We start from the raw sequence: 55756 nt of genomic DNA on the forward strand, positions 1-55756 counted from the left end.
GAACCTCGAGGCGTTCCGCCGGCTGCAGCCCGAGGACTCCAGCCCGTAGGTACGCGGGGGCCGCGGAGAGGCGGCGTGTGGGTGGCGGCAAGGTTGTCGGTCGGACTTGGCGGTCGGGTTAGCGGTCGGACTTGGCGGTCGGGTCATGATCAACTCGGTTGCGGTGAGTGGCAAGATGGCGCGGTGGCAAATCCCCGGCGTACGCAGTGGAAGAGCAACCGAGGCGACGGACCCGGGCTCCTCCCGGCGGTTCCTCGTGGTCTGGGCCCGGATGCCGGTGCCCCCGACCTGGGGACTCTGGGCGGACTGCGGCACCTTCTCGCCGAGGCGGGGGCTCCTGCCGAGGTGGTGCGGTCGTTCGACGGCGTGACCGATCCGGGGCAGATCCTGCACCGGTTGGGCGACGCGGGGGTGCTGCCGACGCCCGAGCAGTCTCTGGCGGCCGTCCTCGAAGGGTGGAGGCCACTGCTCGGCAGGGACAGCACGGCACTGGAGGCCGAGCTGTGCGGCTTGGAGTTCCTCGCCATCGTGCGGAGTGCGGCGGTGGATCAGGCCGAGGTTCCCCTCGTGCTCGAGCAGCTGGTCTCGCAGGCGGAACGGCAGGGTAGTCCTGAGGCGCTGGCGATTCTGCGCGTGCTCGCTGTCGTGGGGCCACCACAGGTGCGAGCCGCCGCCACCGCTGGTGCCGGGCGGCTGGTCGGCGCCGGCCTCGAGGACTGTCCTTGGGTCGACCTGCTCGGCGCACCGGAGGTCGGCCCGTCTTTCGGCTACGCGGACGGCGGCCGCGAGACGCTCCTACTCACCTTCAGCTACCGCCGTGACCAGCACGCGGTGGTGGTCCTGCTCGACCACGACCTCGGTGGCGGCGTCAAGGACTGCTGGGTGACCGACCAGGTGGCCGGGCTCCGGGACGAGCACGCGAAGGCCGCGGCGCAGGACGGGCTCGCCCTCACCGACCACTCGCCCGCCCAGGCCCGGGCCATCGTCGACCGTGCGCTCGGGCAACCGCCCTGCCCCGCGGATCCCGAGCAGGTCGAGGACGTCGACACCTATCTCGACCTCCTCCGGCTGCGGGTCGCCCTGCTCCCCTAGAACGACAACTCCCCGGGCCGTACGTTGGATCGGGGCCGCCCGACGGCCGGTGGGTCTGTTTCCTGATGGTTAGTCCTGCGTACTGGCGGAGCGGTCGTCGTCGTTGAGGGTCGCGATCGTGCCCTGGGCGAGGGCACATTCGGTCGGGATGCCGGAACCGTCCACGACATGGAGCGAACATCCCACCACGGCGAGCCGGCGTCCCGCGTTGACCACCCACGCCTCGGCGACGAGCCGTTCCCCGCGCGCCGGACGGATGTAGTTGATCTTGTACTCCGCGGTCGTCACGGCCGGACCCAGCACGGACCCACCCGCGAAGGTCAGGGCGTTGTCGGCGAGGTAGCTCACCACACCACCGTGGGCGTGGCCGAACTGCTGCAGCAGCCGCGGACCGAGCGGGAGTGACAGCCGGGCCCGGCCGGGCGCGAACACCTCCAGACGCGCCTCCATCAGGACGCTGAACGGCTGCGCCCCGAGCACCTCCCGGCCCAAGGCCAGCATCGCTTCGGGATCGTCCGGGAACGCGGAGTTCGTCATGGGTCCAGTCAAGCCTTCCGGGGGTCGGGCGTCCACGCGACCGTCGGTAGAGTCGCGGCATGAGCGCAGCGCCGTACCGTCTGATTCTGCTCCGCCACGGCGAGAGCGAGTGGAACGCCAAGAACCTCTTCACCGGCTGGGTCGACATCGGCCTGTCAGCAACGGGCGAGGCGGAGGCCCGCCGCGGCGGCGAGCTGCTGCGTGAGCGCGGGATCCGGCCCGACGTGGTCCACACGTCGGTGCTTCGCCGGGCCATCCGGACGGCAGAGATCGCGTTGGCCGAATGCGACCGCGACTGGCTGCCCGTCCGCCGGAGCTGGCGGCTCAACGAGCGGCACTACGGCGCGCTGCAGGGCAAGGACAAGAAGCAGACGCTGGAGGAGTTCGGCGAAGAGCAGTTCATGACCTGGCGACGTTCCTACGACACGCCGCCCCCGCCGCTCCCCGACGACGCGGAGTTCTCCCAGGTGGGTGATCCGCGCTACGCCGATCTCCCGCCGGAGCTGATGCCGCGCACGGAGTGCCTGGCCGATGTGGTCGTCCGGATGCTGCCGTACTGGTACGACGCGATCGTCCCTGATCTGCGGGCCGGCTTGGTGGTCCTGGTGGCGGCGCACGGCAACTCGCTGCGTGCACTGGTCAAGCACCTCGACGGGATGAGCGAAGACGCCGTGGTCGGTCTCAACATCCCGACCGGGATCCCGCTGGTCTACGACCTCGACGAGTCGATGCGGCCCTTGGCGACCGGCGGCGAGTACCTCGATCCCGCCGCCGCAGCAGCGGCGATCGAGGCGGTCAAGAACCAGGGCCGCAGGTAACCCCCGTCGTCTCTTCGACGCCGCGCTCGCCCTTGGACAGACGCCGGGACCCGGTCCCGCGCGGTAAATGACCACGCTGAGTGGGTCTCTGGTAGCAGGGACGGGTGCCGATGCCTCGCGTTCGACCACTGGCATGGGCAGCGTGGTCATTCGCCGGGCGACCGCAGGGGCCCGCCTTCCCGGTGAGGAATCTCAGAATCTTCGCAAGTCTCCGCAACCGGTGATCGAGGTGAGACGTTGTCGGTCATGAGGGCCGGGGAGGGACGGGCCTCCGGGCCGGCCACGAGGTCGCGTCTGGCGGCCTGAACCCCTTCGAGGTTTACGACGTCCATCATGTGAAAGCCGGTCGCGATCACCAATGGGCGCGGTTAACCTCGATGCGTACGGACGATGCAGTCCACTTCGGCTTTCCGCCAGCTAGGTCTTTGTTCGAAACCACCAGCAGCATGAGGTGCGTGCGCGCCATGTCAGCGTCACATCGGACGCTTCGTAGGATTCCCGTCAGCCGACCCGCAGTCCATCACTACCCGCGCATTCCCGCGTACTTCTTCCCGTCGCGCCTGTGACAGGAGGTGCCTGGCGCGCGCATCCATTGAGTGGGTGTGGCGAGGTCAGGTCAGGAGCGGGGCTCGGCGGCACGTCCGCCTGACGGCACTCGTCCTTCCATCGGTTCTCAGAAGACCCGGCGATCGTTCCTAGCTTCGGCGAACTGATCGGTCCGGCCGGTTCACCATGCCAGGCGCCACGTTGTCCGAGTTCTCTCGTCCCTGGGCGAGATACCTCTGGCCATGTGGCCGGGCCGGTGGGCCGCGTCCGGAGACGCGGTGGAGAACACCTGGCGGAACGGCGATCCGTCGATGTGGAAACGTGCCCATCCACCGCACCTGACCGGCGATCTCCCTGCACACGCTCGGCTTCGGACCACTCGCTGACGGCGGGGGTGCCGCGTGCCGTGACAATCGCCTGTCCCAGATCTCCGCCGCCGTCGGCGGGAAAGAACACCGTGTTCACCTCAGGTTCCCGACCACGAACCCGCCCTAGACCCAACCTGCCCTCGCCGCGCAACCCGCACCAGCTGGCTGTGCGTACGCCGGAATCCCCAACCAATGGAGGGGAAACCGCGGGCAAGGGCTGGATGCGCTGGTTGTCTCCCTATCTCGGCCGGCACAGGCGACTTGTCGCGGTGTCCCTGATTGCCGCCACTCTCTGGACGGCGGCGCTCGTCACCGCCCCCCTCCTGCAGAAGATCGTGGTCGACGACGCGATCATCGAGCACAGCAAGCCGGTGCTGCCCTGGGTCGCCGCACTGGTGTCCATGGTGCTGCTACGTGCCGCCGCCAGCGGGTTCTGGCGCGAGGCCGGCGGGCGGCTGAGCATCCATGTCCAGAACGACATCCGTGACGACCTCTACGCCCACCTGCAGCGGCTCGACGCGGCCGCGCACGAACGCATGCAGAGCGGCCAGCTGGTCTCCCGGGTCAACTCCGACCTCGTCCTCATCCAGCAGGCGGTAGGTCTGTTGCCGCCCGTGCTCGGCACCGTGCTGCAGGTGGTGCTGGCGCTGTTCATCATGGCGACGCTCTCGCCCCTGCTGGCATTGGTGTTGTGCGGTGTCCTCGTCGCGCTTGTGGTCATCGCGCGCCGCCTGCACATGCGGGTGTACGCGGCATCATGGGACGCCCAGCAGCGCGAAGCGGACATGACGACCGTCGCCGAAGAAGCGATTACCGGCGTCCGGGTCGTGAAGGGATTCGGCCAGGAGAAGGCTGAGCACGAACGGTTCGTCGAGTCGCTCACCGGGATGTTCCGGTCCCGGGTCCGGGCGATCCGTCAGCGGGCGCCCTTGCTCGCGACGCTGCAGGCATCCCCGCTCGCCGGACAGGTCCTGGTCCTCGCCCTCGGGGGATGGCTCGCCCTCCACGGGCACGTGACGGTCGGTACGTTCTTCGCGTTCCTTGCGTACCTGGCCGATCTCAACGGTTCGGCGCGGATGCTGGCGATGGTGCTGACGCTGGTGCCTCGCGCGCGATCGGGGACGGAGCGGATCGCCGAGGTGTTCGCCGTCCAGCCGGAGGTGGACACCCGGAAGTCCGACTGTGACATCCAGGGTCGCGGTCCCCGCCGTGGCGGCATGGGGAACGGCACCGTCGTGGCGGATGCCAACGGGCCCGCGGCTGCGCGCGGAGCCGACCAGCAGGTCGCCCGACGAACGGAGGAGCCGGCCGACCAGCGCGGGGCGTTCGTGTCGTTCGACCACGTGTCGTTCACCTATCCCGACGGGCCGCGGGCGCTGGACGGGCTCTGCCTCGACGTACTCCCGGGCGAGTCGGTCGCGATCGTCGGGCCCACCGGCTCGGGCAAGTCGACGGCCCTGCAGCTCGTACCGAGGTTGCGGGACGCCAGCGCCGGCCGGGTGCTCCTCGACGGTGTCGACGTCCGCGACCTGAGCCTTCCCGAGGTGCGCCGGCGGGTCAGCATGGTCTTCGACGAGGCGATGCTGTTGTCGGGGTCGATCCGCGACAACATCGCGTACGGCCGATCGGATGCGACGGACGAGGAGGTCGAGAAGGTCGCGAAGATCGCGGCCATCCACGACTTCATCGTCGGCCTCTCCGAGGGCTACGACACCGAGGTCGGCCAGGAGGGGCTCAGCCTGTCCGGTGGGCAGCGGCAGCGGATCGCGCTCGCCCGGGCGCTGCTCGCCGACGCGGACGTGCTGGTTCTCGACGACGCGACGTCCGCGGTGGACGTGCATGTCGAACGCCGGATTCTCGATGCCATGCAGGAGATCGTCGCGGGTCGCACCGTCATCGTCGTGGCCTACCGTGAGTCGACCGTCCAACTGGCCGACCGGGTGGTGCTCGTCGACGGCGGCAAGGTCGTCGACGAGGGTACGCACGACGAGTTGGTGGAGCGGTCGAGTCTCTACCGGGCGCTGATGTCGGAGATGCCGGACCACGCCGACCAGGACACCGAGCCGCGTCAACCCGAGCTTGCCGACGGCGAGGCGGCCGTGACTGCGCACGCATGGCAGCCGGCCGAGCAGCAGGTCGATCCCGTTCGGGCAAGGGTCGGCGATCCTGTCTCGCCCGAGCTCCTCGCGGCGCTCGCCCAGCTGCCGGTCGCCACCGAACGCCCCGGCATCGACGTCCTGCACGAGTCGACCCGCCACGAAGGGTTCAAGCTGTGGCAGATGGTGCGTCCGCAGCGCTGGCCGATCCTGTTCGGGCTCGCGCTGCTGCTCGTCGACGCGCTCGCCGTCCTCGCCGGTCCGCTCCTGGTGCAGAACGGCCTGGAACAGGCGCTCGACAACAAGTCGTTGACGTTCCTGTTCCTCACCTGCGGCGTGTTCGGCATCGTCGCGCTGATCTCCGGTTGCGACGTCTGGGCAACCCACCTGGTGACGTCACGGACGACCGAACGCATTCTGTACGCCTTGCGGATAAGGCTCTTCGCCCATCTGCAGCGGCTCGGGATGGACTACTACGACCGTACGCATGCCGGCCGGATCATGACCCGGCTCACCTCCGACGTCAACGCCGTCGCGGAGCTGATCCAGGCGGGACTCACCAACGCGCTCGTCGCGATCGTGACGTTCACCGGGATGACCGTGGTGTTGCTGGTGCTCAACCCGACGCTGGCGTTGGTGGTGTTGGCGGTGATCCCGCCGGCGACCATCGCGACGATCAAGTACCGCCGCATCGTCGGTCCGGCGTACGAAAGAGCACGGGAACTCAACTCCGCGCTCAACACCTATCTGCACGAGACGCTCGCCGTGCTGCCGGTGACACAGGCCTTCCGGCGTGAGGCGGCGAACCTCGCGCACTTCCGGGGTCTTGCCAACCAGCAGTACGACGCGCGGGCGACGAGCAACCGCGCCACCGCCGCGTACGTCGCGTTCATCGAGGTGCTGGCCGGACTCACCGTGGCGGCGACGCTGCTCGTCGGGTGGCGGCTCATCTCGGCGGGTGAGCTGGAGGTGGCGGAGTTGCTGCCGTTCCTGCTGTACCTTGCGCTCGCGTTCGCGCCGATCCAGCAGATGGCGACGGTCTTCGACGTGTACCAGCGGGCGAAGACCGGGGTCACCAGGATCTCCGCCCTGCTCGCCGAGGAGGTCAGCGTGCCGCGGCCGGAGCAGCCGGAGGAGGTCGGTGAACTCACGGGCGACATCGAGCTGCGGGGGGTCACCCTGCAGTACAACGGCACCCGCAAGCCCGCCCTGCGTTCGGCGGATCTGCGGATCGGTGCTGGCGAACGGGTCGCCTTCGTCGGCCAGACCGGTGCCGGCAAGTCGACGATCGCCAAGGTGATCACCCGGTTCTACGACGCGACCGACGGGCAGGTCGAGGTCGACGGTACGCCGGTGACGCGGTTCGACCCGTCGGCCTACCGGCAGTCGATCGGCTACGTACCGCAGGAACCGTTCCTGTTCTCGCGGACCATTCGCGACAACATCGCCTACGGAACGCCGGACGCTTCCGACGAACTCGTGGAGGCGGCCGCCCGGGCCGTCGGCGCGCACGAGTTCATCGCGCAGCTGGACGGTGGTTACCTGCACGAGGTGCAGGAGCGGGGCAAGTCCCTGTCGGCCGGGCAGCGGCAGCTGCTCTGTCTGGCCCGCGCGCTGGTGCTGGATCCGCGGGTGCTGGTGCTCGACGAGGCGACGTCCCACCTGGACCTCAAGTCCGAACGCCGGGTGGAGCAGGCGATGCGCAGCGCGGCGGCCGGTCGTACGACGATCGTCATCGCCCACCGACCGCAGACCCTGCGGTGGGTGGACCGGGTGGTCACCGTGCACGACGGCCAGGTCATCGCCGACCAGGACACGGCCGACTTCCAGTCCACCCGCCTCGCCGCCGTGTCGTAACGACGCCAGGACCGGCGTCTTCTTGTCGGAGGTATCTCGTCTTCAGGGTGAGGTACCTCCGACAAGCCTCGCCGGGGGTCCTGGTGCTCGACGCGGCGCCGAGGACCGACGGTGGTGCTGAGGCGGACGGGGTGCTGAGGGCAGACGGTGGTGCTGAGGGCGGATGGGGGCCGAGGCCCGAAGCGTCCTAGAGGGCGCGGACGAACTTCTGTGAGTCGAGGATGCCCATCCCGGTCTCGTCGCAGACCAGCCGGATGGCCTCGGTCTCGCGGCCGACGACGCGTAGGGCGCGGGCACGTTCGGCGAGGTCCGGGGTCCCGGTCGTCGCGGGCGGCCCCTGGTGCGGCTGGTCAGCCTCGACCGGCACGTGCTGGCCTTCGGCGGAAGGCGGACGGTGGCCACGCTGGATCGCCTCGGCGAGGGACTTCGCCTCCGCGAGGCCGAGGCCGGTCGCCACTCGGAGTTCCTTGATCGCCATGATCTTCTTGTTCTGGAGCAGCAGCCGGAGCACGGTGTCCAGGGCCGCCGGCTCGACCGGAACCGACAGCACGTCACGTGCCTTCGGACGCTTCCGCCAGGAAAAGACCCCCACCAGGAAGCAGATGACCACGATGCCGAGGAAGATCAGTACGCCGTCCACGGGAGGATGCTAGCGACCTTCCTGCCCGGCCGATTCCGCCCAGTGCGGGTCGCCTTCACACGAGGTGGCGAGGCCGTTCAGGGGGTTCGTGCGGGCACGTCGCCGGTGACGAGGTAGATCACCCGGCGGGCCATCGAGACCGAGTGGTCGGCGATCCGTTCGTAGTAGCGCCCGAGGAGCGCGATGTCGACGGCAGCGGCCACTCCGTGCGGCCACGACGCGTCGAGCATCTTCGTGAACAGCTCCCGCCGCAGCTGGTCCATCTCGTCGTCTTCGCCCACCAGGTCGACCGCGCGGGCCACGTCGGAGCCGCGCACCGTGGCGGAGACCTTGCCCACCATGCGTTCGGCGACAGCACCCATCCGAGCGATGGTCTCCTTGAGCTCGTCCGGGATCGCGCACTCCGGGTAACGCATCCTGGCGATCTTCGCGACGTGCTCGGCCAGGTCGCCCATGCGCTCGAGGTCGGCGACCATCCGCAGCGCCGCGACGAGGGCGCGGAGGTCGCTCGCCACCGGCTGCTGGAGCGCCAGCTGCTCGAACGTCTGTTCCTCCACGAGCGCCTGGAGCCGGTCGATCTCCGTGTCGGCCGCGATCACCTTCTCGGCCTTCCGGGCGTCGGCCTCGAGGAGCGCGGCGGTGCCCTCGCGGACCGCCGTCTCCACCAGTCCCGCCATCTGGACGAGCCGATCGTTCAGGTGCTGGAGTTGCTCGTGGAATGCCTCGCGCATGCCGAACACCGTAAGTGATAGCGGGTCACCGAGCGAACGACCAGCCTGAACACGCGGTGAACTCTGGCCGTCGGACCGGTGCCCCACCCGGCTGGGGAGGCGCACTTCCCCGCGGGCCGCCTACCATCGGGAGCTGTGGACGCGACACTTGCCGCCCTGCTCGGTGGCCTGGTCGGCCTTGCCATCGGTGGTGTGGCCGCGTTCTCGTTCCGATTCTCCGAACGCGCCCAGGCCCGTGCCCCCGAGCGTCCTGATCCTCCCATTCCGCCCGATGTGGCCAAGGTCCTCGCGGTTCTGCGTTCGGCCGCGGTCGTGGTCGGCCCGCAGGACGACGTACGCCATGCCAGTGCCCCCGCGCGGTCTTTCGGACTGGTCCGGGGCACCCGGATCGTGACCGGGGAACTGCTCGACCTCGTACGCAAAGTCCGCAGGGATGGCGAAATCCGGCAGTGTGACATGGAGATTCCGCGTGGCCGGTTCGGCCACAACGTCCTGTCCGTCTCCGCCCGGGTCGCCCCGGTGGGCAGCGAGCTGATCCTGATCCTGGTCGAGGACCACACCAAGGAACGCCGAATCGACTCCATCCGCCGCGACTTCGTAGCCAACGTGAGCCACGAGCTCAAGACCCCCATCGGCGCCCTGACCCTGCTGGCGGAGGCCGTCCAGCACGCGGCCGACGACCCGGACGCCGTACACCGGTTCGCCGGTCGGATGCAGATCGAGAGCGACCGGCTGACCCGGCTGGTCCAGCAGATCATCGAGCTGTCCCGGGTCCAGGCCGACGACCCGGTGGAGGAAGCCGCGGCCATAGCGCTCGACGACGTCGTCGACGCCGCCCTCGACCGGTGCCGGGTCGACGCCCAGGCCAAGCACATCGAGCTTGTCCATGCCGGCGTTCGCGACCTCCACGTCTCCGGCAGCATGCAGCAGTTGGTGATCGCGGTCGGCAACCTCGTCGAGAACGCGGTCGGCTACAGCCCGGAACACTCCCGGGTCGTCGTCGACGTCCGCCACAGCGCACCGGACGACCATGATCCGGAAGGCTCGGCCGGTTTCGTGGAGCTCGCCGTGAGCGACCAGGGCGTGGGCATCCCGCAGCAGGAGCTCGACCGGGTGTTCGAACGCTTCTACCGGGTCGACCGGGCACGGAGCCGGGCAACCGGTGGTACGGGGCTTGGCCTGTCCATCGTCAAGCACGTCGCCGCCAGCCACGGTGGTGCCATCGCGGTCTGGAGTGTCGAGGGCGAAGGCTCGACCTTCACGATCCGGCTGCCGCTGCGCGGCGACACCGCCACGAGCGGCGACTCTGGCATGACCGGGACGCTGCTGCCGGCGCAGGCCGCCCAGCCCGAGCCCCAGTCCGAGTCCCCACCCAAGCCCCAGTCCGAGGCAACTGACGTACGCCAGAAGGAGGCAACCCGGTGACTCGTGTTCTCGTCGTCGAAGACGAGGAGAGCTACAGCGATGCGCTCTCGTACATGCTTCGCAAAGAAGGTTTCGAGGTCGCGCTCGCCGGTGACGGCATCGTCGCGATCGAGGAGTTCGAGCGCGGTGGTGCCGACATCGTGCTGCTCGACCTGATGCTGCCGGGGGTGCCGGGCACCGAGGTGTGTCGGGAGCTGCGGCGCCGTTCCAACGTCCCGGTGATCATGGTGACCGCGAAGGACACCGAGGTCGACAAGGTGGTGGGCCTCGAGCTGGGCGCCGACGACTACGTGACGAAACCGTTCAGCCCGCGGGAGCTGGTCGCGCGGATCCGCGCGGTCCTCCGCCGCGGCACGGAGGTCGGCGAGATCATCCAGGCCGTGCTCGAAGGTGGGCCGGTACGCATGGACGTCGAGCGGCACGTCGTCACGGTCGGCGGTGGGGACGTACGCCTGCCGTTGAAGGAGTTCGAGCTGCTGGAGATGTTCCTTCGCAACACCGGACGGGTGCTGACCCGGGGCCAGCTCATCGACCGGGTGTGGGGCGCTGACTACGTGGGCGACACGAAGACGCTCGACGTCCATGTGAAGCGGCTGCGGGCCAAGATCGAGCCGGACCCGTCGGCGCCCCGGCACCTGGTGACGGTGCGGGGGCTCGGCTACAAGTTCGAGGTCTAGCCGATCCGGCCGCGTTCCACGGTCGGACGGCTTGCCAGAGGGCTGCTGGCTTGCTAGGGAGTCGCTGGCTTCGACGGCGCCGGCACCGTGGCGAACGGCCCCTCACGGCTCACCACGAGGACGTTGAGTGTCACCGTTCCCGCCCGTCGGAAGTCGAACGTCAGCGGCACGACCACACCGGCCCGTACGGCTCGCCCGGACAGCGTGGCGGGCGTCGCCTTCCCCTGACTGGTGTCGACGCCCAGCACGCGGATACCCCGGCCCCGCAGCGGCAGGGGGGACCGGCCGAGCGCGGTCCGGCCGCCACGGAACCGTACGGTCTCCAGCGCGTCGTCGACGGAGCTCTGGTTGAGGATCGTGCCGACGAGCGTGGCGCTCCCGTCGACCGCCGAGACGGCGACGACGCCCCGGAGTCGGAGTCCGTCGGTGTCGGCGTGCACCCCTTGGCCCGGTGTGTATGGGTCCTGCGTCTCCGCTCCGATGCTGGCTTCGCAACCGGCGAGCGCGAGCGCGGGCAGGATCACGGCGATCAGGGCGGCGGCGGCCAGGCTACGGCCCGGGCCAGGACGGCTGCTTCTTGCTGACTGCACGGTGGCGCTCCCCCTCGTCGGCTCGCACCCGGAGCGCTCGCCAGCGTATCGGGGAAACACCGGCGTGGACCGGAGCTGATCCCGGCGCGCCCACGCTCAGTCGCGGTGTTTTCACGGAACGAACGCACGCCGCGCCCGCGCCCGGAACTCCCTGGGGGAGAGGCCCTCGGCCTGTCGGAAGCGGCGGGTGAAGTACGACTGGCTGGCGAAGCCGCACCGGTGGGCGATCTCGGTCACCGTGAGGTCCGTCGTGGCGAGCCAGGTGCAGGCGCGTTCGAGCCGGAGGTCGGAGACGAACCGGGTCGGCGACGTGTCGTAGTGCCCGCGCATCGTGCGGGACAGGTGCGCCGGGCTCACCCCCGCCAGTTCGAGCAGCCGGGGTACGCCGCCGCGAAGGTTGGACTCCCGTCGCATGGCGGCGCGGGCGCGCACCAGCCAGCCTGGTCGGGTGCCGGGATCGAGGTCACCGCTCTCGCCGTCACCAACCCCGCCGCCGCTGCCGGCTCCCATGGCGCCGCCGGCACAGAGGAGATCGACGACGTCGGACCAGAAACGTACGAGGTCGCGCATCGTCGGCGCGTCATGGAAGCGGGCGAGCGCCCGGTCGAACGACGTACGCATCACCGTCGCCTGCTCGCCGGTCAGGGACACGAGGGGCGGTTGTGCCCGCCGGTCCCACGCGCCGTACGGATCGGCGTGGCTGAGGTCGACGAACGCCCGCCAGGCGTCGGCGGGAAAGGCGACGTTGACGAACCCCAGCCCACCAGAGGCCCGGCCGGCGATGGCGTGCTCGTCGTGTGGCCGGATGAGAACGATGTCACCCGACGCGAGCGGTTGTGTCCCGGTCTCGAGGTGCTGTTCGCCGCGGCCGTCGACCACGCCCATGAGCTCGTAGAAGTCCGCGTGCCGGTGCGGGCCGGTCAGTGCCGCCCGCGGCCCCAGCCGGACGTGTGCGGCGTGGTAGGGCCGGCCGAGGGCGTGGGCCTCGAAGCGGAGCACGGTCGAGGCTGGCATATCAAGAGATTACATATTTCTGCACGATGAGTGCTATCGGTCGGCTTTCGGTCGCCCGACGATGAAGGTCACGACTCGAGGAGGGATGTGCCGATGAGCCTCCAGGCGACCGAAGATCACGAGATCATCCAGCGGTACGACGAGACCGGCTACGCCATCTTCCGCAAGGTCATCGACGCGGATCTGATCAACGAAGTACACGCCCACGTCGACTGGCTGCAGGCCCGCAATCCCGAGTTGCGCCCCGAGAACCTCGGCCACGTGCTCATGCGCGACGACCCGTTCTGGGTACGCCTCATCGCAGACGACAGGTTGCTCGACATCGCCCAGATGTTCATCGGCCCGGACATCGCGTTGTTCGCCTCGCACTACATCTGCAAGCCGGCGTACTCCGGCCAGCCCGTGCTCTGGCACCAGGACGGTGCCTTCTGGCCGCTGGAACCCATGCAGGTGGTGACGTTGTGGCTCGCGGCCGACCCGTCCACGCCGGAGAACGGATGCGTACGCCTCGTGCCGGGAACCCACAAGCTCGACGTGGCGGGCATGCGCGACAACACCGAGGTGGAAAGCGTTCTGGGCAAGGAGATCGCGGTCGACATCGACGAGGACGCGGCCGTGGACGTGATCCTCGAACCAGGTGACGTCGAGGTCCACCATCCGCACATCGTCCATGGGAGCAACGCGAACACGTCGCCGCATCGCCGGTGCGGCCTCACCATCCGCTACATCCCCACCACGACAAGGATCGTGACCGATGACCCACCGTGGGCGAGCGCGTTCCACCTGCGGGGTGAGCCGGGGGTCAATCCGTACCAGCCGCGACCGCGGTACGTGGCGGGCAAGCACCTGCCGTTCGCCGGCTGTGAGGAGTGGTCGTAAGCCGACGCCGAGTCGCCGCCACGGTCGCGGCCAAGTCGGCCCGCGAGACCGTGACGGAGCCGTCACGCGGACTCGTTCACCTGCGTGAACACGATGATCGGCTTCTTGTCAAGCCCACATCCCGGCCCTGACCTGCGGAAACGTCGAGGGCGTCCCGATCGCCCCGTGTTACCCTTGTCACCAAGGAAGGGGTACCTGACATATGACTTTCAAGGTCGGCGAGACAGTGGTGTACCCCCATCATGGGGCGGCCGTCATCGATGACATCGAGATCCGCAAGGTCAAGGGCGAGGACAAAACCTATCTAGTTCTCCGCATTGTGGCCCAAAGCGATCTCGTCGTCCGTGTCCCTGCAGACAACGTAGACCTGGTCGGGGTTCGCGACGTGGTCGGTCAGGACGGGCTCGAGAAGGTCTTCGAAGTCCTGCGCGCACCGCACACGGAGGAGCCGACCAACTGGTCGCGACGCTACAAAGCCAACCTGGAGAAGCTCGCCTCGGGCGACGTTATCAAGGTGGCCGAGGTTGTCCGTGACCTCTGGCGCCGGGAGCGTGACCGCGGCCTGTCCGCGGGTGAGAAGCGCATGCTCGCCAAGGCTCGTCAGATCCTCGTCTCCGAGCTCGCGCTCGCCGAGAACACCAACGAGGACAAGGCCGAGACGCTTCTCGACGAGGTACTCGCCTCCTAAGGTTCGTCCGCATCGGCCCCGGCCTTTCGAGGTCGGGGCCGATGAGCTGCCCTTCCGCCCTGTCGCCCGCTCCCTTCCTTCCATTCCTCGCCAGTCGGCGCCCTTGACCCCTTCCTTGTCAGTGATGCCATGAGAACCGCCGCGATCGTTCCTGCCGCCGGGCGTGGTGAACGCCTGGGTCCTGGCCGTCCCAAGGCGCTTCGCCTGTTGGGCGGTGCACCGTTGCTCGTCCACGCCGTCCGCGCGTTGGCGCGGGCCCGGGGCGTTTCGCTCGTCGTGGTGGCCGCGCCTGGTCCCGATGTCCCCGCGGTCGAACGCCTGCTGGCCGATTTCGAGTGGGGCGCCGACGTCGAGGTGGTGCCGGGTGGCGAATCCCGACACGGCTCCGTCGGTCGCGCGCTCGCCGCGTTGCCAGCCGACGTCGACGTCGTGCTCGTCCACGACGCCGCGCGCCCGCTGGCGCCGCCGGAACTCGTCGAGGCCGTCGCGTCCACCGTCCGGCAACGTGCCGACGCGTGTGTGCCGGTCGTCCCTCTCACCGACACGGTCAAGGAGGTCGCCGCCGACACGGTCGTACGCACTCTCGACCGCAGCCAGTTGCGGGCGGTCCAGACACCGCAGGGGTTCCGCCGGGCGGCGTTGGCGAAGGCGCACACCTGGGCCGCGGAGGCCTCCGCCGAGGAACTCGGCGCGATCACCGACGACGCCGGCCTCGTCGAACGCCTGGGTATCGCGGTGACGGCGATTCCTGGTTCGGAGGAGGCGTTCAAGGTGACCCGGCCGCTCGACCTGGTGCTGGCGGAGGCCCTCTTGGCCCGACGACGAGCCGACGGCGCCCGCTGACGCACAGGCGTGGAAAGGATCCAGACGTGAGCGACGGACTGCCCAGGGTGGGGATCGGCGTCGACGTTCACGCGTTCGCTGCCGGCCGGCCGATGTGGGTGGCCGGGCTGGAGTGGCCCGACGAGGAACTCGGCCTGGCCGGTCACTCCGACGGTGACGTGGCCGCGCACGCCTGCTGCGACGCGCTGCTGTCCGCCTCCGGGCTGGGCGACCTGGGCAGCCAGATCGGAACCTCGGATCCGGCGTGGGCCGATGCCCGGGGCGCCGACCTGCTCGCCGAGATGGCCGGCCGGGTGCGGGCGGCGGGGTGGCGGGTGGGGAATGTCGCGGTGCAGGTCATCGGCGTACGACCCCGGATCGGGTCGCGCAGGGAGGAGGCCTGCCAGGTCCTCAGTGCCGCCTGTGGCGCCACGGTGACGGTCTCGGCGACGACGACCGACGCGCTCGGTTTCACCGGTCGCGGCGAAGGTCTCGCCGCGTTCGCCACCGCCCTGGTCCTGCCGGCGGCCAGCTAGACACGACGCCCTGTTCTACGAGGGCTGATCTTCCGTCCACTCGCACTGGTGCGCATCCGCTGGTCGCCGGGCGCGGACGCTCGGGCGCGGACACTACTGTGTGCGCATGAGGGGGCCCGACCAACCGCTCGCCGATGGCGGACCACTCGCGCACGCCTTCTCCGTGACCCCGGTGTCGGTCAGCCTGCTGCTCATCGTCCTCGCCGTCGCCGGGGGCGCCGTGCTGGCCTTGTGGTGGACCAGCGGGCGAGACGCCCGGGTGCCGCGGCGTCCTGCGTACCACCCGATCAGCGAGGATCCGTCGGGCGAGGTGCGCTTCGTTCCCCCGGACGGGGTCCGACCGGGCCAGCTGGGCACGGTCGTCGACGAGAGCGCCGACGTCGTCGACATCGTGGCGACCGTGCTGGACCTCGCGGTCCGTGGTCACGTGGTGATCGAGGAGCTGCCACGCCCGTCTCCGTACCGCCGGCCGGACTGGGTGATCCGCCGTACGCCGGAGAGTGCCGAGGGCGATCTCGCGCCGTACGAACGGGTCCTCCTCGCCCTGCTCCTGGGCGGCCCCGGCGACGATCGGCACATCCGCAGGGACAACGGCACGCGCAGCGTCGCGGTCTCGGCGTTGGCGGGACGGTTCGCCGACGGCCTGCGCCAGATGCAGGACCAGCTCTACGCCGATGTCCACGCGAAGGGCTGGTTCCGGCAGCGCCCGGACGCGGTGCGTTCGCCCTGGACGACGGCGGGTGGGGTGCTTTCCCTGGTCGGTCTGGTGGCCACCGTCGGACTCGGGTACGCCGGCCTGGGTCTGGTCGGGCTCGGTGTCGTGCTCGCCGGCGGGATCCTCGCGTGGGGCGGCCTGGTGGCACCCGCGAGAACCGCGCGCGGCAGCGCCCTGCTGAGCCAGTTGCACGACCTGCGCGGCTACCTCGAACTGGCGCCCGGCTCCGAACTTCCGGACACGTCGCGGGCGGAGCTGGTCGCGCGGATCCTTCCGTACGCCCTGGTGTTCGGCCTGCTCGACCGTTGGGCGCGCATCTTCGCCGCGTCGGGACGGCCGGGCGATCCCGACGCCGGCCTGCAGTGGTACGACCCGCCGCAGATGTGGCACCGGATCGACGTACCTGACTCGTTGGACGCGTTCGTCACTACGCTGTCGGGCGCGATCTCGACCTCACGCCGGTTGCGACTCTAGATGTATCCGGCCAGCACGTTGGTCACAGTCGGCTGATTTGGAGGTAGCCAGCCGCCCTCGACTATGGACACACTCGGGCGTACGACGTGAAGAACCCGCTACTCTCGCCGCCGGGAGGGAGGCAGAAGACAGATGACTACCGGGTGGCGCGCAGCGGTCGCGGTCTCGATGCTGGCGGGGTTCTACGTTCTGGCGTTCGCGGTGATCGGGGGCTTCGCGTTCGCGGCGTACTACATCGCGACGCACGCGAACGGCGGTACGCAGATCGTCCTCGCACTCCTCGCCGCCGCCGCCGCGATCGTGGTCGGCCTGGTCAAGGCGCTGAAGCGTCCCCCGTTCACGCCACACGGCGTGCCACTGCACGAACGTGACCAGCCGCACCTGTGGGCGATGGTGCGGGACCTGTCCGAGAGGGTCGTCACCGGTCCGCCGGACGAGATCTGGCTGGTACCCGAGGTCAACGCCGCCGTCACCGAGGACGCGTCGCTCCTCGGTCTGCGCAGTGGCCGGCGCTACATGCTGATCGGGCTGCCGCTGTTGCTCACGATGAACGCCGACCAGATGCGCGCGATCCTCGGCCACGAGCTGGGCCACTACTCCCACGCCCACACCAGATTGGGCGAGATCAACTACCGCGGCCGGATCACGATCGGCCGGACGATCGAGCAGCTGCGCGACGGGGGCATCACCCGGACGATCGTCCGTAAGGTCTTCGAGCTGTACGCGCGACTGTACTTCCTGGTGGAGAACACCGTCAGCCGGCAGCAGGAGCTGGAGGCCGACCAGGCGGCGGCCGCGGTCGCCGGCAGACACGCGATCCAGACCGCGCTGCGGGAGCTGCCGGTCCTGCTCGCCGCGTGGAACTTCTACCTGAAGAACTACGTGACGTGGGCGCTCGACTACGGCATCGCCCCGCGTGGGGTGTTCGCTGGTTTCCCGCGGATGCTGCAGGCCCGGCACGGCGAGCTGTCCCGGCTGCGCGGTGAGGAGCTCGACGAGCGGACGTCGCGTTGGGACACCCACCCGTCGACGCCGGAGCGGATCGCGGCCCTGCAGGGCGCGCCGGAGATCGGGACACACACCGACCCGCGGCCGGCCTGGCGGATGCTCGCCGGGATCGAACGCCTGATGGTGGAGCTGGAGGAGGCGGTCCTCGACTTCGGTGACCGGCAGCTGCTCGACTGGTCGTCGTACACCGCGCAGGGCGTCCTCGCCGCCGAGCAGCGGCGTGCGGACGGGATGTACCGCGCGTTGTCGCGGGTGACCGGTCGTACGCCCGAGTCGTTCGAGACGATCCTGCGGGCCGCCGAGGCGGGCAGGTTCGGCGAGCTCTACGACCTGATGGTGCAGGCCAACGCACCGCAGGGTGGCCTGGTCTCGGTGTTCACCATCGCGGCGATTCGCAGTGGGATGGTCCGGGTGGAGCATCGGTGGGACCGCTCGCCCCGGTTGCTGTTCGCCGACGGCGAGGAGTTCGACATCAAAGCGGTCCTGGAGACCCTCGAGTCCGGCCCGAACGGCGCCACCCGGGTGCGGGCGTGGCTGCGCAAAGTCGGCATCGACATCGCGCTGGCGGCGCCACGGCAGGCACGGGCCGACGCCAGCGGCGCCAATGTCGTCGGTGCGATGGCCAACGTCAAGGTCGGCAAGGACAGCATGGATCTCCTCATCACCGACGAGGGACTGGTCTTCACCCCCTGCCCCAAGGCGACCGACCAAGGCAAGAAGCGGTTGACAGAGCTCATCGGAAGCCAGCCCGTCGCCCAGCTGGCGGCGCGGCCGGAGAACCTCTGGATCCCGTTCGAGGAGATCGCTTCGGCGACCATGCACCGGATGATGCCGCTCAAAGCGGCCCTGGCCTTGCACAACGGGTCGACGTACGACATCCAGGAGACCCTCTCCGGCGAGGAGCTCGGCAAGTCCAGCGACACGCTTCGGCAGGTGATGCAGAATCTCGGCGCGCGCACGGCTGAGGCCGGCCGAGCATGATCGACGGGGCGCCCCCTGGGTACCCTGGGCGACATGAACCTGCGCCTGTACGACACGCGCACGCGTGCGATCCGTGACTTCGAGCCGCGACAGCCCGGCAAGGTCACGATGTACGTCTGTGGCGCCACCGTACAGAGCCCGCCCCACGCCGGACACGTGCGGTTCGCCGTCGACTTCGATCTGCTCCGTCGCTGGCTGCTGCACCAGGGCATGGACGTCGCATATATCCGCAACGTCACCGATATCGAGGACAAGGTCCTCGCCAAGGCGGCGCTCGAGAAGACGCCGTGGTGGGAGCTCGCCTACCGGAACGAGCGGGCGTTCTCCGAGGCGTACGACCTGCTCGGCTGCCTCCCGGCCACGCTGGAGCCGCGGGCGACGGGGCACATCCCGGAGATCATCGCGCTGATCCAGCGGCTGATCGACGCCGGGCACGCCTACGCGAGTGGCGGTGACGTGCTGTTCGACGTGCGGTCGTTCGCCGACTACGGCGCGCTGTCGGGTCAGCGGATCGACGAGGTCCAGCCGGCGGGTGACACCGAGAACGTCGAGGCCAAACGCGACCCCCACGACTTCGCGCTGTGGAAGGGCGCGAAGCCCGGCGAGCCGTCGTGGGACACCCCGTGGGGTCCGGGCCGGCCGGGCTGGCACATCGAGTGCTCGGCGATGTCGACGAAGTATCTCGGACCGGAGTTCGACATCCACGGCGGCGGTCTCGACCTGGTGTTCCCCCACCACGAGAACGAACGCGCCCAGTCGCAGGCGGCAGGTGACCCGTTCGCCCGCTACTGGCTGCACAACGCCTGGGTGACGGCGGCCGGGGAGAAGATGAGCAAGTCGCTGCCCAACTCCGTCCTCGTCTCCGAGGTCGTCCGCAGGGTCCGGCCGGTGGAGCTGCGGTTCTACCTCGCGCAGCCGCACTACCGCTCGATGGTGGAGTACTCCGAGGAGGCCCTGCAGGAGGCGGCCGCGGGTTACCAGCGGTTGGAGAGCTTCGTCCTGCACGCCGTGGAGTTCGTCGGCGAGTCGGTGGGTGCGGCTCCGCTCGACGACCGGCCGGCGGTGCCCGGGGCGTTCACGGCGGCGATGGACGACGACCTGGGCGTTCCGCAGGCTTTGGCGGTCGTCTACAACGCCGTCCGCGAAGGCAACACCGCGCTCGCCGCCGACGACAAGGAGGCGGTGCTGGCGCGGCTGGTCGAGGTTCGTTCCATGCTGTCGGTCCTGGGTCTCGACCCGATGGACCCGCGCTGGCGGGAGACCGGCGGTGCGGACGAGTCGCTGCGGTCCGCGGTCGACGTGCTCGTGCGGGCGTTGCTGGACGAGCGTGAGCAGGCCCGGGCCCGCAAGGACTGGGCGGCCGCCGACGCCGTCCGCGACCGCCTGCGCGCCGCCGGGATCGACGTGACCGACACTCCGCACGGTGCGCGCTGGAGTGTCGCCAGCCACCGGGTGGCGAGTCAGCAGGTGGCGAGTCAGCAGGTGGCGAGCCAGCCGCCGGAGAGCGAGTGAACGTGCCCGACCTCGCCTTGTTGGAGGTTCGTCCTACCACCCCACGAAATCGCTCCGCAAGCTCCACGATTCCGCGGGGACCCCGGAGTAGAAGGCGACATTCCTCCAACAACTCGCCGTCGCGATCCTGCGGAGGATGCCGTGCCCGGTAACGACAGGCGCCGGGGCGCGGTCCGCAAACGCGCCTCCGGCAACCCGACGGCCGGCTCGGGCGGTCGGCGAAAGCGCGGCCTCGAAGGCAAGGGCCCGACACCCAAGGCGGAAAATCGTCCGTACCACAAGGCGTACAAGCGTGCCCAGGCGACGAAGGCGGCCGGGAAGGGCGCCGGTGCACGTGGCTCGGGTCGACGGCCCGACTCGGGTCCGGGTCGGCGTTCGGGTGCGGGTGAGCGGGCCGAATGGATCGTCGGTCGCAATCCGGTCGCCGAGGTGCTCCGGGCCGGCGTTCCGGTCAGGTCCGTGCACATCGCCGAACGCATCGACCGCGACGATCGGGTCCGGGAGATCCTCCGCCTCGCGGTGGACAAGGGCCTGCCGCTGTCCGAGGTGACCCGAAACGAGCTCGACCGGCTGACCAGCGGTGCGGTGCACCAGGGCGTCGCCGTGCAGGTTCCGCCGTACTCCTACGCGGACGCCGACGACCTGCTGCAAGGTGCCCTTGACAGTGGCCGGCCGCCGTTGCTGGTCGCGCTCGACGGTGTCACCGACCCGCGCAACCTCGGTGCGGTCGTTCGTTCGGCCGCGGCCTTCGGTGCGCACGGTGTGGTGGTGCCCGAACGCCGGTCCGCCGCGATGACCGCCTCGGCCTGGAAGGCGTCGGCAGGTGCCGCGCTGCGCGTGCCGGTGGCCCGGGTGGTGAACCTCACCCGGGCTCTTCGTGCGTACCAGCAGGAGGGCCTGATGGTGGTCGGTCTGGCCGCCGACGGAGACGTGACGATGGCCGAGGTCAAGGAGCTGGCCGAGCCGGTCGTCCTGGTGGCGGGCTCAGAGGGGCGAGGGTTGTCGCGGTTGGTCCGCGAGACGTGCGACCAGCTGGCGCGGATCCCGATCGGACTGGACGCCGAATCGCTCAACGCCGGGGTCGCCACGGGAATCGCGCTCTACGAGGTCGCCCGGCGCCGCGGCCTCAGCTGACCGCGGCTGTTCGCTGTCCCCTGCGGTTCACTGTCCCCTGCGGTTCGCCGACCACGGCTGATTGCTGACCCTGCCGTTTGCTGTGCCCGTGGTGCTCGCCGACCCCTACCGTCCGTTGTCCCTCCCGCGCGGCCGACCGGGGTTGATCACGCAGGCGTGATCAACCCCGGTCGCACGCGGTAAGTTCAGCGTGCATCGTCGCAGCAAACGGGGACCGCCCACTGGACACGGAGGAGCTCCCGGGTGGCACGGGTCAGCAAGGAGTTCGTGGTCGTCGACGACCCGAGGTTTCGAGAGTGCCATGCCTCGACCGTCCTTCCCCTCGGCGATCGCCGACTCCTCGCCGCGTGGTTCGGCGGCAGCAGAGAGGGCGCGGGTGATGTGGCTATCTGGCTCGCCCGCAGGGCGCCGGGGCGCGGCTGGTCCCGCCCGGTCAAGGTGGCCGACGAGCCTGACCTCCCACACTGGAACCCGGTGCTTTTCCGGGCACCTGGCAGCGCCGAGATCTCCTTGTTCTACAAGGTGGGGCACCGGATCCCGGCGTGGTACACGAGGGTCATCCGGTCGACCGATGACGGTTACACCTGGAGTGAGCCGCGCGATCTCGTCGCTGGCGATGTCGGCGGCCGTGGTCCGGTGAAGAACAAGCCGATCGTGCTCGCCGACGGATCATGGGTGGCACCGGCCTCCATCGAACGTGAACACACCTGGGACGCGTTCGTCGATCTGTCGTACGACGAAGGACGCAGCTGGCGGCCGGGCCGGCTCGTTCCGCTCGACCACGCGACCTTTCCCGGCAAGGGAGTCATCCAACCGACGCTGTGGGAGTCAGCGCCCGGCGTGGTGCACATGCTGCTGCGAAGCACCTGCGGCTGGGCGTGCCGGAGCGACTCGACCAACGGTGGTCACACCTGGAGCCCGGCGGTGACGACGGCGCTGCCCAACAACAACAGCGGTCTCGACCTCGTACGCCTCGACGACGGCCGGCTGGTGTGCGTGCACAACCCGGTCGGAGTGCCGTCCGGTCCGCGTACGCCTCTGGTGGTCGCGAGCTCCACCGACAACGGCACCAGCTGGGTGCGGGACGCCGTGATCGAGGACGAGCAACCGCCCCTTGACGGTGAGTTCTCCTATCCCGCCGTGGCGGCGGACACGGAAGGGGTCGTGACCACCTACACCTGGCGGCGGCGCGGCATCGCCTGTGCACGCGTCGATCTCGATGCCGAACCGGCGAGTCCGTGACAGAGTACGCAGGTGAGGCGCGGGTTGACCCTGCGCCCGTTCGATCGACGTGCCCCACGCCGGACTGTCGGTAATGTCGCGGAGGACCGATGCGGACCGAACGCCTGCTCCCCACCAGCGAGGCCAACGACCTGCTGGCACTGGTCCGGGAGATCGCCACGCAGGAGCTGGCGCCGGCCGTGTCGGAGGCCGAAGCCGCGGCGAAGTTGCCGCGTGAGGTGTTCCGGCTGCTCGGAGGCTCCGGCCTGCTGTCGTTGACGTTTCCGGAGGAGTACGGCGGCGGCGCCCAGCCGTACGAGGTCTACCTGCAGGTGCTGGAGGAGTTGGCGTACGCCTGGCTCAGTGTCGCTGTCGGCGTGTCCGTGCACTCCCTCGCGTGTTCCCCGCTGCTGGCGGCGGGCACGCCGGAGCAGCGGGCCGAGCTCCTTCCCCGGTTTCTGTCCGGCGAAGTTCTGGGCGCCTACTGTCTGTCCGAACCCCAGGCCGGTTCCGACGTGAGTGCCATGACCACCCGAGCGGTGCGCCCTGATGGCCGTGTCGAGGATGGCGACGCCAGCGGCTCCAGCGACGGCAGCGGCGACGGCGGCTCCACCGGCTCCTCGGTTGGTGGGTCGGACTACCTCGTCGACGGGACGAAGGCCTGGACCACCCATGGCGGTGAGGCGGACTTCTACACGTTGTTCGCGCGTACGTCGGCGGATCGTAGGAAGGGAATCAGCTGCTTCGTGGTCGACGCGGGCGTCGAGGGGCTGTCCTTCGGCGCTCCGGAACACAAGATGGGACTCACGGCCTCCCCGACCACCACGGTCCATTGGGACGGGGTACGCGTCCCCGCCGCGCGACGGATCGGTGCCGAAGGCGAAGGCCTGAAGATCGCACTCGCGGCCCTGGACAGCGGCCGGCTGGGTATCGCCGCCTGCGCGGTCGGGCTCGCGCAAGCCGCCCTTGACACCGCCGTGGAGTGGGCGAAGCAACGCGAACAGTTCGGCAAGCCGGTGATTTCCTTTCAGGGCTTGGGATTTCTGTTGGCCGAAATGGCGGCTGCCGTGCACAGTGCCCGGGCGACCTATCTCGATGCGGCGCGGCGCCGCGACCGTGGACTGGCCTACAGTACGCAGGCGGCTATCGCCAAACTGGTCGCCACCGATGCCGCCATGAAGGTGACCACAGACTCCGTTCAGGTGCTTGGCGGGTACGGATATACGCACGACTTTCCGGTGGAGAGGTTCATGCGCGAGGCAAAGGTCCTGCAGATTTTCGAAGGGACCAACCAGATCCAACGTGTCGTGATCGCCCGCGACCTTGCCCGCTGAGCACCGGAGCGCACCCGCCACACAAAGCGATAGTCCTCTCACGTCGGGGCTTCTGCCGGCGCGGCGGCAGGTCATGCGGGTTGCCCAAACATGCCTTCAGCCGGCTGCCGCCGCGCCGAATCCTCCGGTGAGCTGTGGGTTATGGACAATGCGAGATCGGGTGGTACGAAGAGCTCCCGGGTGGCCAGGCGCAGTCTCTTGTCGATAGCCGCCGCCGGCGTGGTCCTTTGGCCATGGGACGCCGTGTTCGCGGACAGTCGGGTCCCGGGGTTCCTTCTCGAACGGTCGGCGACCAAGGGGACCCCCGCAACAGGGGCGAGCCACGCGGTGGAGGCGGCTCAGGCGGTGGAGGTGGCTCAGGCGGTGGAGGTGGCTCAGGCGGTGGAGATCGGCCGCGCAGTGGAGCCGACCCGCGCGGCCGCGGCCACCTGGTCACGGCGCATGCCGCCCACGCCGTCGTTCCCGGCCACGATCGATGCGTACGCCCGCTATCAGGGTGGTACGACCTGCAGTCCGACCAACAAACTCGGTCCGGCCGCGCTGAAGAACATCGTGATCGAGACGTACGGGAACAGGGCCTGGAGCATCGCCCGGCCGTGCTCGAGCTCCAGCATCAACGAACACAAGGAGGGCCGTGCGCTCGACGTCGCGTTCAACGCGTTCAACGCGTCGAGCCGGAAGAACGCCAACGACTTCCTCTACTGGCTGCTGCGGCCGGACGTTCACGGCAACCGGCACGCGTTCGCCCGCCGGCTCGGGATCATGTACGTCATCTGGAACCGGAAGATGTGGCGGGCGTACCGGCCGGACGCCGGCTGGCTGTGGTACACCGGCTCCAACCCGCACACCGACCATATCCACTTCAGCTTCAGCTGGGCTGGTGCCCGCCGCGAGACGACCTGGTGGACCCTCCGCTAGAAGCACCACCTTCTCGTGATCATGATCGTGATCATGAAGGTTATGTCGGCGTATCTGCCGCTTTTCCTTCATGATCATGGTCGCTGTCGGACGTTGCCGCAGGTCGCTGTCGGGCGCTGCCGGAGCTCACGGCCGGACGTTGCCGCAGGTCGCGCCGGGTACTGCTGGACGGTGCACGATCAGGGTTCGAGTTCAGCCAGGCTGGTCAGATCAGCGGCCGACGGCAAGGCCTCTCGCTCGTCCGGCCGATTGCGCAGGACGTCGTTGACATAGGCGCGGGCTGCCTTGACCAGGGGGATCTCATTGCCGGCCCGCTCCGAGAGATACCAGCGGTGTTCGAGGACCTCGTGGAACACCTCCGCCGGTTCGAGCCGGCCGCGCAGGTCGCCGGGTACTTCGCGTACGACAGGTTCGAACACCTCGGTGAGCCACTGGTGCGCGACGATCTCCTCGTCCTCGTTCTGTTGGTCGGTCGCCGCCCGGAACGCGTCGAGGTCGTTGAGCAACCGCCGCGCCTGGTTCTCCTCGACGTCAAGGCCGGTCAGCCGGAGCAGCCGCCGGCTGTGGTGGCCCGCGTCGACCACTTTGGGTTGGATCCGGATGTGCCGTCCGTCGAAGTCGGTGTGGATGTCGAGTTCGGCGACGTCGAAGCCGAGCGCGTTGAGGCGCTGGATGCGGTGCTCCAGCCGGTAGAGCTCGCCGGTGTCGAACTCCTCGGGCGCGGTGAGCTCCTCCCACAGGCGCTCGTAGCGGCGTACGACGGTGTCGGCGAGCTCGAGCAGCTCGATTTCCTCGGACAGGAATCCGCCCGCCTGCAGGTCGAGCAGCTCGCCGAAGATGTTGGTGTGGGCGAGCTCGAGGTCGTACGAACGCTGGCCAGGCGACAGCTCGTCGTGCAACTCCCCGGTCTCGGCGTCGACGAGATAGGCCGCGAATGCCCCGGCGTCGCGTCGGAACAGTGTGTTGGACAGCGAGCAGTCGCCCCAATAGAAGCCGGCCAGGTGCAGCCGGACCAGCAGGGCCGCGAGCGCGTCGACCAGGCGTACGACCGTCTCGGGGCGCAACGTGCGGGAGAAGACCGCGCGGTACGGAAGGGAGAACGACAGGTGCCGCGTCAGCAGGATCGGCTGGAGCGGTTCGCTGTCCGCGGTCAGCCGGTCGAGCACCACACCGACCGGCTCCACCGCGGGCACGTCGAGACGTTCGAGATCGCGGAGTAGCCGGTTCTCACCCACGACGTACCGTTCCTCAGCCTCCTTCACCGCGTAGACGTGGCCGCCGAGCCGGACAAATCGGACGACGTGGCGGGAGATGCCTCGAGGGAGGGCGACCAGGTGCTGGTCAGGCCATTCGGCGAGCGGGATGTGCCACGGCAGGGCGAGAAGGCCGGGATCGGCGGGGACTGAGACGAACCGAGGCATGACACCAGTAAACCGGCTTGTCGCCGAAGTGCGACTCGTGGCGTCCGCCCAGTTCCGGGTGATGCCGCCACCTTCCATGATCGTGAAGGTTTGCGGCGTATGCGCAGGCAAAAGTTTCATGATCACGATCATGATCACGGGGGTGCGGGCTAGCGGGCTACCGGGCTGTGGGTACGTACGGCCTCAAAAGCGTCGGGGCCCACCGGAGGAAATACGGTGGGCCCCGACGACGTGCCATCTCCTGGCAGCGCGGGTGAGTCGTCAGCTGACGCGCTCTCCCGTGGCCGTGGAGAAGAGGTGGATCCGCTCCGGGTCCGCGGCCAGCTTGACCTTGACGCCCTTCTCAGGCGGGCGGCGGGCGTCGATCCGGGCGATGATCTCCTTCTGCTCCTCGCCACCGCCGTTGAGCAGACCGTAGAGGAACGCGTCAGCGCCGAGCTCCTCGACGACCGCCACCTCGACGGTGAGGCCGTTCTCCTCGTCGCCGACGATCCGGAACGCCTCCGGGCGAATCCCGACCGTGACCGCCGTCTCGCTGCCCAGCTTGCTGCGTGAGGACGCCTCGAGCGGAACGGTGTAGGCGCCCACGTCGATCCCGGTGTTGGTCACCTTGCCCTCGAGCAGGTTCATCGCGGGGGAGCCGATGAAGCCGGCGACGAACAGGTTGTTGGGCTTGTCGTAGAGGTTGAGCGGGGTGTCGTTCTGCTGGAGCAGACCGTCCTTGAGGACCGCCACCCGGTCGCCCATCGTCATCGCCTCGGTCTGGTCGTGGGTGACGTAGACCGTGGTGATGCCCAGCCGGCGCTGGAGGGCGGCGATCTGGGTACGCGTCGAGACACGCAGCTTGGCGTCGAGGTTGGACAGCGGCTCGTCCATGAGGAAGACCTTCGGCTCCCGGACGATCGCGCGGCCCATCGCGACCCGCTGCCGCTGACCACCGGAGAGAGCCTTCGGCTTGCGGTCGAGGAACTCCTCCAGGCCCAGCAGCTGTGCCGCCTCGCGCACCTTCTTGAGGCGCTGGTCCTTCGGGACGCCCTGCATCTTCAGCGCGAAGCCCATGTTCTCGGCAACGCTCATGTGGGGGTAGAGCGCGTAGTTCTGGAAGACCATCGCGATGTCGCGGTCCTTCGGCGGAAGGTGGGTGACGTCGCGGTCGCCGATGCGTACGGCGCCGTCGTTGATCTCTTCCAGACCGGCGAGCATCCGCAGGGAGGTGGACTTACCACATCCGGAGGGTCCGACGAGAACCATGAACTCGCCGTCCTCGATCTGCAGGTCGAGCTTGTCGACCGCGGGCTTGTCAGAGCCTGGATAGGTCCTGCTCGCCTGGTCGTAGGTCACTGTGGCCATGGGTTTCTTTCCCTTCACCGGCAGGAACGTGCCGGACGATCCGAGCAAAGGGCGGCTGACGACCCCGAGGAGGGGGCGCCACGGGCAGCTCATGGTGACACGCCTTTCATCGTGCTGTCATCCATCAGGTACGCAACCAGCCCGGAACTGGTCGGGGACGGGTCGGAGCAGAGTCGGACGAACCTCGCAGGAGCCGACCATGATCAGGTGCCGAGGTCCGCGGATCAGACCGGGAGGAACCGGGAACCGGGGAGGAACCGGGAACCAGGTGGCCGGGAACCAGGTGGCCGGGAACCAGGGAGGAACCGCCGATTTCTTGCACACGGACGTCCGGCCGAGGTGGTCGGACCATGCGACCGTCCGTGGGAACGAGGTCCAGTCCCCAGGACTGAGGCAGAATTCTTGCGAAGACTTTCTGCAAGTTCTGACGGGAGACTCTGGCAGATGCATTCCGGTCCCGGCCCCAGCGCCGGCAGCGCACGGGAGCCTGGCTCAGGTACCGGCACGGGCAAGCGCGCCCGGCTTGTCGACATCGCCGCGCAGGCGGGGGTGAGCGAGGCGACGGTGTCTCGCGTCCTCAACGGTCGCCCCGGCGTCAGCGCGCCGACGGTCCAGGCGGTGCTCACGGCGCTCGACGTCCTCGGTTACGAGCGGCCCACCCGGCTTCGCCAACGCAGCGCCGGCCTGGTCGGTCTTGTCGTACCCGAACTCGACAACCCGATCTTCCCGGCGTTCGCCCAGGTGATCGAGACGACGTGCGGGCAGCACGGCTACACCCCAGTGTTATGTACGCAGACACCGGGGGGCGTGGGCGAGGACGAGTACGTCGAAATGCTCCTCGACCGAGGCGTCTCGGGCATCATCTTCGTGTCCGGCCTGCACGCCGACGTCTCCACCGACACCTCCCGCTACCAGAAGCTGACGGGCCGCGGACTGCCGGTGGTGTTCGTGAACGGGTACGTCTCCTCGGTCGAGGCACCGTTCGTCTCCACCGACGACACGGTGGCCACCGAACTCGCCATCCACCACCTCGCGAGCCTCGGCCACCGACGGATCGGCTTCGCCAGCGGACCGGACCGTTACGTACCCGCCCGGCGCAAGCTGGCCGCGTTCCGGGCCTGCCTCGACGAGCCCGCGCTGCAGTCCAACGGCGTGACCGGCATCGTCGAGCAGTCGTTGTTCTCGGTGGAGGGTGGGCATGCCGCGGCGGTTCGGCTGTTCGACGAGGGCGTGACCGGCGTCGTCTGCGGCTCGGACCTGATGGCGCTCGGCGCGATCCGGGCGGCGCGGCAGCGCGGGCTCGATGTGCCTGGTGACATTTCGGTCGTGGGGTACGACGACTCTCCGCTCATCGCGTTCACCGACCCGCCGCTGACCAGCGTGCGGCAGCCCGTACACGCGATGGGGCTCGCGGCGGTGCGGGCGCTGATCGACGAGATCAACGGGCACGGCGCACCGAGGGCGGAGTACCTCTTCCGTCCCGAACTCGTCGTACGCGGCTCCACCGGCCCCGCGCGCCCTCGCTGACGGCTGGCCGGCCGGGGTTCAGCCGGCGCTCGGGATGGTGACGGGGCGCCGCGGAGGTCACCGTGGCGGCGGAAGCTCGCAGTGGCGCGGAAGTCCACAGTGGCGCGGAAGTCCACAGTGGCGCGGAAGTTCACAGTGGCGCGGAAGTTCACAGTGGCGGTGGAAGTTGGCGACGGTCTGCTTGTCCGCCTGTCCCCGGCTCCCCATCCGCACGGCCGGCGGCCCTTTCCTTGTCTCCGGCCTCTCCCTTGTCCCCGGCGTCGCCCGTGCTCGCGCTGACGCCTTTCCCCATGCCCTCGCTGAACGCCTGTGTGACGCTCTGGAGCGCGGTCGTGACCTCACTCGGAATGACCCAGAATGTGTTGCCCTCGCCCTGTGCGAGCTGCGGCAGCACCTGGAGGTACTGGTAGGCGAGCAGCTTCGGGTCAGGGTCGTTGCGGTGGACCGCCTGGAACACCCGGTCAATCGCCTTCGCCTGGCCATCCGCTCGCAGGATCGCTGCCTGCTGGTCGCCCTCCGCGGTCAAGATGGTGCCCTGCTTCTCGCCCTCCGCGGTCAGGATCCGCGCCTGGCGTACGCCCTCGGCGGTGAGGATCGCGGCACGCTTCTCGCGGTCGGCGCGCATCTGCCGTTCCATCGAGTCCTTGATCGACGGCGGAGGGTCAATCGCCTTGAGCTCGACGCGGTTGACCCGGATGCCCCACTTGCCGGAGGCCTCGTCGAGGACGCCACGCAGGGTGGTGTTGATGTGTTCGCGCGACGTGAGGGTCTTCTCCAGGTCGATGGCGCCGATGACATTCCGCAGCGTCGTGACCGTGAGCTGCTCGATGGCCTGGATGTAGTTGGCGATCTCGTAGGCCGCCGCTCGCGGGTCGGTGACCTGGAAGTAGAGCACCGTGTCGATGTGCACGACCAGGTTGTCCTCGGTGATCACCGGCTGCGGCTGAAACGACACCACCTGCTCGCGCAGGTCGATCAGGGGGCGTACGCGGTCGACGAACGGGATCACGAAGTTCAGGCCGGGCTCGAGAGTGCGAAGGTACCGTCCGAGGCGCTCGACATTGCCGGCCCGCGCCTGCGGCACGATACGTACCGACCGCACCAAGATCATGACTGCGACGATGGCCAGCACCAGCCCGGCAATCAGTTCGGCCATGGTTCCTCCCAGGGATGTACGAACGCGGTCGCCCCGTCGATGGCGAGCACCTCGACCGTCGTCCCGTCAGGACGGATGAGTTTCGGGTCGTACGAAATGGCTGTCCGCTCCACGCCGCCGAGCGCGAGACACGTGATCGCGGGCGCGGCAGAACGGATTCCTGGGCCCAAACCGAGCGTGGCGACGAGCGCGGCCACGGTTCCGAGTGCCGCGGTGGCTATCGACCAGACGACCCATACTGGCATGGGCTCACCCGCTCTAGGCTGAAGCTCCTGTTGACACCGTAGCTCCAGTTTGCGTTCGCCGCTGACGGCTGCTTGATGGGTCCGAACGTGGCCGGCCGGGCCGCGGGCGGGCGCGCATCTGGAGCCGGCCCGCTTAGGGCATCCGGCGGCCCGGTGCTCGAAGGCACGCGGCTAGGCTTGGGCCGATCTCGCCAGCGTGGCGCAACTGGTAGCGCACCCGACTTGTAATCGGGCGGTTAGGGGTTCAAGTCCCCTCGCTGGCTCCAACGTTTCCGCAGGTCAGCGGGGGTGTGACAGGCACGACGAAGGTCGCACTCCCTCGAATGTGTCACAGACCTGTCACATCCCCGAGCACTACGGCCGCGTTCTGCAGCGCCTCGTCCTGGGAATGGACGTAGGTCCGCATCGTGAAGGCGGAGTCGGCGTGACCCAGCCATGCGGCGATCACGGCGATCGGAACGCCTTGGAGATGCATCAGCGTCCCGCAGGTGTGCCGCGCGTCGTGGAGCCGGATCTTACGAACCTTGGCAGCGCCAACCACGGTCGACCAGCGATCGGACAACGTGTCGGGGATGCAGCGCCTCCCCGATCTCGTTCACCGCGACATAGCCGGATTCGCGGTACGCCCTACCAACCGCCAACTGTTCGGCCCGCTGGCGCCTCTTGGCCCGCTTCAACACTTTGATCAACTCGGGTGTCAGAGGCAGCGTGCGAGTGCTGCGCTTCGACTTCGGAGACGAGGCAACCGCCTGCCCGTCCACCGACACCCGCGACTCCTCCACCACGAGCGTGCCCGCCTTCAGATCGACACTTGACCACCGCAGACCCGCGATCTCTCCCCGCCGAAGACCATGCAGGGCGAGATGCCAGGCGTGCTCTAGTCGATCCCGACGGGCCGCCCGCAGCAGCTTTCTGACCTCCGCGACGGTGTAGGTCTGCATCTCCGACTTCATTTCAGGCAGCCGATCCACCAGCCCGGCCACGTTGCGGAGTGCAAGCCCTTGCCTGATCGCATCCTCATAGACCTTCCGGAGCACGAAGAGCATCAGGTTGATGCTCCGTGGCCTCCATGGCCGCCGAGGCCGATCGTCAGCCCGTTTCAGGCTGCCAGCCTGCAGTTGGTCGACCAGCTCCTCGATGTGTCGCTTCGTGAGTCGCTGGAAGGGCAGCTCTCCGTAGACGTCGCAGAGTGGTTTCAACGAGTCCCGGTACCCGGCAAGAGTGCTACCCCGAACGCCTCGCCGGGACCGCAACCAGGCATCACACAGGTCCCGGACAGTCGCGTTGGTGGGCGCGACATAGGTACCCTCCCGGACCTCCCGTCGTATCCGTGCGAAGTCGTCGACGGCCAGGTCGACCGTCTCGTAGCGGCGACGGACCTGCCGGCGCTTCCCCGTGGCCGGATCAGTACCCAGGTCAATCACTAGCTCGACACGGCGTTTTCCGCTTGCGAGTGTGATCCACCGGGCGCCTGGAGGAAGACGCCGGCGAGGCCCGTTGCCCTTCATGCTGCGTCCGCCAACTCTGCGACGTACTCACGAAGCGACTCGGCGAGTATGCGCCGAGATCCGCCAATCTTGACGGACCGCAGCACACCAGTACGCAGCAGCACGTAGACCTGTGAGCGGCAGATGCCGAGCACCTGCCCCGCCTCGACAGGGGTCAATAACAGCCGTTCCATTCCAACTCCTCTTCTTCTCGTGACGGCGACACGGACGTGTCAGCCGGTGGTGGCCATCTCCAGGCGTCCGACGTAGCGGTGTTCGCGGGCGAGCGCGGCGGCGGAGTTCGCCAGCAGTGCGTCGCCTGTGGTGTGCCAGCCGCTGCCGGCGTAGACGAGTTCGGCGATGGTCTCGATTTCTTCGTTTTCCTCGAGGTGCTCTTGTCGTTCGTGGTGGGCTCGGCGGTAGTCGACGCGGGCCTTCCGTAGGTGGCGGAAGGTGGTGGAGTAGCGGCGGGATTTGGTGAAGAAGTGGCCGCCGAAGCCGAGCATGTGTGCCCAGCGGCGTAGTCGGTGGTAGCCGCTGTCTTCCCACTCGGTGGTGGTTTGGAGGCCGCGTTGGCCGAGGCGCCAGCAGGAGGCGATGAGCCGGCCGGGGTGGGTGTTGTTGACGTAGAACTCGACCGTCGAGGACGTGATCTTCCGGGAGGTGTGGCCGGTGATCTCGGTGGCTTTGGTGGCGTACTTGGCCAGGTAGCCGGCGACGGCGTTGCCGGTGAGCATGCGGCGGCGGCCGGTCGGGTCGAGCTCGTCGGCGACGCGTTCTTCGGTGAGGGGGTCGCTGCCTCGGACGCGGACGGGTCGGATGTCGATGCCTTGGTGGCCTCCCCAGGCCATGTGCCAGCCGCCGGGTTGGTTGACGAGCTGCCGGCCGTGGTGGTCGACCAGGACCAGGCCGTGAGTCTGGAAGCTGGTGTGTTCGACGCCTTTGCGGAGGATCCAGGCGAGCAGGAAGGAGTTGGCCCACGCCGGCGGCGGGATCACGTCGTCGGGGTCGTCGGGGTTGATGCCGTCGAAGCGGGCGAGGATGTGGAAGTGGACCAGGCCGCGTCGCTGGAACTCTGCGCATTTGCCGAATGAGATCCGCACCGGTGTCTTTCCCCACCGGAGCCGACCTGTGTCGGGGTTGCGGACACGGAGAACGTGCCCGTGGTCGCGGGCGTACCGGTCGAGCAGCCGGGTCGCGGTCATCTGGGTGCGTCGCCACAGTTCGGAGGCTTGGACGTTCCAGACGGCGTGGTGGTCGTAGTCGTAGCAGTCACCACACAGCGGTGTGCCGAGGCGGTGGTCTCCGTCCTGGTGGACTCGCATGCACCGCAGGTCGATCCCGTGGGGGCACAGGTCGGCGGTCTTGCGGGCGCGGCAGGGTGCGGGCTTGTTCTTCTTGCTGGTGCGGGTGGTGTGCACCACGCCGAAACCGGGCGCGGTCAACGTCGCGAAGACTGCCGGGTGCCCGCCGACGGTTTCGGGGACGCCTTTGCCGCCTTTGAGTCCGGCGGCGACGAGCTGGTACGCATCGGCCCGGTAGATCTCCGCACACGACGGACACACCGAGGCGCGGCGGTTCCCGCAGGCCTTGTAGATCACCCCGTCCGGCATGCCAGCCGTCGAGGTGGCGACCTCGTTGAGGATGTGACCGGTAGCGGTGTTGACGGTGCGGGTGCGGAGTTGGCCAGCGAGACGGACGGGCTGGGAGCAGCCGGCCGCGCCGTGGACGTGGCGGAGCCAGCGGGGGTAGTCGGGGCGGGAGCCGCGGGCCATCGCGGTTGTGGTCGCGGTGAACTTGTCGAGCCCGGCCAGGTTCTGGAGGTCGATCGGTGTTTCGGCGTCGGCCACCGCCCCCGACACGACTGTGGTGTCGGGGGTGAGGGTCGAGGTCGAAGCGGTCATGCTGCGGCGCCCTCGCGGCGTGCGCAGGCGGGGCAGAGTGCGTTTGTGTCGTCGACGAGCCAGCCGTAGTCGGCGAACTCGCCGACCGTGCCGACGAGGCCCGCGGTGGCGCTGAACGTGGCATCGCAGGTGTCACAGGTCGCGTCGTAGGCCGCCTCAGCGTGAACAGCCATCCCGGCGTCTCCTTTCTTTCGTGGTTGGTGTTTGCCGTGTGAGGGCCCCGACCGGCCAGGCCAGGTAGCGGTCTGGCGGTCGGGGTCCCGTGTGTCTGCTCATGCGGCGATGCGGTGGTGTGCATCGGCCGCCCCATCGATCTCGATGGGGTTGGTGTCGTCGGGCCGGTTGTTCTGGATCGACAGGTAGATGGCGACAGTGAGGAAGCCGGCGACGCCGGCGAAGGCGAGGGTGAAGACGCCGGCGAACAGCCACCGAATGTCGGCGCCGCTCGTGATAAGCCAGCCGTGGATGGTGCCGGCCCCGAGAGCGGCCGGGATGCCGACCAGCAGGACGGTCAGGGTGGGTCCGATGCGTCCGTCGATGACCTTGCCCGCGACCAGGGCGACGACGGACAGAACAGCGAGTGCGGCGATCAGACCGGGCAGGCCGATCGTGGTGGCGAGGATGGTCATGCTGCTTCTCCTTCGCGGTAGTCGTCATAGGCGTTGTCGTGTTCGGTGAGTTCGCGGTGGCAATCCACGCAACAGCCGAGCGAGGTGGGGATGGTGTAGCCCGCGTCCTCCTTGCACAGCGGACAGATGCGGCGCGCTTGCAGGGCCTTCTCGATCGCATGAAGCTGCGCAAGGCTAGGCAGCCTCTTCGGCTTGGCCTGGTCGATCCGGTAGAGGTAGGCCACGGCCGGTTTGCCGTAGCGCATCCACATGACTTGCGCGGCGACGGGTTGTCCGCCGGGGCGTAGCTCGAGGGCGAGGAGCTGGCGTTTGGTGGCGAGCCCTTCCGGTGCCATCTGCCACCCGTAGGTCGGCATCCCGCCGTGGGCAGTGCCTTCGGGGTCGTAGAACTCGATGCGGTAGCGGCGGTTGTAGGTACGGCCACGCCGCGCCCGCCTGCCCCTTCTTCTGCGTGGTCCTCGGTAGTCACTCATCCGGCTCACCGCCGCTGTGGTCGCCGATGTGGGGGTCGAGGAAGAGCACCTGGTCGTCGCGGCCGGTGAAGTGGCGGTGTTCGTCGGGGGCGTTGAACGCCGCCTGCTCAGGTGTGCGATCGGCAGTGCCCCATTGGCCGCAGCTGCAGACCCAGCCCCACGGAAACCTTTCGGCGATGGTCGCGGCGTAGTCGGCGGCTTCGTCGGTGTTGGTGAACGAGTCCGGGTAGGTGTCGATCACCGCCTCGGCCGTGACGAGTTCGGCGGTGTTCTTGACGATCCGAATCGTGTGAGTCGTGGTCTCTTGGTGGTGGGTCATGCGGTTGTGCCTCCGTTCGTGGGGTGGTGGCACCAGCAGTGGCAATCCGGGAAGACGCCAGGGTCGGCGAGCGGGTGTGATCCGCATCCGCTGGCGCAGGAGCACACACGGGTGTGCTCCTGTGTGGTTGCCATCGAGCAGTGGCGGCCGTGAACCTGGCAGGGCCCGGTGGTGTCCCAGGCATGCTCGATTCCGTCGACGTGTGCTCTCATGCGGCTGCACCTCCTCGGGTGATGCCGCCTCGGATGGACATGGAGCGGGCGACGAGGGTGTCGATTTCGTGGTCTTCGAGGTAGACCGAGCGGAACTTGAAGGGCCGGGATTCTTCGGCGAGGCAGTAGCCGACGCCGGGCCGGTTGGTGGGGATCTTCGAGGCGTCGTAGCCTTTGTCGGCCCAGCCGGTGCCGAGGATGATGTCGCTCGATGCTTCGGTGGTGGAGCGGAAGGCGATGCGGTAGTTGAAGACGTCGCGAACCCGGGTGGGAACGATGTCCGCACTGGGGCGTTGGGTGGCGGCGCAGACGAAGATGCCGGCGGCGGGTCCGCGTTGTACGAGGTCCATCAGCAGTGCGAGGAACCGTTCCTGCTGGTCTTTCGACCCGTAGACGGAGGTGAAGACCGAGAGTTCGTCGATCCAGACGGTGATGAGGTCCATGCCGTCGCCCTTGACGACTTTGCGGCGGCGGCGGGCGGTGAGCCAGTCGTAGCGGCCGTTCATCTCGGCCTGGAGCTGGGTCAGGACGTGGATGGCGAGGTCGATCTCGGGTCCGACGAAGAAGTCGGCGATGTCTCGCCACAGGATGAGTTCGACGATCTTGCCGTCGATGAGGATGATGCGGGTGTCGGTGCATTGGGACATGTGGCCGACGCCGTTGGAGATGAACCCGGACTTGCCCGACCGGGAGACACCGCCGATGAGCAGGCTTCGGGTGGCGAGTTCGATGCCGAACGGGTCGCCGTACTCGTCGATGCCGAAGTGCACGGTGTCGTAGCCCGACAGCCCAGACACCTGCGCACGAGCAGAAGTAGCAGCGGTGGGGTTGGTGTGGGGGGTGTCCCCGGCCTTGCGGCCGGGGATCACCTTGAGCAATCTAGACATAATCACTGACGTCCTCTCCAGAGGCAGACAGAACCGTTCCGTTGTCGGTAGCGGTTCGTTGTTTGGGTGGGTTGGTGTTTGCGGACTTGGCCTTACCGACCAGCGCCTTGGTACCGATGACCGGCCTTTCGTCACTGCCGTTCGACAGTGGGAGGCCGATGCCGACCGCCCACTCGGAGGCGGTGTAGCTGGTTTTCGACTCGACCCGACCGTTCGGTGGGATCACCTCGGGTTCGGCGTTCTTCTCGATCAGCACGGATCGGACCGGTGTCTTCTGATCGAGGGGGTCGCGTCGGGTGATGTCGAGCCGGATCAGGTGAGCGAACCGGCGGTGTGCGGTGACGCGGCCTTCCCGGCCGTAACAGGTCGACGCCAACGATTCGGTGCGTTCTTCGACGTCCTTGCAGGTGACGCCGGCGACGAGCCACATCCAGGCCCGCTCACCGACCCGGGTGGGGCGGATGAAGATCAGCCACGGGAGCCGTCCGGAGCGGTTCCGGAGCCCGTTCTCAGCCATGAACGCCCGCAGCCTGTGCCTCGTGACGTTCAAACACCACAGGGCGATCAGCACCCGGTTGACGGGTGGGATGCACAGCAGCACCGCCACTGGTGCGACCAGGACGCAGCCGGCAGCCCAGGCCGCCAGATCCTGACGCGTCAGGTACACGAACGCGGTCACCACGAGGACCGTGGTGATGATTTCGGGTAGCCACCGCCACACGGCGACGACCACCTGCACTCCCACCCGCTGGTGGAACCGTGGTTTGACGTCCTCCACCAGACGAGCACGGTTACTCGAACGAGAACGACGCGGCATGACAGGTTCACCCGACCTTCCGCATGTGATCGGTGTCGAGGTCGAGAAAGGCGGTACGGGCCTGCTCAATCGCGGCAGAGAGCCGGTCGAGGGTTTCCAGGTCCCGGATCCAAAAATCGACGCTGTGATAGAGCCCGATGGTCAGCAACACGACCGGGCCGGACGGGCGGTCGACCGCCGAGCCGTACAAGTAGGTCGTCGACGTGAGATCCGCGTTGACTCGCAACGGGGTAACGCCGCGATCAACCTTGTGGTGGGTAGAGTTGGACATGACAGAGCCCTCCCGATGGGTTGGGTTGTGTTTGGTAGGCAGAGAGCCGGAAGGTTTCCTACGCCGGTCCCGGCTCTCCGCCCGTCTTGTGTGGAGCGGCCCCCGTCCTTTCGGGGGTCGTTCTCTTTGTGTTGATGCATGCGCCGTCCTGAAGCGCATCTCGCCACCTCAGGGCGAGATCTGGATCACGTCACGTGCACTCGACTTGAGAACGTTGGTGTCGCCGTTCACCGTGCTATGACTCACGCGGCCTTTACCGACGCCTTGGTGTCGAGAGACTTGGCACGAAAGGCCACACCAGACCGACCGTTCGTCGCCCACGGCATGGCTTCCAGCTCAACCGGGATAACGGTCTGCCCCACGCTCACCTTCGGCGGTTGACCCGCCACAGTGATCATGAGAACGTCCGCCCCGCTGTCAGCGTTGAGCGCCATCACCTGAGTGACGAACAGCAACTCTCCGGTCTTCCGATCCGCCTTGTGCCGACCCTCGTTGTCGGTCTTCGGCTCCGGAGCCTTCGTCACCGTGAACGTGTACCGCGACGCATCGAGAAGCAGATTCATGAGTGCTCTCCCCTTCGTAGGAGTCCTGATCGACTGTGCCTCAACTTGAGGCCACGTGTACTTGTGTACACGAGTACGCTACTAGGTTCAAGCGGTTGGGATGAATTTGTCGAGGTGTGTCCGGCCTAGCGGGCCGGGAGCTCGTAGTAGAGCTCGAAGGCAGACGGGTTCATGATCGTGTCGCAGACCTCTACCGCTCGGTCCTTCGCGTGGGCTGTACGGAGGATCCGGAGGATCGACGCCCCGGTGGGCAGGCTCAGTGCGTTTAACTCACTGTTGGTGCCTGGGCGGACCGAGACCTCCTCGGTGAACCGCTGGAGCTTGTGTCCCTGCTCCTCGATCCGGGCATAGATGCCGCCAGGGCCGGGGTTCCACTCCTCGATCTGCGTTCCGCTCGCAACATCGAGGGGGATGTACGACGTTGCCACCTCGAGGGGATACCCCTCGGCGACGTAGCGACGGTGTCGGACAAACACCTCCTGGCCGGCGTGCAGGCCGAGCCGCTCCGCAGCGTCCGCAGGCGCAGGGCCGAGGCCGAGCTTCAACGGCTCTACCTCGTGCTTTAGACCGGCAGTCTCCATCTCGACATCGAAGGCGCTCTTCCCTTGACGGCGATGTCTGCGTGCGAACCTGTCTGATGCGAGCCGCCGGACAGGCGGGCGGCCGCGAACAAAGACTCCTCGACCATGCTCGGAGTAGGTCAGACCCTCGCTAGCGAGGACCGCCAAGGCACGTCGGGCGGTCACACGACTCACCGTGTACGCACTGACGAGCTCAGACTCGGAGGGCAGCCGGTCACCCGCACCGTACCGACCCTGCCGAATGCCATCACGGAGATGATCAGCGATCTGCTGGTAGACGGCGCGGTCACTCGTAGGATCGATGGTGCCGCTCACTTGTCTCCTCGTAGACTCGTGTACACCGTACTACGAGAGAGATGACATGAGCCACGGTCCACCACGCCACTCTGTGAGCGTTGCCGCTGTCGTTGTCGACCATGATCGCGTGCTGGTGATCAAACGAACGGACAACGGTCACTGGGAGCTGCCGGGAGGAGTCCTGGAGCTCGACGAATCCGTCGAGGATGGCGTCAGGCGAGAGGTGCTTGAGGAGACCGGCTACCGAGTAGAGCCCGAGCGGCTGACCGGCGTGTACAAGAACATGCCTCGTGGAATCGTCGCACTAGTCTTCCGAGCCCAACTCACCGGTGGCGAGGCGATGACCTCCGTGGAGACCGCACGTGTGGAGTGGTGGACGCCCGAGCAGGTCAAGGCGCAGATGGAGGAGGCCTATGCAGTCCGCATCCTGGATGCTCTTGAGAGTGGTCCACCGGCACTGCGAAGCCATGACGGGCACCGACTCCTAACGGCGTGAAAGTCACACTGGACGTTCTCACGACGGTCTGGACGTTCTCGCGACGGTCTGGACGTTCTCGCGACGGTGAGGACTGACGCCACGCGGCACAAGCGAGCTGCCGTTCCGGGGTTTCCGAGCCAGAAGCCGCAAGTTACTCCCAGGTACCCAGGCCTGCCGAAATCGGACGCGATGTGAACACGTCGAGCAACCGAATCAAGACCGTTCGTGACCGTGGTTTGTCAGACTATGTGCATGCTCGACGATCAGGGCATGGAGGCGACCATAGCGACCCTTGGCACCCGCGCGGCCAAGGCGAGGTTCGGCGTTGCCTACTTCCGGTCAATCTGCAGCCAGGCGGGCATCGGCTTCAACGAGACGTCGGTCGACGAGGACGCCCTTGCAATCGATGGAACAGTCGAGTTCGCAGCCGCCGCAGCCCGGATCCAGGTCAAGTGCACAGGGCAGTTCAAGATCAACGGCGGGAACACGGCAACCTGGCCCGTCGAGCCTGCATGGCGCGACAAGTGGACCTCCTCAAAGCTACCGGTGTACTTCGTTCTCCTCATCGTCGATCCGGACGACCAACGGTGCTGGCTAGACCACCGGCTCGACGGCACACTTCACCGAGCGGCAGCCTTCTGGGTTCGTGTGGACTCCTTGTCGGAGGGTCAAAATATCGTGGTGCCCAAACACCAGCGATTCACTGCGGAGACCCTCCGCCAGTGGGCGACTGACGTGGAGATGTGCTTCATGCCTACCATTCCGGAGGAAGGTCATGCCGGCTGACCTCGCGCGAACCCACGTAAGCGACCTGCGCGCCTACCTGCGGTTCATGGGCTGGGCTGAGCAGCCAGGCGGACCCGCTGGTGCTCTATGGACCAAGAACGGATCGCGCATTGGCGTCCCAAATGTGTCCGACCCTGACCTGATGTGCGGGGTGATAGAGCGGGTCGCAGCCGCTGAGCAGAAAACTGCATCCGCGGTTGCCCACTCGGTTTCGCACCTCCTGCACGACATCACGTACCTTCGGGCTGCGCATGAGTATCAAATTTCAGACACCATCCCCCTCGATACTGCCGAAACCATTGTCTCATCTGCTCGGACGATGCTCCGAGCCACCGCAACAACCGCCCGGGAAGAAACAGCCCACATAGGAAGGGGCTATTCTCGCATCGGGGATCAAGTCATTCGTAGAACGCTGATGGCGCACACTGAAAGCGGCTCATTCGTCATACCGATACTTGTTCCACTCAGCGAGCCACAAGGTTTCGATCAACACGAGCAAATGTCGATCGATGATGAGGTTGTAGTACCCCTTCACCGCACGCCACCCGAGCCATTTGAGCGTCGAATCGTTCGCACCTTTGCACAGTCGATGCACGCCGTTAATGAGCTCGTCGTCGAGCCGTCGCACATGCCAACGACCAACGACCTCCACGAGCTCGTCTACCGAGGAGTTAGCCGCGAATTCTGCGTAGCCTTGGCCGGCATACTTGAAGAACCTGCCGTCGCGCAATTCGAGACAAGGATCGACTGGGCGCCCGCCTTTCGGGCGCCACAAACCCTACCTCCGTCAGTTTCCATTGATGCCGGCGCATCGCGCCTCGTCCGAAGTACCGCAGACAAACTCCGGCGACAGGCGGTTAATCCGAAACAAGTGTTCTCCGGTCCAATCGTGCAGCTCAGACATGAGAAGTCCGACGATCCTTATGGGGAGATCGGCATTTCAACCGTACGGGACGGAAGGCCGCGAGAGATCGTGGTCCGCTTAACTTTGCCCGAATATCGGAAAGCTTGGGAATGGCACAACGAAGGTCGCGCAGTGATTGTCGAGGGCACTGTTCGTCACACTCCAGGTAGGCCACTTCGGGTGGACGACCCCCTTCGATGTCACCCATTAGACGAGATGCATATATCGAACACAGATGACTAGACCTAGACGGTTATCCGTGCGCGCCGTCGCATAAATACTCAGGCCGACCATATTCAAGAGAGTTCAAGCCGGGAGAGTATCACTTCGACTAATCGCTTGCCTAGGCAAGCTTCTAGTCCACCTAGGAATCGCGATCAATGGCTAATCCTTGCCAATGCGGTACTCCCAGCATGAACTGCAGAACGGGTCGTAGTCCTCCTGCTCTTGGCTTGCGACAAGCATGTATCGACCACAATCGCTACACGTACTTAACCGATCAGAAGAGGTGATTAGCTTACAACTGAAGCAAGCATATGCTTCGGTATCTCGCTCACTCCGAAGAACCATGCCACTGACGAACGCTTCCTGATCACATTCTGGGCATGTATATACGGGCCAGTACCCTCGGCCTTTGGCGGCGAGGTGTTGCGATCCGTTAAGGATGTTTCCCGCGTACTCGGAGGCAACCTCGTAGGGATCAACATCGCCCCAGTGTTTGTCGCAAAAGAAGCATGTGAAGTCGTTGTCGCTTAGCCAGAGCGCCATATTGGTGCACTGTGGACATGCGATCACCTCATCGGCACAACTTTCGAGGCGAGGGGTGATCCTCTCCCATCTGGCCTCGACAAGGGACTCGATGTTCTCCAGAGCGCCTTCGATCAGCTCGCGAACCTCCTTCAATATCTCCGTCTCATCATTCGGGGCGTCGGGGACCAGATGATCAACGACAAAGTGCAATAGCGAATCCAACGCCTGGCCTGCAATACTTTCTATGGCGTACTGGTTGCCCTCGAAGCCGAAATGCTGAAGCTTGTTTCGCTCCTTGCCGAGGCGCTTCAGATGGTCAATAGCCGACTTATCTAACTCAACAGAAGCCGTACCCCGAAGGCGAACTATTGTTTCATCGATCCCTACACTTTGGAAGTCACCCTGCCGTAGAGCGTCACGCTTCGCTGAGCCCGGGTCCCTGAACACGAGAGCCCAGTGCTCCCGCATTAGGCGTACCTTGAGCAAGACCTCCGCGGCGGCATGAAGGTGCAACACTGCATACTTCAGACTGGTAGGTTCCTCCGCATCCTCCAGGTGTCTAATGGCGCTCTGAAGAAAGTCCATGCCATTGGCCACCGGCTGAAATTCGAACCCACCAGACATTGGCGCACTCCCCTCAGCCAACAGCTCGCTAGCTGAACTCGAACTACCGGAGGCCCCCGCTCCTGGACTGTCTTCTTGGGAGCCCGTGCCCGCCGACACGAAGATCGTAACCGCCTTGATCGACTCCTGTGATGAGTTTCTCTACGTCTTCAAGGGCGGCCCCAACGGGCCGCCGCGCCCGCCCAACGGGGCCGGCCTACCCTCCGCGCCTTGACGGCGCCCGGTCGGCCGGCCCGGCTGGGCGCGAAGAAAGGGCCGCCAGAAGACTGACGACCCTCACAGCGTCGGCACCGTTCGTCGACGACCAGGCGGTGGCCGGGGCGGGTCGGAGGCTTTAGCCACCTCGCTTGGTCCGGGTCCCGAAGGCCGGGGGCCCCACGGTGGGCGGTAACGGTCGGGCAGCGAGCTGCCCACCGCGCCGGGCAAGGCTACGGGCCCCCGACCTCCCGGACCAAGCCAGGACACCGGCCAAACCCTCCGACCCTCGAGCGACCCGCGCCGTCTCCGCCGATCTGGCCACTCATTCCTGCGGCTGATGCCGGATCGGTTCGGTGCGGGTCTCCTGGGTGTCAATGTCGGTGGTGCTGTTGCCTACCTCGGTACGCGGATCGAGGTCTTGCGAAGGACCGTAAGCCGCGTCGAGGGTCAAGATGTCATGCGGTCGGAGTCGCTCGTCGAGGATGCTCACGACCTTCACGAGGTCGTGACAGGCCATGTCGATCTCCTCGCGAGCGGCGTTGCGCTCCGTCACCGCGACAGCGAGGAAGAGCGTGGTCGCAGCGATCGCCGCGACGAACGCCTGGGCCGTGACGAGCGCGGACTGTGGGTCGCCTCCGTCGAACGGACCTGCCCCTTGCAGGGCGGCGTACACCGTGACAACTGAGGCGGCGACAACACAGGGCGCGGCCCCGTAGAGCTGGAAGCGCCACGCCGCCCAGATCAGCAGCGGGAAGACCAGGAAGAGGCCCTGCCTGCCCTCTCCAGTGGTGACTACCCACGTCACGCCCACCGTGCACAGAACCAGGCCCAACGCCTCGACAAGGCGCCAAAGGGAAATAGTCGGACGCCGCGCCACGCCGCGGAGTACAAGGAGGAACGGGGTGATGACCAAGACGCCGAGCCCCGTCCCAAGCCAACTCCGAGCGACCAGGACCCAATACTCACCGGTCGACTCCACGCCGGCCAGTACCAAAACCCCACTGCGAATGGCCGAGCCCACCGCCATCCCGGCCACCGCACCACACAGCACCAGAGCCAACGCGTCTCGCACCCGGGCCAGATCGCTCTTGAATCCAGCCCGACGCAGGAGGACGTAGGCAACCAAGGTTCCGACCGTAGTTCCGACCGCGAACCCCGCCGCGACCAGTGGACCGTGGCCCACCAACTGAACGGCCGTCAGGAAGGAGCCCAACGCCACGCCCGGCCACACCCGCACGCCCAGAATCAGGACTGCCGCCAGCGCCAGCCCGCTCGACGGCCACACCAACCTAGCCTGGCCCGACGCGCCGAGCTGCTGGACTACACCAGGGAACGCCGTCAGGAAGTAAGCCACCATCGTGGCAAGGATCGCCAGCCCGGTCGTGAGGCGACGCCGACGGGAAGGCTGGCCTGCCGTCATGCACGCGAGCCTACGCTCGTCCGCCCGATCCCTGCAGCAGCAGGTCAGACGGCGCACCACCGATCGCCCGGAGCCGTTCTCCTTACCCTGCTGTACCTTAACGCCACTTCCGCCCACCCAGGCACACAGTTCACCACATACGTCGACAAGGTTCGCTCGCTGCACCGACGTGGTGGTCTCAATTCTTGACTCGATTCCCGCTCGTACAGTCCCGTTCAAGAGCCACACGAGCAATGCCGCCCACGCCTGCAGAAGATGTCCCAACCACTTCGAAACAGCCTCCGCGCTGCCTCGTAATGCGCAGGTGGGCCAGACAGCATCCGGATCGCGTCGGAGGCGGGTAGGTGTCACAGATCTGTCACAAGGACCTGCACGAACGTCCGTACGGCCGTGGACGCTCACGGACTCGAATCCCTTACAGATAAGGGAACCTGCATCGGTGTGTACCCTCCAGCATGATCATTAAGGGACTTGTAATCGGGCGGTTAGGGGTTCAAGTCCCCTCGCTGGCTCCACCTCTGACCTGGGCAAACGTAAGGGGCGGCCCATCGCGGACCGCCCCGTGACCCCAGCAGTTGACCCCAACGTCACCCGTCAGCGTCCTCGAACAGGTAGTCCAGGCGGTCAACGGCACCGCGCTGGACTCGCTCGGTGACCTCGACATAGATCAGCTTCGTGATCGTGGGCGAGCTGTGCCCGAGCACGTCCTGGATGTTCTCGATCGGGCTCGTCACCGAGCACGGCGGCGAGGTCGTCGAGCAGCGCCGAGCGTGGAAGTCGCTGCGTACGGGCCGGTTCGTTGTGACCGTCCCCCTGCCTAACACCAACCGCTCCGGAAGCCGTCGGGCGCTAGGCATGCGGCCCTGGTGACAAGGGACATGCGGTCACTGTCACAGCTGTCACTCTGTCACTCAACCTCCTTTGACCTGCGGAGACGCGAGTGACAGAGGAGTGACAGTCGTCAGGTTCCTGTTCTTCCCACACTCTCTCTATGTCACTGCGTCACTTTGGCCTCGCCTGACGAGGCTGAAACATTGGGGTGTGCATCGCCCAACGGCGGCTACGACCCACCGGTGTCGACTCCGGTCCCCGCGCTCGTCATCCGATCAAGATTGGGTGGCGCCGGTCTAGTCGTTTCGGCTGGAGCCGAAGTGTCTTGAACGAAAGGCACCAGACACGCAAGGCTTCGCTGTCATGACCTCTCGGGAATGCTTTTCGATGCGGGCCCGCGAGTGGCAGGGTTCTATGAGGGTGGGATCGCCATGACAGTCTATTACGACTGGAGAGCGCTGGAGGAGTATGCGGAGGTGCTTGAGGCGTACGACCGAGATGTTGACTTCATCAAGGACTATTTGAATCGCTATGTCTTTAGCGAAAGCGGTCTTGTCACACATGAACCGACTCTGTGGCATGCCAGCCGGATGCTCCAAGACGTTGCGAGAAGCCAAACGCTAACTCGCCTCAGCCACATGTCCAGGTTAGGCGAGGGAAGCTCGAAAGGGCTCCATAGCGCCGCGAAGTTCTACAAGCAAACGGAGAGAGAGCAGGCGGAGGTTCTCGAGCGCACCTACGACACAGAAGACTTGCTTCCGGGCCCTCCGACAAACCACGCTAATGAGGACGAGCCATATCAACGGTTCTTCGTCTCTTCGATCTCATATGATGTCCTTCGTCTTGAAAGGAAGGATCGCGGGGACGACCTCGGCATTCACCTCCACAAACTTCAGGAGGAGATAGGTTGGTGGGCGGATCTCCCCAGCCCGACCGCTTGGGCGCGAAAGTTTTGCAAGTGGGCGACAAGCGACTGGCCAGGTGGCGGCATTGATCCAGTTGAGGAACTCGTTAAGTTCTTCTGGGCTGACTGGGATGCGTGGATTGAAGCGACAAAGGCGTGGCGGCGTGTCGGCGCTGCCGTCGAAGCCATGCGCCACGACCAGTTGATGCAGTATCTACACCTCGAGGACTATTGGAACGGTAAAGCGCATGCCGCGGCCGTGGCGTACTTCAGGGATTTCGCTGCCGCCCACAAAGTTGAGGAGGACTACTACGACTATATGTTCAAGTCCTACCGAGCCTATGCTGAGTTTGTATTCGCATATGGGCAACTCGTGCTCGACGCGGCGACTCTTTGCATCGACACGATCATCACCATGGGTGTGGCTACCGCAGCGAGGGCGGCAGCGGGGGGAGCACCAGCGGTGCTCAGCAAGATATGGAGCGTGATCGAGAAATTCGCTCTCTTCCTCACCGCGATTAAGCAAGATGTCGAGAGCTTCGGCGCAGGGCAGGGCGATGCTCCGCCATGCAAGCTGGCGGCGATCAGAGCGCCATATGACCACCCTGAGAAGGATTGGTAGGGGTACGATTCATGCCGGATCTAGAGGCCCTACGCCTGCAGCTGAACGACCTGAGGGAAACCGCGCGCACAGTGAGGGAGGAACTGCTCGGGCCGGCAAGGGAATCCAGCGATCCAGTTGTGCGAGAAATCGCTGAGGAGATGCTCTCTGAGCGTATGACCGCAAGGGACATCGTGACGAACTCGTTCTATGGCGAGTTTCTCCGTCAGAAAGCTGAGGAAGTTGAGGATGCGCAGGATCCTGAGGACAAGAACGACCCTCAGACCGATGCTGCGGAGGGCGCAGACAAGCCCAGTCCGGAAGAGTCGGCGCCAGTCGATGTGCGCGGTCTCTTCAGTTAACGACCCGGAATCCCGCTGTGGCAGGCAGTGTGGGCGGTGCAAGGATCGGTAGCGCGCCTCGGCAACATTGAAGGCAGTCACCACCCGCGCGTCGGGCAAGAGCAGGGCCGTGTTCAACCAGCAGGTCAAGAACAAGCGACTCGCCTCGCTCGGCTACCAGTGGGCATGCTCCGCCCTCACCGTCTCCCCAGGCGAGCGCCCTAGCCCACTACCGCCGACAACGCGACCGAGGCGACCGCCATGCCGCAGCAGCCCGACACCACATGTTCAGCCGAATGCTCGGCATGTTCCACCACTGCCTGGCCACCGGCCAGCACTCCCACGAACAGTGCGCATTCGTGACATGAGGGATGCCCCCGAAAGGATGTTTCAGCCGGCGGGTACCGGCAGGGGACGTGGAGCAGCAAGGTGAGCAGCAACGCCGACGAACTCGGGCGGACCCGGCCGGACCAGTACGACAGCGGAAGCGCCCGGCTGGTGGCACGCGGACGGATACGAACACCCACGGAACGGCCAGGCCCCGTCTCGCAATGCGTAGGTCAGGTCCGCCGCGGTTGCGCGCTTGTGACCCCAGTGTGACCCCAATGACCGTCACCAGTAGCTCATGTTGTGCACGCGAGATAATCCACTAAGAGAGCGTGATTCGCCCGCACGAAATCAGCTCGCCCGGTCCTTGTAATCGGGAGGTTAGGGGTTCGATTCCCCTCGCTGGCTCCAACGTTTCCGCAGGTCAGGGGGTGTGACGGCCGCGCCGAAGGTTGTACTCCCTCGAATGTGTCACAGACCTGTCACATCCTCGAGCAGTACGGCCGCGTTGTGCAGCGCCTCGTCCTGGGAGTGGACGTAGGTCCGCATCGTGAAGGCGGAGTCGGCGTGACCCAGCCACGCGGCGATCACGGCGATCGGAACGCCTTGGAGATGCATCAGCGTCCCGCAGGTGTGCCGCGCGTCGTGGAGCCGGATCTTACGAACCTTGGCGGCGCCAACCACGGTCGACCAGCGATCGGACAGCGTGTCGGGGATGCAGCGCCTCCCCGATCTCGTTCACCGCGACATAGCCGGATTCGCGGTACGCCCTGCCAACCGCCAACTGTTCGGCCCGCTGGCGCCACTTGGCCCGCTTCAACACCTTGATCAACTCGGGTGTCAGAGGCAGCGTGCGAGTGCTGCGCTTCGACTTCGGAGACGAGGCAACCGCCTGCCCGTCCACCGACACCCGCGACTCCTCCACCACGAGCGTGCCCGCCGTCAGATCGACACTCGACCACCGCAGACCCGCGATCTCTCCCCGCCGAAGACCATGCAGCGCCAGATGCCACGCATGCTCCAGCCGATCCCGACGGGCCGCCCGCAGCAGCTTCCTGACCTCCGCGACGGTGTAGGCCGTGTCTCCTAAACCCTGGCGGTAGTTGAGGATGGCGGCGGCGAGGGTGAGTCCGCCGAGGTAGGTGATGGCGTACTTGTCGTAGCGGGTGGCGATGCCGCGCCATTGCTTGAGTCGGTTGAAGCCTCGTTCGGCGGTGTTGCGCCACTTGTAGATCAGGTGGTCGAAGCTGGCGGGTCTGCCGCCTGCTGAGCCCTTGGCCTTGCGGCGGCCGAGTTGGTCGATCCGTTCGGGGATGGTGTGCGGGATCTTCAACGCCCGCAGGTGTGACCGCGTGGATGGATGGGAGTACGCCTTGTCGGCCAGCAGCCGGAACGGTCGGCGGTCATAGAGCCGGTGCCTGGTCAGCAGCGGCGCCAGCATCGGGTTGTCGCCGGCTTGGCCGGGACTGAGCAGCAGCGTGATCGGTCGGCAGTCGGCGTCGACCAGCGCGTGGACCTTGGTGGTGAACCCGCCCCGAGACCGCCCCAAGCCATGATCATCAGGCTCGGTCGGCAGATTCTTGTAACTCGACTCAGCCCCTTTTTAGGCCGGGGGCGCCGGCGGCGTGCTGATGGGCTCGCACGCTGGTCGAGTCCGCGCTCAACAGCCGCCTCATGTCCTTCGCACCCGCCGCATCCGGGCACGCGAGGCGGACCGCAGCAAAGATCCGGTCGTAGGTTCCGTCGGCAGACCACCGTCGGTGCCGCTTCCACACCGATTGCCACGGCCCGAACTCCGCTGGCAGGTCACGCCACGGACAGCCGGTCCGGAACCGCCAGCAGATTCCCTCCAACATCAACCGGTGGTCATTCCATGGACGCCCCTGACGCCCAGCCCCACAAGGAAGAACCGGCTCGATCACAGACCACAAACCATCGTCGATCACACCCGAACGGATCATGAAACCAATACTGGCCGACCACACACCACATCTTTAGGGGACACGCCCTAGGTCTGCATCTCCATGGAGGCCGACGCGTGATGCTCCGTGGCTTCCATGGCCGCCGAGGCCGGTCGTCAGCCCGTTTCAGGCTGCCAGCCTGCAGTTGGTCGACCAGCTCTTCGATGTGTCGGCGGCTCGCCGGTCCCCGCACCCATGTAGTCCCGTCTGCGTGCCGCCACGCGACAGCGGAGTGTGTATAGAGAAGCGTTGCGCAATATACACACCACTGCTGGCTTTGAGATCTCGCGAGTGAATGAGGGGTCATGGCCCGGCGAAACATCAGCATCCCGGACGAGTTGGACGAACGGCTGGACCGGCAGCGCGACCGCATCAACGCTTCCCGTGTCTGCGCCATCGCCTTGGAGAGAGAGCTTGACATGATCGAAGAGCAAACCCGCCCGCTGCAGGTGGACGAGTCGCAGCTGGAGCACCTCGTCGAACGACTGCGGCACCAGCAAAACGACCGGGACAAGTGGTTCGGCCGAGGCCGTAGCGACGGACAAGCCTGGACCCAGCAGACCGCCACCCTGGAAGACCTCCGAGGGTTCGACGAGCGCTGGTCCGCGCTGGAACACATGACGGTCTCCGACTTCGATCCCGAAGCCCTCGAGGGTTGGATCGACAGCATGATGCCCAAGGAGTTCCGATCCAACGAACTCCGCAACCAGCCACCCGCACTTCAAGGTGCATACATCTTCGGTTGGTACGAGGGTGTGAAGAACCTCTGGCGAGCCGCACGGACGCGCCTGTAGCGAGCGACGGACAGTCCTCGCCCAAGGCACGGTCGCTCCGGAGGAACGAGCCCGCGGTTGGATCGGGCGGCGGCCGGTTCGAGCCGGGCCGGGCCCGCGGGCATGCCTCGATGACGTCGGGGCATCCCCATAACCTTTCCGCAAGAGTCGACAGATATCAGACGTTGGCGGTCATGGCCGGATGTTGGACCGGGGTGGCCTGACGCCTCTTAGGCTGGGCCAGTGGAAGAGGGTGAGCCCGGGCCCCGTGCGAGCTTGATGGAGAAGTTGCGCCGCGAGCATTTGCCAGAAGGTTGCACGAGCAAGCCAGACGACAGGTAATCCACTCGCACGAGTTGCAGCGCACCGGAATCGAGATCTGTCGGACCGCCGCCATTTGGATAGTGGCAACTGCCCGCATCGGTCGCAACCGTCGCCACTCCGACGGAAAGCGGGACCTTCCCGCTGAGATGCGCGACCTCGTAGCCGACATACGCAGTCTCCTCGACAATCGTGCTCGTGGCGTTCAAGGTTCAACAGCCGGACGTGGCACTGACGTGCGCCCGAACGGCTTCACCAGCCATCAAAGGCCCTCCCCTACCGGGAGCAGTCCACAGTCAGGTACGCCGGAACCGATGGGTGCCCCCCGCACGAAGTCCCACTCGTAATACCTCGCTCGCCCCGGGCCACGGCGTGCCCCCAACGACCTGCAACACCGGGCGACCGTGCGCACCCGGTCGACGACCTCCGGGGAGCGGACGAGCAGGCCGCGATCGAGTTGCGCGCCTCAAGTCCCTCGCAGGCTCAACAGCCCAGGTCGCAGGCGCCATGCCGAAGGCCATCAAGATCATCTCCCCGCCTTACCCCCGTCTTGGGCGGCAGTTGCAGCGTTGCGATGCACCGGGACAGCCGCCCTGTGTGGGAACGGTAGCGGCGTCGCCGTCAACGGGATCTCAGTCGACGGCCGGGTCGGGCATGAACATGCGGACGTCCTGCGCACAGCGGCTGGCGACCGCGATCTTCGCGGCCCACTCCAGGGCCGCCTCCCGGGTGGGCACGTTGACGACGGTGAAGCCGCCGAGGGGTTTCCTGGTCTTCGGGCGCGGGCCGTCGGTGACCGTCCCGTCGGTGGCCGCCGTGCCGACCCACGCCGGCGTACTGCCGTCCTCCGGGCTGTAGTCCAGCCCGCCCGCGCAGACGTACACGCCGGCGTCCTTGGCCTCCTCGATCACCGCGTGGGAGGTCTCGCCCACATCGGGCCAGTCCTCCTCGGTGAAGTGGTCCATCGCACCGTTGTCGAACGAGATCAGGTACCGCGCCTTCTCGTCGCGGCCTTGCTTCGGCAAGAACGCACGGACGTTCTGCGCACAGCGGCAGCCGGCCGCGACCTTCGCGGCCCAGTCCAGGGCCGCGTCCCGGGAGGGTACGTCGACGATGGTGATGCCGCCGAGGAGTTCCTTGCTCTCCGGGTACGGGCCGTCGGTGACCATCCCGTCAGTGGCGACTACGACGGGCTTCACGTCGTAGTCCAGCCCGCCGGCGAAGACGAACACGCCCGCGTCCCTGGCCTCCTCACGGACGGAATGTGCGGCCTTGGCCACATCGGGCAGGTCCTCGTCCGGGAAGTCCATCGCGCCGTCTTCGAACGAGATCAGATACCGCGCCATCTCACGACTCCTTGTCTCCGCGGCCTCCTCCGGCCGCGTCTCATTCCTACTACGAATGCCCCGCGCCGGATCCGACAGGCTGACGGCAAAGAATCAAGCCTTCTTCGTTCTGCCGGGCAGGGTGCTGAGCTCGCCGCCGTTGGCGAGGGGATCGCGCCGTTGATGTAGCTGCTTGCGGGACTGGCGAGGAAGGCGACGATCGCGGCGATCTCGCGGGCTCGCCCGCGCGGTGGTGGACAACACGAGGGACATGAGCGCGAACGTCACGCCGGTCACGATCGGCCCAGACCGCAAAAGCAGACGGTCTCCAGTCTGAAGTGCCGATGGCCCGGACGAGGCAGCGGTACACCTGTACCGTCCACGCATGCTGACACTGGCCCCCTTGGCACTGATCCTCATCGGCGTCGCCCTACTCGCCGGCAAGGCTCTCCCGCGACGAGTGCCTACCTGGCTCCTGGTCGCGGGCGCTTGGGTGGCTCCGAGCGCGCGCTCGGATATCGAAGACGAACGGCCCCACATTCGGTCGGTAGCCAAGCCAGTGGGCCGGCCGATCGTAATCAGCGCAAGGGCCGGCCGAAACGTGTCGGCGTCATCGGGCGGGAGATGCGTCGGCCTCACTGGTCCTTCTTCGCGACGAACTCGCGGAATGCAGAGAATGCTCGTGCCCCATAGACGGTGCCTGGTCCACCGTTCATCAAGATCGTCACCCCGATCGCCTCGGCGGCCTCTTGCTCTGACGCGCCCCGCTCGACGGCGGCGTGTGCATGAGCCGCAATGCAGCCGTCGCATTCCTTGCTCACCGCGATGGCCAAGGCGATCAGTTCCTTGGTCTTGGCGTCTAATGCACCGGCTGCAAGCGCACCGTCGTGCAGTTGCTTGTATCCGGCATATACCTGCGGGATGGCCCGCCGCAGCTCACGGGTGAGCTCGCGCAGTTCCTCCCGCACGTGCGTACCGTAATCCGTGGTCATTCCATTTCACCTGCTGTCCGTAGCATCTCGACTGCGCCGGCCGGAGATTCCATCCTATGGACGGCCTGGTTCGGGCCTGGCGATGTGAGTAATCCGCGAGGTTGTGCCAAGTCAGGATGAGTCCGCAGCTGGACTTCGCAGGTTTCCGCCATACCGGTCGGGCCTCGGATTCTCGACGTGGCCCGTTATCTCGTGGCCATCTTCAGGTCTAGCCGTGTGGAGTCACGATGAGTTGGCCAACGACCAGCGCGGCGACAAGGAGAACGAGATAGGCGAACCAGCGGCGTAGCTGGTGTGCCGGCAGTCGGGTGGCGACGCGGGCCGCTGTAAGTGATCCGACGACCGCGGTTCCGGTGAATGCGGCGGCGAGTGTGTAGTCGAGTGCGGCGTGTCCGGTGTAGGCAAGGAAGCCGGCAGCCGCGTTGATGACGATGACGACCAGGGAGGTGCCGATCGCGACCGTCATGGGCAGGCCCAGCAGGAGTACCAGTGCGGGGACGATGACGAACCCGCCTCCGACGCCGAACAGTCCGGTCAGGAAGCCGACGCCAGCGCCGGCACCGATGGCTTTGGGCAGGCAGCTGCGCCAGTTGACGCCGCCGCCGGGGAGGGCGCAGTCGCCGCCGATCTCGGGCTGCTCGCGCAGCATGCGGAGTCCGGCGGCGACCATGAGGGCGGCGAACCCGAGCAGCACGATCTGAGGTGGGACGAGGCGGTTGACGGCGGCGCCAGCGAACGCGGCGCCGGCCCCGGAGGTCCCGAAGACCGCCGCGATCCGCCACTGCACCTGGTGGGCGCGTAGGCGGGGAAAGACGCCGGTCAGGGCGGAGATCCCGACGACGAGGAGGGACGTGGGGATGGCGGTACGAAGTGGCATGCCGACGCCGTACACCAACGCGGGGACCGCCAGGATGGACCCGCCCCCGCCGAGCAGGCCGAGCAGAACACCGATGGGGAGGCCGAGCAGGCAAATGAGAGGCCCGGCAAGAGCCTCAACCGGCCTGAGTCCGGCGCCCGGTGAGTGGGAGGCCCTCGGCCTCCCACTGCTCCAGGCCTCCGGTCATGTTGTGGACGGTGAAACCGGCACGCGAGAGGTAGGCCGCGACCAGTCCGCTCCGGCGGCCGCTGCGACACACCGCGACCACCGGGCGACCACGGTCGATCTGGTCGAGCCGGTCGGGAACACTGTCCATCGGGATGTGTGCAGAGCCCTCGATGTGACCGGCGTCCCATTCGTCTTTCTCGCGGACGTCGAGGAACTGGAGCTCCTCGCGACGGTCAAATGCGGTACGTGGATCCATCGGGTCTCCAGGGTCGGGTTCGTGTCGGGACTTCTAGGCCAGGGACAGGAACAACCGCTCCAGCTCGGCCTCGTCCACGTGCCGGGTGCCGTCGACCACGCACTGCCGCAACCCGGTCGCGATGATCTTGAAGCCGGCGCGGTCCAGGGCTCTGGCCGCTGCAGCGAGCTGGGTTACCACGTCTGCGCAGTCACGACCCTCCTCGATCATGCGAATGATCCCGCCGACCTGGCCCTGTACTCGCTTCAGTCGGGCGACGACATCTCCGAGCTGGTTCGGATCCATGTTCATGTCCACTCCTTCATGGTACCCCGGGGGGTATAGCGTCGACACTAGCAGGAACATTCCGCTGCGGGCCACATCTGCCACCTCGGAGCGGGGCCCTCGAATTCGGCAGGTGGACCCCCTATGCGCCTAGGCACCTGACCGCGTCCTCCGAACCTCCGCGACTCCCATGGACCTTCCCGACCGTTCGCCGAGCTGTCATCATCACGGCGTGAGCCCGCCTCGACAGGTATCGCCATGGGCAGTAGGCGGTGTCGTCGCCATGGTCGTCATCGGCGGCACCATCTGGAAGGACATGAGCACCCCAGACTTGCCTGACCTGCACGATCGCGAGGTCGTCAGGGAACGACTCAGCAAGGTCGATGGGATCAGGCCCGTCCTGCCGGTGACCCTCCCGCTCGGGTACGACGTCGCTCGTGACTACGACCACGAGTACAGCAGTGATGACGCCGACTCGATGACGTTCGACGAGGCCACCGCGCCGGCCACGTCCTGGTCGGTCTTCTTCTTCCCCAAGGAAGGCGCATCCAGGGACGGACTTCCTGTCGTCATCTTCTGCGTGCAAGCTCCCGACATCAGGGACAGGTTCTGCCCCGAGCAGGTCGACGCGACGCACCTGCAGCGGCAGCTTGGGCAGACAACTGTCACCATCTCTCGAGCAAGCCCTGGCCGCCGCGACATGGCGGCATGGAGCGCGGTCGAACTCACCACAGACCTCGACGAGGTGACCTGGCTGCAATAGGCCTCGCCCTGGGGGCCCAGAAGCGCCTGGCCGGCCTCGACGCAACCCGGCCGAGCGCGCGGCACCAGGGCCCCGACCGGGACGGGCGTCAGGTCCGCGGCGCCGCGCGGGCCGCAGGCCGTCGGTAACCGCTGGGTGTGGTTCCGAACGCACGGCGAAACACGTCGATGAAGGCACTCGGTGACGACCACCCGCAGCGGTGGGCAACGGACGTCACGGATCCGCCCTCGGCCAGCAGTTCGAGGGCGTGGTGCAGCCGCAGCCGGGTGCGCCACTGCGGGAAGGTCATGCCGAGCTCGGCGTGGAACAGGCGGGAGAGCGTGCGCTCGCTGGCGCCGACATCACGGCCGAGGGCGGCGAGGGTACGGCTGTCGGCCGGGTCGCGGGCCAGGATCCCGCACACGTCGCGCAGCAGCAGCGACGTCGGGGCTGGCAGGTGGCCGTGCGCGGGTGGCGCGGACCGCACCTGGTCCACGAGCACAGCGACAAGTCGTCGGCGACGCGGCGTGTCGGCCTCGGCGACCCGGGTGCACTCGAGGATCAGCTCCCGCAGCAGCGGCGTGACGCTGCGGAGCACCGGTTCGGTGAGGCCGGTGGTCGCGGTGGTCGCGGGCACGCCGACGAGGTGGAGCTCGAGCTCGCCGTGGGCGGCGTGCGCGTGAGCGACCCCGGAGGGCACCCAGATCACGCTGGTCGGCGTGGCGATCCACGAGCCCCGGTCGGTGGTGATGGTCAGCACGCCGCTGGCGGGGTAGACCACCTGGTGGTCGCTGTGCCGGTGGGTGTCGATGCTGTCGCCACGGTCGAGCCAGCGGATGCTCGTGGGCGCGATCGGCTGGATCCGTACGTCGATCATGCCGGTGCGATCACCCCCGGCGTCCATGGCGGGATATCGACAACAGTCGACAGTTTATCGGAAGTACGCAGGGCAGCGCGGGCTGCAGACTTCTCGCGTGCGTCAAGACCGGAGCATGCTCTTCCTCACCATCGGCCATGGCTGCGTTGACGTCTACCAGGGCGCGCTCGCGGCGCTCGTGCCGCTCTTCGTCGCCGAGCGGGCGTACTCCTACGCGGCAGTGTCGGGCTTCGTGCTGGCCACGTCGTTGCTCTCCTCTCTGACCCAGCCGCTTTTCGGTTTCG

At 67.1% G+C, this 55756-nt stretch carries 59 protein-coding genes, 1 tRNA gene and 2 pseudogenes (2 of these 62 only partly in view); 26 read left to right on the forward strand and 36 right to left on the reverse strand.

What is annotated here, in order from left to right:
* Positions 1-49, forward strand: partial view of a type III secretion system chaperone family protein gene (locus ABN034_RS21195; RefSeq protein WP_349692733.1) — the 3' portion only. 485 nt of this gene lie to the left of the window's left edge; the window shows 49 of its 534 coding nt (coding positions 486-534); its start codon lies beyond the left edge, outside the window; it ends in the stop codon at positions 47-49.
* A gap of 134 nt (positions 50-183) precedes the next feature.
* Positions 184-1092: a hypothetical protein gene (locus tag ABN034_RS21200; RefSeq protein ID WP_349692734.1), complete on the forward strand. Its 909-nt coding sequence runs from the start codon at positions 184-186 to the stop codon at positions 1090-1092.
* Positions 1093-1161: 69 nt separating this feature from the next.
* Here ABN034_RS21200 and ABN034_RS21205 read toward each other — a convergent pair whose 3' ends face one another.
* Positions 1162-1629 (reverse strand): PaaI family thioesterase, encoded by a 468-nt coding sequence (locus ABN034_RS21205; RefSeq protein WP_349692735.1) that lies wholly within the window; start codon positions 1627-1629, stop codon positions 1162-1164.
* Positions 1630-1688: 59 nt separating this feature from the next.
* Here ABN034_RS21205 and ABN034_RS21210 point away from each other — a divergent pair, with 59 nt between their 5' ends.
* Positions 1689-2447 carry a phosphoglyceromutase gene (locus tag ABN034_RS21210; RefSeq protein WP_349692736.1) on the forward strand — a complete coding sequence of 253 codons (759 nt, stop codon included), beginning with the start codon at positions 1689-1691 and terminating at the stop codon, positions 2445-2447.
* 1135 nt (positions 2448-3582) lie between these two features.
* Positions 3583-7314: an ABC transporter ATP-binding protein gene (locus tag ABN034_RS21215; RefSeq protein WP_349692737.1), complete on the forward strand. Its 3732-nt coding sequence runs from the start codon at positions 3583-3585 to the stop codon at positions 7312-7314.
* A 187-nt stretch (positions 7315-7501) separates the two neighbouring features.
* On the opposite strand, the gene ABN034_RS21220 is transcribed toward ABN034_RS21215, so the two are convergent.
* Together ABN034_RS21220 and phoU are read right to left on the reverse strand one after the other, a co-directional pair.
* A complete protein-coding gene (locus tag ABN034_RS21220) occupies positions 7502-7954 on the reverse strand; it encodes a ribosomal protein L7/L12 (protein ID WP_349692738.1) in 453 nt (150 codons plus the stop codon).
* Between the two features lie 77 nt (positions 7955-8031).
* Positions 8032-8685, reverse strand: a complete 654-nt coding sequence (gene phoU / locus ABN034_RS21225) for a phosphate signaling complex protein PhoU (RefSeq protein WP_349692739.1) — start codon at positions 8683-8685, stop codon at positions 8032-8034.
* A gap of 135 nt (positions 8686-8820) precedes the next feature.
* Here phoU and ABN034_RS21230 point away from each other — a divergent pair, with 135 nt between their 5' ends.
* Both ABN034_RS21230 and ABN034_RS21235 read left to right on the forward strand, forming a co-directional pair.
* Positions 8821-10110, forward strand: coding sequence for a sensor histidine kinase (locus ABN034_RS21230; protein WP_349692740.1), 1290 nt, complete (start codon positions 8821-8823; stop codon positions 10108-10110).
* The gene (locus ABN034_RS21235) at positions 10107-10787 is read left to right on the forward strand and encodes a response regulator (protein ID WP_349692741.1); all 681 of its coding nucleotides are present in this window, start codon (positions 10107-10109) and stop codon (positions 10785-10787) included. Before ABN034_RS21230 ends, ABN034_RS21235 begins: the two co-directional genes overlap by 4 nt.
* A gap of 53 nt (positions 10788-10840) precedes the next feature.
* Here the strand turns inward: ABN034_RS21235 and ABN034_RS21240 are convergent, their stop codons facing one another.
* Positions 10841-11377, reverse strand: a complete 537-nt coding sequence (locus tag ABN034_RS21240; RefSeq protein WP_349692742.1) for a hypothetical protein — start codon at positions 11375-11377, stop codon at positions 10841-10843.
* 111 nt (positions 11378-11488) lie between these two features.
* Positions 11489-12391, reverse strand: coding sequence for a helix-turn-helix domain-containing protein (locus ABN034_RS21245; RefSeq protein WP_349692743.1), 903 nt, complete (start codon positions 12389-12391; stop codon positions 11489-11491).
* Positions 12392-12484: 93 nt separating this feature from the next.
* Between ABN034_RS21245 and ABN034_RS21250 the strand changes: the two genes are divergently transcribed.
* The 11 genes from ABN034_RS21250 (at position 12485) to ABN034_RS21300 (ending at position 24613) form a co-directional block, all read left to right on the forward strand.
* Positions 12485-13270, forward strand: a complete 786-nt coding sequence (locus ABN034_RS21250) for a phytanoyl-CoA dioxygenase family protein (RefSeq protein ID WP_349692744.1) — start codon at positions 12485-12487, stop codon at positions 13268-13270.
* 202 nt (positions 13271-13472) lie between these two features.
* Positions 13473-13958, forward strand: a complete 486-nt coding sequence (locus tag ABN034_RS21255; RefSeq protein ID WP_349328148.1) for a CarD family transcriptional regulator — start codon at positions 13473-13475, stop codon at positions 13956-13958.
* A 129-nt stretch (positions 13959-14087) separates the two neighbouring features.
* Entirely contained in the window at positions 14088-14801 is a 714-nt protein-coding gene (gene ispD / locus ABN034_RS21260) for a 2-C-methyl-D-erythritol 4-phosphate cytidylyltransferase (RefSeq protein ID WP_349692745.1), read from the forward strand.
* A 26-nt stretch (positions 14802-14827) separates the two neighbouring features.
* Positions 14828-15316: a 2-C-methyl-D-erythritol 2,4-cyclodiphosphate synthase gene (gene ispF, locus ABN034_RS21265; protein ID WP_349692746.1), complete on the forward strand. Its 489-nt coding sequence runs from the start codon at positions 14828-14830 to the stop codon at positions 15314-15316.
* A gap of 106 nt (positions 15317-15422) precedes the next feature.
* On the forward strand, positions 15423-16505 hold the full coding sequence (locus ABN034_RS21270) for a DUF2207 domain-containing protein (protein ID WP_349692747.1): 1083 nt from the start codon (positions 15423-15425) through the stop codon (positions 16503-16505).
* Positions 16506-16637: 132 nt separating this feature from the next.
* Positions 16638-18494: a M48 family metallopeptidase gene (locus ABN034_RS21275; RefSeq protein WP_349692748.1), complete on the forward strand. Its 1857-nt coding sequence runs from the start codon at positions 16638-16640 to the stop codon at positions 18492-18494.
* Between the two features lie 33 nt (positions 18495-18527).
* The gene (cysS, locus tag ABN034_RS21280) at positions 18528-20006 is read left to right on the forward strand and encodes a cysteine--tRNA ligase (protein ID WP_349692749.1); all 1479 of its coding nucleotides are present in this window, start codon (positions 18528-18530) and stop codon (positions 20004-20006) included.
* Positions 20007-20147: 141 nt separating this feature from the next.
* Positions 20148-21140: a 23S rRNA (guanosine(2251)-2'-O)-methyltransferase RlmB gene (gene rlmB / locus ABN034_RS21285; protein WP_349692750.1), complete on the forward strand. Its 993-nt coding sequence runs from the start codon at positions 20148-20150 to the stop codon at positions 21138-21140.
* A 243-nt stretch (positions 21141-21383) separates the two neighbouring features.
* A complete protein-coding gene (locus ABN034_RS21290) occupies positions 21384-22382 on the forward strand; it encodes a sialidase family protein (RefSeq protein WP_349692751.1) in 999 nt (332 codons plus the stop codon).
* Between the two features lie 89 nt (positions 22383-22471).
* On the forward strand, positions 22472-23695 hold the full coding sequence (locus tag ABN034_RS21295; protein ID WP_349692752.1) for an acyl-CoA dehydrogenase family protein: 1224 nt from the start codon (positions 22472-22474) through the stop codon (positions 23693-23695).
* A 180-nt stretch (positions 23696-23875) separates the two neighbouring features.
* The gene (locus ABN034_RS21300) at positions 23876-24613 is read left to right on the forward strand and encodes a VldE C-terminal domain-containing protein (protein ID WP_349692753.1); all 738 of its coding nucleotides are present in this window, start codon (positions 23876-23878) and stop codon (positions 24611-24613) included.
* Positions 24614-24792: 179 nt separating this feature from the next.
* Here ABN034_RS21300 and ABN034_RS21305 read toward each other — a convergent pair whose 3' ends face one another.
* Positions 24793-26034 (reverse strand): DUF4032 domain-containing protein, encoded by a 1242-nt coding sequence (locus ABN034_RS21305; RefSeq protein WP_349692754.1) that lies wholly within the window; start codon positions 26032-26034, stop codon positions 24793-24795.
* 261 nt (positions 26035-26295) lie between these two features.
* Positions 26296-27384: an ABC transporter ATP-binding protein gene (locus tag ABN034_RS21310; RefSeq protein ID WP_349692755.1), complete on the reverse strand. Its 1089-nt coding sequence runs from the start codon at positions 27382-27384 to the stop codon at positions 26296-26298.
* A gap of 444 nt (positions 27385-27828) precedes the next feature.
* Between ABN034_RS21310 and ABN034_RS21315 the strand changes: the two genes are divergently transcribed.
* Positions 27829-28911 carry a LacI family DNA-binding transcriptional regulator gene (locus ABN034_RS21315; protein WP_349692756.1) on the forward strand — a complete coding sequence of 361 codons (1083 nt, stop codon included), beginning with the start codon at positions 27829-27831 and terminating at the stop codon, positions 28909-28911.
* A 148-nt stretch (positions 28912-29059) separates the two neighbouring features.
* On the opposite strand, the gene ABN034_RS21320 is transcribed toward ABN034_RS21315, so the two are convergent.
* A complete protein-coding gene (locus ABN034_RS21320) occupies positions 29060-30067 on the reverse strand; it encodes an SPFH domain-containing protein (protein WP_349692757.1) in 1008 nt (335 codons plus the stop codon).
* The gene (locus tag ABN034_RS21325) at positions 30055-30312 is read right to left on the reverse strand and encodes an NfeD family protein (protein WP_349692758.1); all 258 of its coding nucleotides are present in this window, start codon (positions 30310-30312) and stop codon (positions 30055-30057) included. The genes ABN034_RS21320 and ABN034_RS21325 overlap by 13 nt, the downstream gene beginning before the upstream one ends.
* A 190-nt stretch (positions 30313-30502) precedes the next feature.
* On the opposite strand from ABN034_RS21325, the gene ABN034_RS21330 reads away from it, so the two are divergent.
* Positions 30503-30578 (forward strand) — tRNA-Thr (locus tag ABN034_RS21330).
* 62 nt (positions 30579-30640) lie between these two features.
* Here ABN034_RS21330 and ABN034_RS21335 read toward each other — a convergent pair.
* The 14 genes and pseudogenes from ABN034_RS21335 to ABN034_RS34495 all read right to left on the reverse strand — a co-directional run.
* Complete coding sequence (locus ABN034_RS21335; RefSeq protein ID WP_349692759.1) at positions 30641-30853, reverse strand: tyrosine-type recombinase/integrase; 213 nt, start codon at positions 30851-30853, stop codon at positions 30641-30643.
* Positions 30828-31358: a tyrosine-type recombinase/integrase gene (locus ABN034_RS21340; protein WP_349692760.1), complete on the reverse strand. Its 531-nt coding sequence runs from the start codon at positions 31356-31358 to the stop codon at positions 30828-30830. The genes ABN034_RS21335 and ABN034_RS21340 overlap by 26 nt, the downstream gene beginning before the upstream one ends.
* Positions 31359-31816: 458 nt before the next feature.
* Complete coding sequence (locus tag ABN034_RS21345; RefSeq protein WP_349692761.1) at positions 31817-31993, reverse strand: helix-turn-helix domain-containing protein; 177 nt, start codon at positions 31991-31993, stop codon at positions 31817-31819.
* Between the two features lie 39 nt (positions 31994-32032).
* Positions 32033-33703: a replication initiator gene (locus tag ABN034_RS21350; protein WP_349692762.1), complete on the reverse strand. Its 1671-nt coding sequence runs from the start codon at positions 33701-33703 to the stop codon at positions 32033-32035.
* The gene (locus tag ABN034_RS21355; RefSeq protein WP_349692763.1) at positions 33700-33876 is read right to left on the reverse strand and encodes a hypothetical protein; all 177 of its coding nucleotides are present in this window, start codon (positions 33874-33876) and stop codon (positions 33700-33702) included. The genes ABN034_RS21350 and ABN034_RS21355 overlap by 4 nt, the downstream gene beginning before the upstream one ends.
* A 99-nt stretch (positions 33877-33975) precedes the next feature.
* Positions 33976-34332 (reverse strand): hypothetical protein, encoded by a 357-nt coding sequence (locus tag ABN034_RS21360; protein WP_349692764.1) that lies wholly within the window; start codon positions 34330-34332, stop codon positions 33976-33978.
* Positions 34329-34805: an RRQRL motif-containing zinc-binding protein gene (locus ABN034_RS21365; RefSeq protein WP_349692765.1), complete on the reverse strand. Its 477-nt coding sequence runs from the start codon at positions 34803-34805 to the stop codon at positions 34329-34331. The genes ABN034_RS21360 and ABN034_RS21365 overlap by 4 nt, the downstream gene beginning before the upstream one ends.
* Positions 34798-35124 carry a P-loop NTPase family protein gene (locus ABN034_RS21370; RefSeq protein WP_349692766.1) on the reverse strand — a complete coding sequence of 109 codons (327 nt, stop codon included), beginning with the start codon at positions 35122-35124 and terminating at the stop codon, positions 34798-34800. Before ABN034_RS21370 ends, ABN034_RS21365 begins: the two co-directional genes overlap by 8 nt.
* 208 nt (positions 35125-35332) lie before the next feature.
* On the reverse strand, positions 35333-36223 hold the full coding sequence (locus ABN034_RS21375) for an FtsK/SpoIIIE domain-containing protein (protein WP_349692767.1): 891 nt from the start codon (positions 36221-36223) through the stop codon (positions 35333-35335).
* Positions 36216-37001 (reverse strand): hypothetical protein, encoded by a 786-nt coding sequence (locus ABN034_RS21380; RefSeq protein WP_349692768.1) that lies wholly within the window; start codon positions 36999-37001, stop codon positions 36216-36218. The genes ABN034_RS21375 and ABN034_RS21380 overlap by 8 nt, the downstream gene beginning before the upstream one ends.
* A gap of 46 nt (positions 37002-37047) precedes the next feature.
* Positions 37048-37311, reverse strand: a complete 264-nt coding sequence (locus ABN034_RS21385; protein WP_349692769.1) for a hypothetical protein — start codon at positions 37309-37311, stop codon at positions 37048-37050.
* Positions 37312-37553: 242 nt separating this feature from the next.
* On the reverse strand, positions 37554-37874 hold the full coding sequence (locus ABN034_RS21390) for a hypothetical protein (RefSeq protein WP_349692770.1): 321 nt from the start codon (positions 37872-37874) through the stop codon (positions 37554-37556).
* 125 nt (positions 37875-37999) lie between these two features.
* A complete protein-coding gene (locus ABN034_RS21395) occupies positions 38000-38455 on the reverse strand; it encodes a GntR family transcriptional regulator (protein WP_349692771.1) in 456 nt (151 codons plus the stop codon).
* Between the two features lie 99 nt (positions 38456-38554).
* Positions 38555-38770, reverse strand: a pseudogene (locus ABN034_RS34495) (GntR family transcriptional regulator); the annotation flags it as partial.
* A 46-nt stretch (positions 38771-38816) separates the two neighbouring features.
* Here ABN034_RS34495 and ABN034_RS21400 point away from each other — a divergent pair.
* A complete protein-coding gene (locus ABN034_RS21400) occupies positions 38817-39248 on the forward strand; it encodes an NUDIX hydrolase (protein WP_349692892.1) in 432 nt (143 codons plus the stop codon).
* A 234-nt stretch (positions 39249-39482) separates the two neighbouring features.
* Entirely contained in the window at positions 39483-40016 is a 534-nt protein-coding gene (locus ABN034_RS21405; protein ID WP_349692772.1) for a DUF4365 domain-containing protein, read from the forward strand.
* A gap of 436 nt (positions 40017-40452) precedes the next feature.
* On the opposite strand, the gene ABN034_RS21410 is transcribed toward ABN034_RS21405, so the two are convergent.
* From ABN034_RS21410 to ABN034_RS21425, 4 genes are all read right to left on the reverse strand, one after another.
* The gene (locus ABN034_RS21410; protein WP_349692773.1) at positions 40453-40791 is read right to left on the reverse strand and encodes a hypothetical protein; all 339 of its coding nucleotides are present in this window, start codon (positions 40789-40791) and stop codon (positions 40453-40455) included.
* 513 nt (positions 40792-41304) lie between these two features.
* Positions 41305-42294 (reverse strand): hypothetical protein, encoded by a 990-nt coding sequence (locus ABN034_RS21415; protein ID WP_349692774.1) that lies wholly within the window; start codon positions 42292-42294, stop codon positions 41305-41307.
* Between the two features lie 520 nt (positions 42295-42814).
* Positions 42815-43912 (reverse strand): MASE1 domain-containing protein, encoded by a 1098-nt coding sequence (locus tag ABN034_RS21420; RefSeq protein WP_349692775.1) that lies wholly within the window; start codon positions 43910-43912, stop codon positions 42815-42817.
* Positions 43913-44499: 587 nt separating this feature from the next.
* On the reverse strand, positions 44500-44769 hold the full coding sequence (locus ABN034_RS21425) for a hypothetical protein (protein WP_349692776.1): 270 nt from the start codon (positions 44767-44769) through the stop codon (positions 44500-44502).
* Between the two features lie 405 nt (positions 44770-45174).
* Here ABN034_RS21425 and ABN034_RS21430 point away from each other — a divergent pair, with 405 nt between their 5' ends.
* Both ABN034_RS21430 and ABN034_RS21435 read left to right on the forward strand, forming a co-directional pair.
* Positions 45175-46269: a hypothetical protein gene (locus ABN034_RS21430; RefSeq protein ID WP_349692777.1), complete on the forward strand. Its 1095-nt coding sequence runs from the start codon at positions 45175-45177 to the stop codon at positions 46267-46269.
* 11 nt (positions 46270-46280) lie between these two features.
* Positions 46281-46610 carry a hypothetical protein gene (locus tag ABN034_RS21435; RefSeq protein ID WP_349692778.1) on the forward strand — a complete coding sequence of 110 codons (330 nt, stop codon included), beginning with the start codon at positions 46281-46283 and terminating at the stop codon, positions 46608-46610.
* A 777-nt stretch (positions 46611-47387) separates the two neighbouring features.
* Here the strand turns inward: ABN034_RS21435 and ABN034_RS21440 are convergent.
* Together ABN034_RS21440 and ABN034_RS21445 are read right to left on the reverse strand one after the other, a co-directional pair.
* The gene (locus ABN034_RS21440; protein ID WP_349692779.1) at positions 47388-47600 is read right to left on the reverse strand and encodes a tyrosine-type recombinase/integrase; all 213 of its coding nucleotides are present in this window, start codon (positions 47598-47600) and stop codon (positions 47388-47390) included.
* A gap of 394 nt (positions 47601-47994) precedes the next feature.
* Positions 47995-48877: pseudogene (locus ABN034_RS21445) on the reverse strand (IS5 family transposase); the annotation flags it as partial.
* Positions 48878-49182: 305 nt separating this feature from the next.
* Between ABN034_RS21445 and ABN034_RS21450 the strand changes: the two are divergent.
* The gene (locus tag ABN034_RS21450) at positions 49183-49671 is read left to right on the forward strand and encodes a hypothetical protein (RefSeq protein ID WP_349692780.1); all 489 of its coding nucleotides are present in this window, start codon (positions 49183-49185) and stop codon (positions 49669-49671) included.
* A gap of 932 nt (positions 49672-50603) precedes the next feature.
* On the opposite strand, the gene ABN034_RS21455 is transcribed toward ABN034_RS21450, so the two are convergent.
* The 6 genes from ABN034_RS21455 to ABN034_RS21480 form a co-directional block, all read right to left on the reverse strand.
* The gene (locus ABN034_RS21455; protein WP_349692781.1) at positions 50604-51317 is read right to left on the reverse strand and encodes a YciI family protein; all 714 of its coding nucleotides are present in this window, start codon (positions 51315-51317) and stop codon (positions 50604-50606) included.
* A gap of 93 nt (positions 51318-51410) precedes the next feature.
* A complete protein-coding gene (locus ABN034_RS21460) occupies positions 51411-51584 on the reverse strand; it encodes a hypothetical protein (protein WP_349692782.1) in 174 nt (57 codons plus the stop codon).
* A 347-nt stretch (positions 51585-51931) separates the two neighbouring features.
* Complete coding sequence (locus tag ABN034_RS21465; protein ID WP_349692783.1) at positions 51932-52288, reverse strand: carboxymuconolactone decarboxylase family protein; 357 nt, start codon at positions 52286-52288, stop codon at positions 51932-51934.
* Between the two features lie 208 nt (positions 52289-52496).
* Positions 52497-53261 (reverse strand): sulfite exporter TauE/SafE family protein, encoded by a 765-nt coding sequence (locus ABN034_RS21470; protein WP_349692893.1) that lies wholly within the window; start codon positions 53259-53261, stop codon positions 52497-52499.
* Between the two features lie 19 nt (positions 53262-53280).
* Positions 53281-53589: a rhodanese-like domain-containing protein gene (locus tag ABN034_RS21475; RefSeq protein WP_349692784.1), complete on the reverse strand. Its 309-nt coding sequence runs from the start codon at positions 53587-53589 to the stop codon at positions 53281-53283.
* A 33-nt stretch (positions 53590-53622) separates the two neighbouring features.
* Complete coding sequence (locus tag ABN034_RS21480) at positions 53623-53880, reverse strand: metal-sensitive transcriptional regulator (RefSeq protein WP_349332202.1); 258 nt, start codon at positions 53878-53880, stop codon at positions 53623-53625.
* A 205-nt stretch (positions 53881-54085) separates the two neighbouring features.
* Here ABN034_RS21480 and ABN034_RS21485 point away from each other — a divergent pair, with 205 nt between their 5' ends.
* Positions 54086-54616 (forward strand): hypothetical protein, encoded by a 531-nt coding sequence (locus ABN034_RS21485; RefSeq protein WP_349692785.1) that lies wholly within the window; start codon positions 54086-54088, stop codon positions 54614-54616.
* An 88-nt stretch (positions 54617-54704) separates the two neighbouring features.
* Here the strand turns inward: ABN034_RS21485 and ABN034_RS21490 are convergent, their stop codons facing one another.
* The gene (locus tag ABN034_RS21490; protein WP_349692786.1) at positions 54705-55472 is read right to left on the reverse strand and encodes a helix-turn-helix transcriptional regulator; all 768 of its coding nucleotides are present in this window, start codon (positions 55470-55472) and stop codon (positions 54705-54707) included.
* A 97-nt stretch (positions 55473-55569) separates the two neighbouring features.
* Between ABN034_RS21490 and ABN034_RS21495 the strand changes: the two genes are divergently transcribed.
* Positions 55570-55756: the 5' portion of an MFS transporter gene (locus ABN034_RS21495; protein WP_349692787.1), read on the forward strand. 1007 nt of this gene lie beyond the right edge of the window; only the first 187 of its 1194 coding nucleotides appear in the window; it begins with the start codon at positions 55570-55572; the stop codon falls past the right edge of the window.

This window comes from Actinopolymorpha sp. B11F2, assembly GCF_040195635.1.
GTDB lineage: Bacteria > Actinomycetota > Actinomycetes > Propionibacteriales > Actinopolymorphaceae > Thermasporomyces.

Coding starts and splice junctions, on each gene's coding strand:
- ABN034_RS21205 (WP_349692735.1), bottom strand. CDS start 1,629: ATGACGAACTCCGCGTTCCCGGACGATCCCGAAGCGATGCTGGCCTTG.
- ABN034_RS21210 (WP_349692736.1), top strand. CDS start 1,689: ATGAGCGCAGCGCCGTACCGTCTGATTCTGCTCCGCCACGGCGAGAGC.
- ABN034_RS21215 (WP_349692737.1), top strand. CDS start 3,583: ATGCGCTGGTTGTCTCCCTATCTCGGCCGGCACAGGCGACTTGTCGCG.
- phoU (WP_349692739.1), bottom strand. CDS start 8,685: ATGCGCGAGGCATTCCACGAGCAACTCCAGCACCTGAACGATCGGCTC.
- ABN034_RS21245 (WP_349692743.1), bottom strand. CDS start 12,391: ATGCCAGCCTCGACCGTGCTCCGCTTCGAGGCCCACGCCCTCGGCCGG.
- ABN034_RS21250 (WP_349692744.1), top strand. CDS start 12,485: ATGAGCCTCCAGGCGACCGAAGATCACGAGATCATCCAGCGGTACGAC.
- ABN034_RS21255 (WP_349328148.1), top strand. CDS start 13,473: ATGACTTTCAAGGTCGGCGAGACAGTGGTGTACCCCCATCATGGGGCG.
- ispD (WP_349692745.1), top strand. CDS start 14,088: ATGAGAACCGCCGCGATCGTTCCTGCCGCCGGGCGTGGTGAACGCCTG.
- ABN034_RS21270 (WP_349692747.1), top strand. CDS start 15,423: ATGAGGGGGCCCGACCAACCGCTCGCCGATGGCGGACCACTCGCGCAC.
- ABN034_RS21275 (WP_349692748.1), top strand. CDS start 16,638: ATGACTACCGGGTGGCGCGCAGCGGTCGCGGTCTCGATGCTGGCGGGG.
- cysS (WP_349692749.1), top strand. CDS start 18,528: ATGAACCTGCGCCTGTACGACACGCGCACGCGTGCGATCCGTGACTTC.
- ABN034_RS21295 (WP_349692752.1), top strand. CDS start 22,472: ATGCGGACCGAACGCCTGCTCCCCACCAGCGAGGCCAACGACCTGCTG.
- ABN034_RS21305 (WP_349692754.1), bottom strand. CDS start 26,034: ATGCCTCGGTTCGTCTCAGTCCCCGCCGATCCCGGCCTTCTCGCCCTG.
- ABN034_RS21310 (WP_349692755.1), bottom strand. CDS start 27,384: ATGGCCACAGTGACCTACGACCAGGCGAGCAGGACCTATCCAGGCTCT.
- ABN034_RS21315 (WP_349692756.1), top strand. CDS start 27,829: ATGCATTCCGGTCCCGGCCCCAGCGCCGGCAGCGCACGGGAGCCTGGC.
- ABN034_RS21320 (WP_349692757.1), bottom strand. CDS start 30,067: ATGGCCGAACTGATTGCCGGGCTGGTGCTGGCCATCGTCGCAGTCATG.
- ABN034_RS21325 (WP_349692758.1), bottom strand. CDS start 30,312: ATGCCAGTATGGGTCGTCTGGTCGATAGCCACCGCGGCACTCGGAACC.
- ABN034_RS21340 (WP_349692760.1), bottom strand. CDS start 31,358: ATGCTCTTCGTGCTCCGGAAGGTCTATGAGGATGCGATCAGGCAAGGG.
- ABN034_RS21345 (WP_349692761.1), bottom strand. CDS start 31,993: ATGGAACGGCTGTTATTGACCCCTGTCGAGGCGGGGCAGGTGCTCGGC.
- ABN034_RS21350 (WP_349692762.1), bottom strand. CDS start 33,703: ATGACCGCTTCGACCTCGACCCTCACCCCCGACACCACAGTCGTGTCG.
- ABN034_RS21355 (WP_349692763.1), bottom strand. CDS start 33,876: ATGGCTGTTCACGCTGAGGCGGCCTACGACGCGACCTGTGACACCTGC.
- ABN034_RS21360 (WP_349692764.1), bottom strand. CDS start 34,332: ATGACCATCCTCGCCACCACGATCGGCCTGCCCGGTCTGATCGCCGCA.
- ABN034_RS21365 (WP_349692765.1), bottom strand. CDS start 34,805: ATGAGTGACTACCGAGGACCACGCAGAAGAAGGGGCAGGCGGGCGCGG.
- ABN034_RS21370 (WP_349692766.1), bottom strand. CDS start 35,124: ATGACCCACCACCAAGAGACCACGACTCACACGATTCGGATCGTCAAG.
- ABN034_RS21375 (WP_349692767.1), bottom strand. CDS start 36,223: ATGTCTAGATTGCTCAAGGTGATCCCCGGCCGCAAGGCCGGGGACACC.
- ABN034_RS21385 (WP_349692769.1), bottom strand. CDS start 37,311: ATGTCCAACTCTACCCACCACAAGGTTGATCGCGGCGTTACCCCGTTG.
- ABN034_RS21390 (WP_349692770.1), bottom strand. CDS start 37,874: ATGAATCTGCTTCTCGATGCGTCGCGGTACACGTTCACGGTGACGAAG.
- ABN034_RS21395 (WP_349692771.1), bottom strand. CDS start 38,455: ATGGAGACTGCCGGTCTAAAGCACGAGGTAGAGCCGTTGAAGCTCGGC.
- ABN034_RS21400 (WP_349692892.1), top strand. CDS start 38,817: ATGAGCCACGGTCCACCACGCCACTCTGTGAGCGTTGCCGCTGTCGTT.
- ABN034_RS21405 (WP_349692772.1), top strand. CDS start 39,483: ATGCTCGACGATCAGGGCATGGAGGCGACCATAGCGACCCTTGGCACC.
- ABN034_RS21415 (WP_349692774.1), bottom strand. CDS start 42,294: ATGTCTGGTGGGTTCGAATTTCAGCCGGTGGCCAATGGCATGGACTTT.
- ABN034_RS21420 (WP_349692775.1), bottom strand. CDS start 43,912: ATGACGGCAGGCCAGCCTTCCCGTCGGCGTCGCCTCACGACCGGGCTG.
- ABN034_RS21425 (WP_349692776.1), bottom strand. CDS start 44,769: ATGCCTAGCGCCCGACGGCTTCCGGAGCGGTTGGTGTTAGGCAGGGGG.
- ABN034_RS21430 (WP_349692777.1), top strand. CDS start 45,175: ATGACAGTCTATTACGACTGGAGAGCGCTGGAGGAGTATGCGGAGGTG.
- ABN034_RS21435 (WP_349692778.1), top strand. CDS start 46,281: ATGCCGGATCTAGAGGCCCTACGCCTGCAGCTGAACGACCTGAGGGAA.
- ABN034_RS21450 (WP_349692780.1), top strand. CDS start 49,183: ATGGCCCGGCGAAACATCAGCATCCCGGACGAGTTGGACGAACGGCTG.
- ABN034_RS21455 (WP_349692781.1), bottom strand. CDS start 51,317: ATGGCGCGGTATCTGATCTCGTTCGAAGACGGCGCGATGGACTTCCCG.
- ABN034_RS21465 (WP_349692783.1), bottom strand. CDS start 52,288: ATGACCACGGATTACGGTACGCACGTGCGGGAGGAACTGCGCGAGCTC.
- ABN034_RS21475 (WP_349692784.1), bottom strand. CDS start 53,589: ATGGATCCACGTACCGCATTTGACCGTCGCGAGGAGCTCCAGTTCCTC.
- ABN034_RS21480 (WP_349332202.1), bottom strand. CDS start 53,880: ATGAACATGGATCCGAACCAGCTCGGAGATGTCGTCGCCCGACTGAAG.
- ABN034_RS21490 (WP_349692786.1), bottom strand. CDS start 55,472: ATGATCGACGTACGGATCCAGCCGATCGCGCCCACGAGCATCCGCTGG.